General features: G+C 39.4%; 53 protein-coding genes and 1 pseudogene (2 of these 54 running past the window's edge). 26 read left to right on the top strand and 28 right to left on the bottom strand.

Annotated features, from left to right (window positions below):
• Together mutL and miaA are read left to right on the top strand one after the other, a co-directional pair.
• Nucleotides 1–598 carry the final stretch of a DNA mismatch repair endonuclease MutL gene (gene mutL / locus RICGR_RS01740; protein WP_006035021.1) on the top strand. 1,250 nt of this gene lie to the left of the window's left edge, so 598 of the gene's 1,848 nt are visible here — the last part of the coding sequence; the start codon falls outside the window, past its left edge; its stop codon occupies nucleotides 596–598.
• 22 nt (nucleotides 599–620) lie between these two features.
• Nucleotides 621–1,535 (top strand): tRNA (adenosine(37)-N6)-dimethylallyltransferase MiaA, encoded by a 915-nt coding sequence (gene miaA, locus RICGR_RS01735; protein WP_050763972.1) that lies wholly within the window; start codon nucleotides 621–623, stop codon nucleotides 1,533–1,535.
• On the opposite strand, the gene RICGR_RS01730 is transcribed toward miaA, so the two are convergent.
• The 3 genes from RICGR_RS01730 to RICGR_RS01720 are packed head-to-tail and all read right to left on the bottom strand — an operon-like array spanning nucleotide 1,532 to nucleotide 4,317.
• Nucleotides 1,532–2,809 (bottom strand): MFS transporter, encoded by a 1,278-nt coding sequence (locus RICGR_RS01730; protein WP_006035690.1) that lies wholly within the window; start codon nucleotides 2,807–2,809, stop codon nucleotides 1,532–1,534. The genes miaA and RICGR_RS01730 overlap by 4 nt on opposite strands.
• Before the next feature lie 12 nt (nucleotides 2,810–2,821).
• Nucleotides 2,822–3,388 carry a non-canonical purine NTP pyrophosphatase gene (locus RICGR_RS01725; RefSeq protein ID WP_006035533.1) on the bottom strand — a complete coding sequence of 189 codons (567 nt, stop codon included), beginning with the start codon at nucleotides 3,386–3,388 and terminating at the stop codon, nucleotides 2,822–2,824.
• Nucleotides 3,389–3,390: 2 nt separating this feature from the next.
• Entirely contained in the window at nucleotides 3,391–4,317 is a 927-nt protein-coding gene (locus RICGR_RS01720; RefSeq protein WP_040615094.1) for a DUF1338 domain-containing protein, read from the bottom strand.
• Nucleotides 4,318–4,437: 120 nt separating this feature from the next.
• On the opposite strand from RICGR_RS01720, the gene RICGR_RS01715 reads away from it, so the two are divergent.
• The 5 genes from RICGR_RS01715 (at nucleotide 4,438) to RICGR_RS01695 (ending at nucleotide 8,763) form a co-directional block, all read left to right on the top strand.
• A complete protein-coding gene (locus RICGR_RS01715) occupies nucleotides 4,438–4,770 on the top strand; it encodes a YqfO family protein (RefSeq protein WP_006035735.1) in 333 nt (110 codons plus the stop codon).
• A complete protein-coding gene (locus tag RICGR_RS01710; RefSeq protein ID WP_006034961.1) occupies nucleotides 4,763–6,442 on the top strand; it encodes an AsmA family protein in 1,680 nt (559 codons plus the stop codon). Before RICGR_RS01715 ends, RICGR_RS01710 begins: the two co-directional genes overlap by 8 nt.
• Before the next feature lie 40 nt (nucleotides 6,443–6,482).
• Entirely contained in the window at nucleotides 6,483–7,547 is a 1,065-nt protein-coding gene (mutY, locus tag RICGR_RS01705) for an A/G-specific adenine glycosylase (RefSeq protein ID WP_006035205.1), read from the top strand.
• A gap of 69 nt (nucleotides 7,548–7,616) precedes the next feature.
• Entirely contained in the window at nucleotides 7,617–7,880 is a 264-nt protein-coding gene (locus RICGR_RS01700) for an oxidative damage protection protein (protein ID WP_006035820.1), read from the top strand.
• A 43-nt stretch (nucleotides 7,881–7,923) separates the two neighbouring features.
• Nucleotides 7,924–8,763, top strand: a complete 840-nt coding sequence (locus RICGR_RS01695; protein WP_006035423.1) for a purine-nucleoside phosphorylase — start codon at nucleotides 7,924–7,926, stop codon at nucleotides 8,761–8,763.
• 4 nt (nucleotides 8,764–8,767) lie between these two features.
• On the opposite strand, the gene RICGR_RS01690 is transcribed toward RICGR_RS01695, so the two are convergent.
• Genes RICGR_RS01690 through RICGR_RS01680 form a run of 3 tightly spaced genes read right to left on the bottom strand, consistent with a single transcriptional unit; the run spans nucleotide 8,768 to nucleotide 10,976 of the window.
• Nucleotides 8,768–9,517, bottom strand: coding sequence for an SDR family NAD(P)-dependent oxidoreductase (locus RICGR_RS01690; RefSeq protein WP_006035989.1), 750 nt, complete (start codon nucleotides 9,515–9,517; stop codon nucleotides 8,768–8,770).
• On the bottom strand, nucleotides 9,517–10,317 hold the full coding sequence (locus RICGR_RS01685) for a segregation and condensation protein A (protein WP_006035054.1): 801 nt from the start codon (nucleotides 10,315–10,317) through the stop codon (nucleotides 9,517–9,519). The genes RICGR_RS01690 and RICGR_RS01685 overlap by 1 nt, the downstream gene beginning before the upstream one ends.
• A 20-nt stretch (nucleotides 10,318–10,337) precedes the next feature.
• A complete protein-coding gene (locus RICGR_RS01680; protein WP_006035657.1) occupies nucleotides 10,338–10,976 on the bottom strand; it encodes a site-2 protease family protein in 639 nt (212 codons plus the stop codon).
• Nucleotides 10,977–11,245: 269 nt separating this feature from the next.
• Here RICGR_RS01680 and RICGR_RS01675 point away from each other — a divergent pair, with 269 nt between their 5' ends.
• From RICGR_RS01675 to clpA, 5 genes are all read left to right on the top strand, one after another.
• Nucleotides 11,246–11,467 (top strand): hypothetical protein, encoded by a 222-nt coding sequence (locus RICGR_RS01675; protein WP_006034929.1) that lies wholly within the window; start codon nucleotides 11,246–11,248, stop codon nucleotides 11,465–11,467.
• Between the two features lie 56 nt (nucleotides 11,468–11,523).
• Complete coding sequence (locus RICGR_RS01670) at nucleotides 11,524–11,829, top strand: hypothetical protein (protein ID WP_006035233.1); 306 nt, start codon at nucleotides 11,524–11,526, stop codon at nucleotides 11,827–11,829.
• Nucleotides 11,830–12,011: 182 nt separating this feature from the next.
• The gene (locus RICGR_RS01665) at nucleotides 12,012–13,454 is read left to right on the top strand and encodes a hypothetical protein (protein WP_006035998.1); all 1,443 of its coding nucleotides are present in this window, start codon (nucleotides 12,012–12,014) and stop codon (nucleotides 13,452–13,454) included.
• Nucleotides 13,455–13,552: 98 nt separating this feature from the next.
• Nucleotides 13,553–14,842, top strand: a complete 1,290-nt coding sequence (gene icd, locus RICGR_RS01660) for an NADP-dependent isocitrate dehydrogenase (RefSeq protein WP_006035200.1) — start codon at nucleotides 13,553–13,555, stop codon at nucleotides 14,840–14,842.
• Between the two features lie 270 nt (nucleotides 14,843–15,112).
• On the top strand, nucleotides 15,113–17,425 hold the full coding sequence (gene clpA, locus RICGR_RS01655) for an ATP-dependent Clp protease ATP-binding subunit ClpA (protein ID WP_006035026.1): 2,313 nt from the start codon (nucleotides 15,113–15,115) through the stop codon (nucleotides 17,423–17,425).
• On the opposite strand, the gene infA is transcribed toward clpA, so the two are convergent.
• Entirely contained in the window at nucleotides 17,412–17,660 is a 249-nt protein-coding gene (gene infA, locus RICGR_RS01650; RefSeq protein ID WP_006035963.1) for a translation initiation factor IF-1, read from the bottom strand. The genes clpA and infA overlap by 14 nt on opposite strands.
• 135 nt (nucleotides 17,661–17,795) lie before the next feature.
• On the opposite strand from infA, the gene RICGR_RS01645 reads away from it, so the two are divergent.
• Both RICGR_RS01645 and RICGR_RS01640 read left to right on the top strand, forming a co-directional pair.
• Complete coding sequence (locus tag RICGR_RS01645) at nucleotides 17,796–18,299, top strand: CinA family protein (protein ID WP_006035851.1); 504 nt, start codon at nucleotides 17,796–17,798, stop codon at nucleotides 18,297–18,299.
• 37 nt (nucleotides 18,300–18,336) lie between these two features.
• The gene (locus RICGR_RS01640; protein WP_006035948.1) at nucleotides 18,337–19,503 is read left to right on the top strand and encodes a hypothetical protein; all 1,167 of its coding nucleotides are present in this window, start codon (nucleotides 18,337–18,339) and stop codon (nucleotides 19,501–19,503) included.
• On the opposite strand, the gene RICGR_RS01635 is transcribed toward RICGR_RS01640, so the two are convergent.
• Nucleotides 19,484–20,248 (bottom strand): exodeoxyribonuclease III, encoded by a 765-nt coding sequence (locus RICGR_RS01635; protein ID WP_006034983.1) that lies wholly within the window; start codon nucleotides 20,246–20,248, stop codon nucleotides 19,484–19,486. The two genes, RICGR_RS01640 and RICGR_RS01635, sit on opposite strands and share 20 nt — an antisense overlap.
• A 7-nt stretch (nucleotides 20,249–20,255) precedes the next feature.
• A complete protein-coding gene (locus RICGR_RS01630; RefSeq protein ID WP_006034989.1) occupies nucleotides 20,256–21,650 on the bottom strand; it encodes a phosphomannomutase/phosphoglucomutase in 1,395 nt (464 codons plus the stop codon).
• A gap of 285 nt (nucleotides 21,651–21,935) precedes the next feature.
• On the opposite strand from RICGR_RS01630, the gene RICGR_RS01625 reads away from it, so the two are divergent.
• Nucleotides 21,936–24,752 (top strand): ribonucleoside-diphosphate reductase subunit alpha, encoded by a 2,817-nt coding sequence (locus RICGR_RS01625; RefSeq protein ID WP_081441721.1) that lies wholly within the window; start codon nucleotides 21,936–21,938, stop codon nucleotides 24,750–24,752.
• A gap of 97 nt (nucleotides 24,753–24,849) precedes the next feature.
• Complete coding sequence (locus RICGR_RS01620; protein ID WP_006034783.1) at nucleotides 24,850–25,938, top strand: ribonucleotide-diphosphate reductase subunit beta; 1,089 nt, start codon at nucleotides 24,850–24,852, stop codon at nucleotides 25,936–25,938.
• A 52-nt stretch (nucleotides 25,939–25,990) separates the two neighbouring features.
• Here the strand turns inward: RICGR_RS01620 and RICGR_RS01615 are convergent, their stop codons facing one another.
• From RICGR_RS01615 to RICGR_RS01605, 3 genes are read right to left on the bottom strand one after another with little or no spacing between them, the layout of a single operon-like run.
• A complete protein-coding gene (locus tag RICGR_RS01615; RefSeq protein WP_006035618.1) occupies nucleotides 25,991–26,818 on the bottom strand; it encodes a metal ABC transporter permease in 828 nt (275 codons plus the stop codon).
• Nucleotides 26,775–27,587: a metal ABC transporter ATP-binding protein gene (locus RICGR_RS01610; protein WP_006034750.1), complete on the bottom strand. Its 813-nt coding sequence runs from the start codon at nucleotides 27,585–27,587 to the stop codon at nucleotides 26,775–26,777. The genes RICGR_RS01615 and RICGR_RS01610 overlap by 44 nt, the downstream gene beginning before the upstream one ends.
• The gene (locus RICGR_RS01605; RefSeq protein ID WP_006035370.1) at nucleotides 27,574–28,443 is read right to left on the bottom strand and encodes a metal ABC transporter solute-binding protein, Zn/Mn family; all 870 of its coding nucleotides are present in this window, start codon (nucleotides 28,441–28,443) and stop codon (nucleotides 27,574–27,576) included. The genes RICGR_RS01610 and RICGR_RS01605 overlap by 14 nt, the downstream gene beginning before the upstream one ends.
• Nucleotides 28,444–28,579: 136 nt before the next feature.
• On the opposite strand from RICGR_RS01605, the gene RICGR_RS01600 reads away from it, so the two are divergent.
• The 6 genes from RICGR_RS01600 to gcvPB all read left to right on the top strand — a co-directional run bounded on the left by RICGR_RS01600 (nucleotide 28,580) and on the right by gcvPB (nucleotide 34,759).
• Nucleotides 28,580–29,446 carry a ParA family protein gene (locus tag RICGR_RS01600; protein WP_006036012.1) on the top strand — a complete coding sequence of 289 codons (867 nt, stop codon included), beginning with the start codon at nucleotides 28,580–28,582 and terminating at the stop codon, nucleotides 29,444–29,446.
• A complete protein-coding gene (locus RICGR_RS01595) occupies nucleotides 29,443–30,309 on the top strand; it encodes a ParB/RepB/Spo0J family partition protein (RefSeq protein WP_006035004.1) in 867 nt (288 codons plus the stop codon). The genes RICGR_RS01600 and RICGR_RS01595 overlap by 4 nt, the downstream gene beginning before the upstream one ends.
• 95 nt (nucleotides 30,310–30,404) lie before the next feature.
• On the top strand, nucleotides 30,405–31,493 hold the full coding sequence (gcvT, locus tag RICGR_RS01590) for a glycine cleavage system aminomethyltransferase GcvT (RefSeq protein WP_006035791.1): 1,089 nt from the start codon (nucleotides 30,405–30,407) through the stop codon (nucleotides 31,491–31,493).
• Between the two features lie 36 nt (nucleotides 31,494–31,529).
• Nucleotides 31,530–31,919: a glycine cleavage system protein GcvH gene (gene gcvH / locus RICGR_RS01585; protein ID WP_006034823.1), complete on the top strand. Its 390-nt coding sequence runs from the start codon at nucleotides 31,530–31,532 to the stop codon at nucleotides 31,917–31,919.
• Nucleotide 31,920: 1 nt separating this feature from the next.
• Entirely contained in the window at nucleotides 31,921–33,282 is a 1,362-nt protein-coding gene (gene gcvPA, locus RICGR_RS01580) for an aminomethyl-transferring glycine dehydrogenase subunit GcvPA (RefSeq protein WP_006035375.1), read from the top strand.
• Between the two features lie 10 nt (nucleotides 33,283–33,292).
• Nucleotides 33,293–34,759: an aminomethyl-transferring glycine dehydrogenase subunit GcvPB gene (gcvPB, locus tag RICGR_RS01575; protein ID WP_006034755.1), complete on the top strand. Its 1,467-nt coding sequence runs from the start codon at nucleotides 33,293–33,295 to the stop codon at nucleotides 34,757–34,759.
• 23 nt (nucleotides 34,760–34,782) lie between these two features.
• Here the strand turns inward: gcvPB and folP are convergent, their stop codons facing one another.
• On the bottom strand, nucleotides 34,783–36,129 hold the full coding sequence (folP, locus tag RICGR_RS01570; protein ID WP_006035130.1) for a dihydropteroate synthase: 1,347 nt from the start codon (nucleotides 36,127–36,129) through the stop codon (nucleotides 34,783–34,785).
• Between the two features lie 106 nt (nucleotides 36,130–36,235).
• Here folP and rpoD point away from each other — a divergent pair, with 106 nt between their 5' ends.
• The 3 genes from rpoD (at nucleotide 36,236) to RICGR_RS01555 (ending at nucleotide 39,791) form a co-directional block, all read left to right on the top strand.
• Entirely contained in the window at nucleotides 36,236–38,164 is a 1,929-nt protein-coding gene (gene rpoD, locus RICGR_RS01565; protein WP_006035903.1) for an RNA polymerase sigma factor RpoD, read from the top strand.
• Between the two features lie 125 nt (nucleotides 38,165–38,289).
• A complete protein-coding gene (locus tag RICGR_RS01560; protein ID WP_006034973.1) occupies nucleotides 38,290–38,829 on the top strand; it encodes a DUF488 domain-containing protein in 540 nt (179 codons plus the stop codon).
• A gap of 122 nt (nucleotides 38,830–38,951) precedes the next feature.
• Entirely contained in the window at nucleotides 38,952–39,791 is an 840-nt protein-coding gene (locus RICGR_RS01555; RefSeq protein ID WP_081441661.1) for an Rpn family recombination-promoting nuclease/putative transposase, read from the top strand.
• Nucleotides 39,792–39,864: 73 nt separating this feature from the next.
• Here RICGR_RS01555 and RICGR_RS01550 read toward each other — a convergent pair.
• Both RICGR_RS01550 and RICGR_RS01545 read right to left on the bottom strand, forming a co-directional pair.
• Nucleotides 39,865–41,086: pseudogene (locus RICGR_RS01550) on the bottom strand (IS256 family transposase).
• A gap of 131 nt (nucleotides 41,087–41,217) precedes the next feature.
• Nucleotides 41,218–42,378 carry a hypothetical protein gene (locus RICGR_RS01545; RefSeq protein ID WP_006035992.1) on the bottom strand — a complete coding sequence of 387 codons (1,161 nt, stop codon included), beginning with the start codon at nucleotides 42,376–42,378 and terminating at the stop codon, nucleotides 41,218–41,220.
• 242 nt (nucleotides 42,379–42,620) lie between these two features.
• Here RICGR_RS01545 and gstA point away from each other — a divergent pair, with 242 nt between their 5' ends.
• Nucleotides 42,621–43,229 (top strand): glutathione transferase GstA, encoded by a 609-nt coding sequence (gstA, locus tag RICGR_RS01540; RefSeq protein WP_006035179.1) that lies wholly within the window; start codon nucleotides 42,621–42,623, stop codon nucleotides 43,227–43,229.
• 16 nt (nucleotides 43,230–43,245) lie between these two features.
• Here the strand turns inward: gstA and RICGR_RS01535 are convergent, their stop codons facing one another.
• The 13 genes from RICGR_RS01535 to RICGR_RS01475 form a co-directional block, all read right to left on the bottom strand.
• On the bottom strand, nucleotides 43,246–44,325 hold the full coding sequence (locus RICGR_RS01535; RefSeq protein ID WP_006035967.1) for a glycoside hydrolase family 3 N-terminal domain-containing protein: 1,080 nt from the start codon (nucleotides 44,323–44,325) through the stop codon (nucleotides 43,246–43,248).
• Between the two features lie 54 nt (nucleotides 44,326–44,379).
• The gene (locus RICGR_RS01530; RefSeq protein ID WP_006035165.1) at nucleotides 44,380–45,798 is read right to left on the bottom strand and encodes an SGNH/GDSL hydrolase family protein; all 1,419 of its coding nucleotides are present in this window, start codon (nucleotides 45,796–45,798) and stop codon (nucleotides 44,380–44,382) included.
• A gap of 38 nt (nucleotides 45,799–45,836) precedes the next feature.
• Nucleotides 45,837–47,366, bottom strand: coding sequence for a sphingomyelin phosphodiesterase (locus RICGR_RS01525; protein ID WP_006035745.1), 1,530 nt, complete (start codon nucleotides 47,364–47,366; stop codon nucleotides 45,837–45,839).
• Nucleotides 47,367–47,448: 82 nt separating this feature from the next.
• On the bottom strand, nucleotides 47,449–48,363 hold the full coding sequence (locus RICGR_RS07390; protein ID WP_240992184.1) for a TraB/TrbI/VirB10 family type IV secretion system protein: 915 nt from the start codon (nucleotides 48,361–48,363) through the stop codon (nucleotides 47,449–47,451).
• A gap of 148 nt (nucleotides 48,364–48,511) precedes the next feature.
• Nucleotides 48,512–49,417, bottom strand: coding sequence for a P-type conjugative transfer protein TrbG (trbG, locus tag RICGR_RS01515; RefSeq protein ID WP_006034899.1), 906 nt, complete (start codon nucleotides 49,415–49,417; stop codon nucleotides 48,512–48,514).
• The gene (locus RICGR_RS01510) at nucleotides 49,407–50,087 is read right to left on the bottom strand and encodes a VirB8 family type IV secretion system protein (RefSeq protein ID WP_006035645.1); all 681 of its coding nucleotides are present in this window, start codon (nucleotides 50,085–50,087) and stop codon (nucleotides 49,407–49,409) included. Before RICGR_RS01510 ends, trbG begins: the two co-directional genes overlap by 11 nt.
• 6 nt (nucleotides 50,088–50,093) lie before the next feature.
• The gene (locus RICGR_RS01505) at nucleotides 50,094–51,131 is read right to left on the bottom strand and encodes a TrbL/VirB6 family protein (protein ID WP_240992183.1); all 1,038 of its coding nucleotides are present in this window, start codon (nucleotides 51,129–51,131) and stop codon (nucleotides 50,094–50,096) included.
• Entirely contained in the window at nucleotides 51,128–53,557 is a 2,430-nt protein-coding gene (locus tag RICGR_RS01500; protein ID WP_006035470.1) for a TraG/VirB4 family ATPase, read from the bottom strand. Before RICGR_RS01500 ends, RICGR_RS01505 begins: the two co-directional genes overlap by 4 nt.
• Nucleotides 53,547–53,894, bottom strand: coding sequence for a VirB3 family type IV secretion system protein (locus RICGR_RS01495; protein ID WP_006035702.1), 348 nt, complete (start codon nucleotides 53,892–53,894; stop codon nucleotides 53,547–53,549). The genes RICGR_RS01500 and RICGR_RS01495 overlap by 11 nt, the downstream gene beginning before the upstream one ends.
• A gap of 6 nt (nucleotides 53,895–53,900) precedes the next feature.
• Nucleotides 53,901–54,200, bottom strand: coding sequence for a TrbC/VirB2 family type IV secretion system protein (locus tag RICGR_RS01490; protein WP_040615089.1), 300 nt, complete (start codon nucleotides 54,198–54,200; stop codon nucleotides 53,901–53,903).
• Complete coding sequence (gene trbB / locus RICGR_RS01485) at nucleotides 54,169–55,131, bottom strand: P-type conjugative transfer ATPase TrbB (protein WP_006035891.1); 963 nt, start codon at nucleotides 55,129–55,131, stop codon at nucleotides 54,169–54,171. The genes RICGR_RS01490 and trbB overlap by 32 nt, the downstream gene beginning before the upstream one ends.
• A gap of 329 nt (nucleotides 55,132–55,460) precedes the next feature.
• The gene (locus RICGR_RS01480) at nucleotides 55,461–56,330 is read right to left on the bottom strand and encodes an ankyrin repeat domain-containing protein (RefSeq protein ID WP_006035840.1); all 870 of its coding nucleotides are present in this window, start codon (nucleotides 56,328–56,330) and stop codon (nucleotides 55,461–55,463) included.
• A 163-nt stretch (nucleotides 56,331–56,493) separates the two neighbouring features.
• Nucleotides 56,494–57,671, bottom strand: the end of a protein-coding gene (locus RICGR_RS01475) for an NACHT domain-containing protein (protein ID WP_040615088.1). It continues 1,546 nt past the right edge of the window; 1,178 of the gene's 2,724 nt are visible here — the last part of the coding sequence; the start codon falls outside the window, past its right edge; it ends in the stop codon at nucleotides 56,494–56,496.

The raw sequence follows: 57,671 nt of genomic DNA, 5'->3' as shown, positions 1-57,671 counted from the left end.
AAAACCGATAGCGGATCCACCGTTAGGTTTTGCGTTAGCTCAACTACGGGGTATTTATATCTTAGCTGAAAATACGCAAGGATTGATTATCGTCGATATTCATGCTGCACATGAGCGCATCCTTTATGAACGCTTAAAACAAAATTTACAGTCAGCGGGTTTAAAAACACAAGTTTTATTACTTCCTATCACATTAACGCTGACTCGAGAAGAACTTCAGTTCGTCGAACAATGTAAACAGTTATTGACACAATTTGGGTTTGAAATAGAAACACTGGGACCTGAAACCGTTGTCATTCGGCAAATTCCTGAGCTTTTATCAGACACGAATATCGAACAATTAATCCATGACGTTTTGAACGATTTAACGCAACACGACGAAAGTCAACAATTATCGGTAAAAATAAATGAATTACTGTCCAGTATTGCCTGTCACAGCGCGATCCGTGCTCATCGCACGATGACGCTGCCAGAAATGAATCAATTGCTTCGAGATATGGAACAAACCTTACGCAGTAATCAATGCAATCATGGTCGACCCACCTGGAAACAATGGTCAATCTCTGAAATTGACCGCTTATTTTATCGTGGACACTAAATTTAAACCGGTCATTTGTCTTATGGGCCCCACCGCGTGTGGAAAAACGCAATGCGCTATCGATTTACTGTCTTATTTCGATCTCGAAATTATTAGTGTCGATTCAGCAATGATTTATCGTGGCATGGATATTGGAACCGCCAAACCTTCCCCACTCACATTAAAACAGGCTCCCCATCGACTCATTAATACGCATGATCCCAGTGAAGTTTATTCTGCGGCTGAATTTAGAAGCGATGCCATAAACGCGATAGACGCTATTTTAAATCAAGGGCGCATCCCTTTATTGGTTGGCGGAACGATGCTCTATTTTCATGTTTTGCAACAAGGTATCGACGCGTTACCCGCTGCAAATTTTACGATACGTCAGCAGCTCAAAACGGAACAAGCCACTCTTGGCTTAAAAAAGCTACATGAGCGTTTATCGGTGATTGATCCCATCGCCGCACAGCGTATTCATCCCCATGATTCCCAACGTATCTTTCGTGCACTCGAGGTTGCTCAGCTCTCAGGAAATTCATTAACCGCGTTACAAACAACGTCTTCCAACACGTTACCCTATTATTTTATTAATATTGCTTTGTTTCCCAATGATAGATATCGCTTGCATCAAACCATTGCGGACCGTTTTCAAACCATGTTAGCACAAGGATTTTTAGAAGAAGTTGAAACATTATTTAAACGAGACGATCTTCATACTGATTTACCCGCGATTCGCACGGTGGGTTATCGACACCTCTGGAATTATTTACAGGGTACATTTTCGTATGCTCACATGAAGGATCGCGCCATTATTGCCACACGACAACTCGCTAAACGTCAATTAACCTGGCTACGTTCCTGGAAAACGTTGAATACGTTCGCCTGTTATGAGTCTGATACGACCAAAAAAATGGTTCATTTAATTAAAACGAACTTAAAAAACGCTAATTTTTAGGGTGCAATCGGATTAAAACGATGAACGTTATTGCTTTTAATCATTAGTAAACTCCCCAGGGCCACACTCGCACCGAAGACAAGATAGAGTCCCGGTATCGCCACATTGGACGTCTTTGCTATTAAATAAATAACCACCATCGGTGCTGTTCCTCCGAAAAAAGAATAGGCGAGATTATAACTCAACGCACCTAAACTAAAACGGATAGCCGCGGGAATTAAATCAAGTGTCAGCGCCATTAAAGGTCCTTGAAAGCTGGCCGCAAACACCGTAAAAATAAGTTGCGCTATCATCATAGTCAACAAAGATCCCTGTGAAACCATGACATAAAGCGGATAACTCAAGCAGAGTAGTCCACTTGCGCCTATCAACATTAAATATTTTCGTTCGTATTTATCGGAAAGCCAGCCAAAAAAAATATCAAACACAATCAGTAACATTAATAGTAAATTATTCAATGCATGCACATAAAGCTTAGAACGACCCAGAATATCTGTGAGATAAACGGGCATAAAAATAAAAACTAAATACGTTATCAAGGCAGATAATAAATAGAGTCCCATTAATTGAGCCAGTAATCGTTTATAGGAAACAAAAATTGTTTTTATAGGAAATTTTTCGATTAAGTTGTGTTTATCTAAATCTTGAAATTCGCGTGATTCTGCCGTTTTCGCTCGAATATAATAGGCGACTAAACCGCTTATCGTCGCTAAAAAAAAGGGGAATCGCCAACCAAAACGATAAAGAAAATCGTCTTGAAAACTCACAAAAATAATAAAAACAATAAAGGATCCGAGTAATAAGCCCATCACGGAACTTGCCCAGATTAACGCGGAAAAAAATCCAGTTTTATCAGAGGGTATTGACTCTACAATAAAACACGCTGAACCAAACGCTTCCCCACCGACCGCAATCCCTTGCATTAAGCGAAAAAAAAGTAATAGTCCTGGCGCACTCACGCCAATGGTTGAATAATGAGGCAGGAATCCTATGCCACACGTTGCAACGGCCATCAATAATACGCTTAAACTCAACGCTTTTTTTCTACCTCGTGTATCGCCCAAGTAACCGAATAGTACTGCACCCACAGGACGCGCTAAATAACCCACCGCAAATACGCCGTAACTGAGCAACAACCCTATCGACGGTAAGGAAAGAAAAAAAATTTTTGCGAAAAGTCCCGCTAAATAGGCATAAAGACTAAAGTCATACCACTCTAAAAGCGTTCCGATACACGCTGAAAAAATAACGTTTTTTTGACTTCGTGTCAGCATTTTTCCTAAAGATTAACGGGTCTGATACCAATCCACAAATTTTTTTAATGCGCGTTGACGAAAAGAAAAATGAAAAAAATGATCGGTATAACGTAATTGTGCCAAGGTTTTATCGGAACCGTCTGGTTTAAAAATAGCTGTCAAGGGAAGCGTAGGATGTGAGGAAAAATCTTCTGGCAGCACGATGCTCCCTTGACAAATTCCTTCAAATAACTCCGTCTGTAAACCATCCGTATACGCTAATTGCAAAATAAACGAGGCGCGATTATCGTCTTCAACCAACTTCAATAAACCTTTAAAACCTAACCCTTGGAAAACAAACTTCGATAATGTCCCTGGAAATTGGTGATAGGCTGCAAAAAATAAACCACCATCATCAAGTAATAAAGGTTGTTGCACCCGCTTATACGCTTTTTTTACCTTATCACGCACAACGATCGTTTGATCTAAGCTTTGAATTTCATCAATATCAATCGCCCATTGCTTGATATGAAACGAGGGCGCCATTTTAGTAAAAAAGTGGCTCACTTCTTCGAATTTACCGGCGTTATTCGTCACATAATACAGTTTATGGTTCAATTTTATGATTCCGAAAGTAAATAAAGTGATTCAACCACATGACGCGCGTTATCTGCAACAAATCCCGTAAAATAATCATCCCAGAATCGATTGTCTCCTACTTTTTTGGGGAAACGCCAAACAAATTCAATAAACCTGTCCGCCAAATCAATTTGTCCATCGGCAAGTTCTACGGAGCGCATACTCGCTTGTGTCGAACTTTGTTCAATCCCTTTCGTTCTATTTCCTTTGATCACACCTCCTTTTTGGTTCAATGAAATCATTAATTGAGAATTTAAAATGTCATTAAAGTGACTTAAATGACGAAATTTTTTAGATAAATGGATAGACCATGCAAAATGATTGACGTGGCGACCCATCACTAATACCCATGCTAATAATTCATTTTGACTTTTTACGATTTCATATTCTTTTACAGTAGGAAGTGGCCAATCTCTTGTTTGAAGGTAATTCAGAATAAAATGGCTTAATTGATCGGCTGCGTTTTCATCCTGCTGCACGGTCCGTTGGTGTAAAAACTTCAGTTGATTCACCTCCAAAGCGGGTGCGAATCCTGCATAATAATCAATAATTTCTAAAATTTTAGGCGATAAGGCTTCACGTCGAAAATCAGCCACAACAATTTGGGGGGGCGCGTTGATAGCTAACGTATCCTGTTTGATTGCTTCAGAAAGCCATCTAAAATTATTTTGTTTTTCGGCTAAATAACCTTGCCCACGTTTTTCATAACCCAGATAAGAAAACAAACACGTCAACACCTCGATACCTGTATGCGGACCCGGTAAATCAATCAATGCAAAATGATCCTGAATGAACGTTTCTTGAAACTGTTCTTTCATGTAATACTGAATACTTTCTATTTCCTTTACATGAACGCTATAATTTTTCCACAGTTGATTAAAAATAGTGCGTTTAACGTGGTTTAACATAAATTTGCCGACAACGAATGATTCAATAAAAAATTTTTCTATCTTATTGGCCAATTTGATTTGGAATACTATATACTAAAGGCCAGAATAACCCTATCCATCCGTTGCTTACGTTAAGCTATGTACAAAATTTCAGTTTATATTCCAAGTGATCATCTTGAAGCGGTTAAATTAGCTATGTTTGATCAAGGGGGTGGTCGATTAGGCCATTATGAACACTGCGCTTGGCAAGTTTTAGGTCAGGGTCAATTTCGCCCCACGGCAAAAGCGAATCCTTTTTTAGGCCATGAAGGCCGCTTAGAAACGGTCGATGAATATCTCGTCGAAATGATTTGTGAAGAAAAATTTATTAAGGCGGTTATAACCGCTTTAAAAAAATCACATCCTTATGAAGAACCGGCTTATTCGATCGTTCGAATAGAAAATTCCTATGAGGAAATAAATCATGCCTAAATTATTTCGTATTGTATTGATGTTAATAAGTGCCGTTATTTTATTAGGCCTGGTATCGTTAATCGGTCTTGTGGTCTTTGTGAATCCAAATGATCTGAAACCACAAATTAGTCAAGCCGTGACTCAATTTACGGGTCGCCAACTTCATCTCGATGGAAACATTCAATGGTCTATTTTTCCCTGGTTAGGTTTGCAATTAAATGACGCAAGCCTTGCGAATAGTCCTGGTTTTGGGAGGAACCCGCTCGCTCAAATTAAAAAATTGGATATTCAAGTCCGTTTGCTTCCTTTATTCCATAAACAATTAGAAATTGGTAAATTACAACTCAATGGATTGGCGCTTTATCTGGTAAAAAACGCTCAAGGTCACGTTAATTGGGAAGGACCTTGGTCCTCCTCTTCAAAAACAACCCCGACTCATCCGGATAGCCATCCTCTCGAACATTTAAAACCTCTTGGATTTATTGTTGCCGGTTTAGGTATTCGAAATGGTCACATTATCTACGCGGATCAACAAAAAAACAAACGCTATGAAATCACTCATCTTCAACTTAAAAGCACTCATCTTGCAGTGAATAAACGCTCCCCTGTTGATATCCAATTTAATTTAAATACCAATGCCTCTATGAAAGCTGCCGTTAAATTACGTTCAACGCTTTTATGGCGTGCAGACGATAATCAGCTTGAATTAAACCCGTTTCATTTAAATACTTTTTTACAAGACGCGCGCACTCCAAAAAAAGAACTGCCTTTTTCATTAAAAGGCAATATCTTTATCGATTTAAATAAACAAACGCTGAATGCGGATAAGCTTATGGCTTTTATTAACCACACCCCACTAACAGGCCATATTTTAGGTCAGAATTTTTTGAATAATCCGTATTTTACAGGGAGTTTTACTAGCCCACACATGAACGTCGGACGGTTCGTTTTCAAAAAGATGCAGCTTGGTTTTCAATTTAAGGATAACTTACTCACACTGAAACCCATTCAGGGTCAATTTTATCAAGGTCATTATCAAGGCGATGCGACGATCAATTTTAATTCAAAAAATCCATTCATCACGGCTCAAAGTCAATTTAATCAAATTAATACGGCGTCACTCTTTCGCGATTTAACGAATATGAGTCAAATCCAGTTAGCCGGTTTAGCGTCATTGAATTTTACGCTCACGACACAAGGAAACACAGCGGAATCCTTCATAAAAAATCTAAACGGACAAGGTCAATTTAATATTGATCACGGGGCTTTAAAAGGAATTAATGTATCGTATTGGATAAGCTTCGGCAAAGCGCTTCTTAGACATCAGGTTGCGCCTAAAAAAATGAATGCAGAAACCCCATTCGACCAATTCAATGGACGCTTTACAATCGTTCAGGGAATACTGAACAACCCCGATTTAGTCATCCGTAGTGGTCGTTTACGTGTTCATGGTAAAGGGGTATTGAATTTGCCTCAACAACACATCGATTATGAATTAATGGCTCAACCACTATTAGCGGACGGTAGTCCTGAAGGAGTCGCTATCCCTATTCGAATTTCTGGTCCCTTGCAACAGGTGGTCATTAGTCCCATTCTGGATCAATTGAGTGTTGGCATCATTAAAGAAAAGCTGAAAGGAAAGCTTGAAAATACTTTAAAAAAGCTGGATCTCAATAAACTATTTCCATAATATCGTCATTCATGATCCAGCATAACTTCTCTCAATTTCCGTGACATTAACACCTGCCCAATTTCAAAAAAAAATTCTCACCTGGTTCCATCAATCCGGTCGTAAACATTTGCCCTGGCAACAAGTCCAATCTCCTTATTTTACGTGGCTTTCGGAAATTATGCTGCAACAGACGCAAGTAACGACAGTCATTCCTTACTTTCAACGTTTTACCCATCATTTTCCGACATTATCTTCATTAGCGAACGCCTCACTGGATGAAGTGATTCGTCTCTGGTCGGGTCTTGGTTATTATGCGCGTGCACGTCATTTACATCGTTGTGCGCAAATCATTGAAGAAAAATATAAAGGCAAATTTCCGCAAGCGTTAATCTTATTACAAAATTTACCCGGCATCGGCCGATCCACTGCAGGTGCTATACGGGCGTTAGCCTTTAACCAGCCTGCTGCCATACTTGACGGTAACGTGAAACGGGTGTTCAGTCGGTTTCACACGCTTTCTGGTTGGCCCGGTTTAACGCACGTCAATAAACAACTGTGGACCCTTGCGGAACGTTATACGCCTCACAATAAGCACGTCCGCCATTATACGCAAGCGATGATGGATCTCGGCGCATTAATTTGCACACCAAAACACGCTCAATGTACTGAATGCCCTTTACAGCGTCACTGCAAAGCTTACAAAGAAGATTGTGTGATTCATTATCCTTCCTCTAAACCCGTTAAAATGAACCCTTCTCGGGCTATCACGATGGTCATTTTAATCAACGCGCGTCAAGAAATTTTATTAGAAAAAAGACCACCCCGTGGAATTTGGGGAGGCTTATGGAGCCTTCCCGAATGTACGATTACTGAAAAAATAAAAAATTTTTGTAAAAAAAACTATCATTGCGAAACGGAAAAATCGATAAAAAATTATCCGTTTTTAAAACATACCTTTAGTCATTTTCAACTTGAAATCCGCCCTGTTGCCATCCGCGTAAAAAAGTGGTCGCCTCCTCAGATGGAATCTAACCCTATAGTCTGGTATAACAAACAACAACTCGCTTCTATAGGTCTTGCAGCACCGGTTAAAAAATTATTAAATCAACTGATAGAGGCTTAAGGTCAAGAACATAAAAAATTGAGCCCTGTCCAATAACAGACAAACATTTAATAGGAAGCATCTATTTTTATGAATCGAACAATTTATTGTCTTAAATTACACACACAAGCGGAAGGGCTTGATTATCCTCCTTACCCCGGAGAATTAGGTCAACGCATCTATCAATCCATTAGCAAACCGGCGTGGCAACAATGGATAAACCATCAAACCATGCTCATTAATGAATATCGTTTAAGTACCTATGAACCCCAAGCGCGTGAATTTTTAAAAAAAGAAATGGAAAAGTTTTTATTTGGCACTCATGAAACACCGATGACGGCGTCTACCGAATAAGAATACTTTTCAAACTCCATGATAATTGACCCAAAGGCGCTTTATGATGATGACCTCTGTGCAACAACTTGCTCAATCTATTTTAAACGATCGGCCCACGTTTCAAGCAAAACTTGGCATTATTTTAGGCTCTGGTTTAGCGGATATCGCCGATAAATTAACGGATAGTATTTCAATCCCCTATGCTGAACTTCCTGGTTTTCCAGTCAGTAGTGTCGAGGGTCATCATGGAAAAATGATAGTGGGTTATCTGAATAAAATACCTGTCGTCTGCTACCAAGGACGGATTCATCTTTATGAAGGGATGCACGCGAACGATTTTAAGCTTTTTATTCGAACCTTAAAATATTTGGGTTGCCGTGCCGTCATCATGACCAACGCCGTCGGATCATTAACTAAAAACGTGGATGCAGGCCAATTAGTTTTAATTTCTGATCACATTAATTTACACCCCATGAACCCTCTCACAGGGCCGAATGATGAAGAATTTGGTCCGCGCTTCTTCGCGATGGATGATGCGTACGATCCCGGTATTCGACATATTATTCGACAAGCTGCAAAACAGTTGTCTATCCCTTTAACTGAAGGAATTTATCTCAGTGTTCTCGGACCTAACTTTGAAACGCCGGCAGAAATTCGTGCCTTTCGGCAGTGGGGCGCAGATGTTGTCGGCATGTCAACCGTTCCTGAAGTCATCGTTGCACGACATTGTGGTTTAAAAGTAGCAGTCATTTCTGTCGTCACAAATCTTGCTGCAGGGCTGAGCAAAGAACCGATTACACACGAAGGAACGGTGCATTTTGCAGCGAAAGCCAGTCACCATCTTGGCCGATTAATCGAAGCGTCCGTTGTTCCCATTGCCCAACAATTCTCTGCCCAATAAGGAATTATTGTATGGTATAACCGCCGTCAATAGACACTAATGCTCCGGTCATAAATGAAGCCGCATCACTACATAAAAAACCAACCAGCTGCGCAACCTCTTCTGGTTTTCCCACTCGTTTTAAGGGTAATTTTTCAGCGATGCGTTCTTTGAGCGCTTGACAGGATAAACCAGTTTTTTGCTTAAATTGTTCTAATACAGCGTGATACATCGGCGTATCAATCGACCCTGGGCAAACACAATTGACTCGAATACCGTAACGTGCATAATCCAACGCTGTACTTTTCGCTAATTGTGCGATAGCCGCTTTGCTCGCACCATAAATAGCGCACTGTTCTTTCGCAATAAAGGCTTGATCAGAGGCCATTAAAACGATTGATCCGCGCTGATGGCGTTTCATATGGGGTAATAAATGTTGAAGACAATAAACAGTGCCCCATACATTCGTTGCAAACACGTTGTGCATCGCACTCAAAGAACTCTCTTCAAGGTTAGCAAATAAGTGTATACCTGCATTACAAAAAAGATAATCCACTTTATGCGTTTTTTGGATAATACTTTCCACGGCGAATTGAACTTCTTTCGTATTCGCCACATCACATTTTAAATAATAAACGGATTGGGAAGGCCTATCTTTCAATTTTTTTTTATCCAGAATATAAATCTTTGCCCCTTGCGCACTAAATAAGGCAACCGTTGCTGCACCAATACCTGATGATCCTCCGGTTATTATTATTGTTTTACCTTGAAACATCAGATTCCTCGCACTTTTATTTCTCCAAAAGGTAAGACTTGTGAAAGTTCAATAAACGCTTGGCGCCATAACTCTAATAAGGCCATGAAGGTGATGACAACACCGCGACGGCCTTCCTCCCGTTTAAATAACTCGATAAATTTTATTTCCGATCGAGTCGCCAGTTGACGCTTAATCTGCACGATACGTTCTTCAATCGATAAAGGCTCTTCAGCAATGGCATGGTGTGTCTTTAACGCCGCTCGCGCTAAAACCGATTGAAATGCTACCACTAATTCCTCTAAAACTAAATGTGAAATGTGTGTGTTCGATGAAAATTTTGCTTCAACCATTGCTAAAAAAACATCACGACCGAGACGGGGTAATTGATCGAGGTTTTGTGCAGCCTGTTTAGTCCGTTCATATTCTTGCAAGCGGGAAATTAACTCCGCACGTGGATCGGTCTCGTCCGTTGCTTGAATTTCAACCGGCTTCGGTAACAATAGTTTTGATTTAAGTTCGGTTAATACGGCCGCCATGACAAGATATTCTGCGGCAAGTTCAATTTCTAAATTCTGCATCAACTCAATATAGCGAATATATTGACGGGTTATTTCAGCAACGGGAATATCTAAAATATCAAAATTTTGCTTTTTGATGAGATAGAGCAACAAATCTAAAGGACCCGTAAATACTTCTAACAATATTTCTAACGCGTGAGGAGGGATATAGAGATCACGCGGTAATTGATCCCAAATTTGTCCCCGGACAGTCGCCGTCGGTGTTTCATGGCACTCTGTAGCCTGTCTATTTTCGTTCATAGCGTAACCCCTGCGTAACGTTATAAACCAAAAAATCTAAAAAAAACAGAGAGTAAACCCTGTAATAACGGGCCTAAAATTCTACCTAAAAGACCACTGGCTAACAAAAGCACTAAAATAAGAAAGCCATAAATTTCTAGCTTGTTAAATTGATACGCCATCGCAGGCGACAAAAAACTAGCCACGACTCGACTTCCATCTAAAGGAGGGATCGGGAGGAGATTTAATAACATTAATACCAAATTAATAGATATGCCGATCTGAGCCATATAAATAATAGGAATATTATTCAGTGTCATCGCAATTTTTGCAATCACCACCCATATAAACGCCATCATGAGGTTCGCCAGCGGACCTGCTACCGCAACAAACGCCATATCTCGTCGTGGTTTTTTTAGATTCTGCCAGGTAATCGGTACCGGTTTTGCCCACCCGAATACAAAACCACCCAGCGAGAAAAGAATAGCCGGCACAATGATCGTCCCAATAGGGTCAATGTGTTTCAAGGGATTCAACGTTAAACGGCCTAATAATTTAGCCGTAGGATCCCCACACTTTGAAGCCACCCAGCCATGTGCTGTTTCATGGACGGTAATTGCAAATAACAAGGGTATTATCCAAAGTATGATCTTTTGGCCTAAAGAAAAATCAGCACCCATTTTTAACTCAACTGCTTATTAAAATTAAAGTATATACCCATCCCAATTGATAATGCGAACCTCATCTCGCAAAACAAATCAAAATCTGCCCTCCTCGGCTCATTGAGTCTTCCATAAGATAATTTCTCAGCCTATCCGTCGGAACGGATAGGCTTCGCCGCCTTATTTAAGTATAAATTAAGAAAAGCATTGTAATCTATATACTATATGAATGTCAGTATATGCTGATATCTCCTCCCATTCTATTTTCAAAATCTTCGGGATTAACCATGAAATCAGTCGACTTTATCGAACAAACACCCGCAACGAAAATAAACCTCAAAAAGCAACGCGGAAAAAATAAATCTCACTTAAAAAAACTAACCATTCATCTTCAACGATTACCTGATCTTAAAACCCAGTGGACCATCGTCAATAAGACCTCGTTATTTCCTACTAAAAACACACCCAAAGGACTGCCCTTGTTTATAACAATTATGCAATCACGTTAATCGAAAATTTATGCACGCCTCATCTATCCATTCCTCATGCGAAAGCGCGCGACCTTTTGATTCATGCGAAAGAACAATTTATAAAATCGGCCTACTGTTATACGCAGGCCGGTCTCCTCAAACAAAAAGGTAAAATCATCGAATGTATTAATCACATAACAGCCAGTTTAGAAAAATTAAGTCGTTTCGTGAATCCCAATGCGCAAGAAACAGCGCACGTGCAAACGCCTAAAAAATACACTTTTCGTAAAAAAAGTGAAATGAACAATCAAACACCTTATTATTTAACGCGCACTTTCTTTAAACGTTTATCTGTCGAAGAGACCCTTTCTACCACAAACACACTTGACTATTCCTATTAAATGACATAGAAATAGCAGACGATAAGCGTTGATGTTGTTTTATCGAAGTTATTTTTTGTAGATTGTATAAAACATTTTTCGAATCATCGAACACCTGGTTATTCGCTATCAGCTCATTCATTCTCATTAATTTCTATTATTTTTTGCTAAAACCCAGCATCTTTTTAGTGTTCCGACTGACTATGCCAAAGATCAGAAATACTCAACGTTTCAATAAGAAAAATCGTGATTCAGAAATCAGTTGTTATGCTCGATTAGAACATGATTTAATTCGCCAACGCGAAACGGCTCATAAACAGTATTATTTCACTTGCCTTAAATCTAAAAACAATCTTAATACCCATGACTTTTATTCGTGTAAAGAAAAATTTAGAAAAATAATGTCCCTTATTGAAAAAAAAGGGAATCCTACTCCATTAACCAATGAAATTTATTTTGAAGCCTGGACGTCACTGCTTTATTCCGATATTTATGCGTTAAGGTTTGATTACAACACTGAAGAACAATTCAATGCCTTAAATAAAAAAATTTTAGCCCTTGAAATTGATCTGAACCAATTACTCATTAAAAAAATAAATTTAGATTCCAATCAAACAAATAATGTTAAACAATTAAAACGTATCGATAACTTGCATCATTTTTTTCTATTTAATAAATTTAAATTAAAAGCAGCATGTTGTTATAAACTTTCGAAATTTTTTACAACGGTCCTCAATTTTGAAAAATCGATTTATTATCTTGAAAAGGCAACTCAGTTTTTTAACGAAGGTGCGAAAAGATCCATTCATCCTCATCAAAAAAAAGAATTTATAAAAATGGCGTGTAAAGCTAAAAAACGCACTCAACTTATTCAGCAACGATTATCAAAAAATCCCTATGGCGCATTGACCCCTCCTTTAAAACAATTAGTCATTTATCTGGAGAAAGTACCTCAATCATTAACCCAGTGGACCATTGTGAATAAGCGCTCGTTATTTCCTGCTAAAAACACGCCCAAAGCCATGAAACATTCTTCGCTCTACCCGAGCAAACGAAAAAGGGGATTAGGCCACCCCTTTCCGGGTCCTCACACAAAAAAAAGAGACGTTCATCCCGCTTCTCCGATATCCACCCCCTCCTGGGAAACCGAAGGTAAACACCTGATGAATCAATTCAGATTATTAAAAATAAACGATAATCTTGAGGGAATTTTAAAACCATTTCATCCCCGCGCATTAAACGAACGGACTGCCCTTGTTCATAACAATTATGCAATCACGTTAATCGAAGGTTTATGCACGCCTCATCCCTCCCGTTCTCATGCTACAAAGCGCGACGTTTTGATTCGCGCAAAAAAGCAATTTATACAATCGGCCTACTGTTATACGCAGGCCGGTCTCCTCAAACAAAAAGGTAAAATCATCGCATGTATTAATCACATAACGGCCAGTTTAGAAAAATTAAGTGGGTTCGTGAATCCCAATGCGCAAGAAACAGCGCACAGGTCCACACCTAAAAAATACACTTTTCGTAAAAAAAGTAAAATGAACAATCAAACACCTTATTATTTAACGCGCACTTTCTTTAAACGTTTATCTGTCGAAGAGACCCTTTCTACCACAAACACACTTGACTATTCCTATTAAATTAAAGGATAGAAATAGATTCGTTCAATCGCTTTAAATCATGTTAGAATTGCACAGAAATTTTTAGTCTTCCATTCAAAAAAAACGGAGTCCTTCGCATGACTTATCACGCTATTCAGATCCCACCTTTTGGCAAGGCAATCTCGGTAAACGCCGATTATTCTCTCAATGTACCCGAAGAACCCATTATTCCTTTCATTGAAGGGGATGGGATTGGAATCGATATCACGCCAGCGATGCAGTACGTTGTCAATGCCGCTATCAAAAAAGCGTATGGTGATAAACGTCGGATTGCGTGGATGGAAATCTATGCCGGTGATAAAGCCACTCGGATTTATGGCGATAACCAGTGCTTACCCGATGAAACGCTTGCTGCAATACGTCATTATGTCGTCTCTATCAAAGGTCCTTTAACGACACCGGTTGGTGGTGGTATTCGCTCTTTAAATGTTGCTTTGCGCCAACAATTGGATCTTTATGTGTGTTTACGGCCTATCCGTTATTTCAAAGGTGTACCGAGCCCATTACGTGAACCTGACAAAACCCATATGGTTATTTTCAGAGAAAATTCTGAAGATATTTACGCGGGCATTGAATGGCAAGCAGACAGTCAAGAAGCCAAAAAAATGATCGCTTTTTTACAACACGACATGGGCGTTAAAAAAATTCGTTTTCCTGCACAGTGTGGTATTGGCATTAAACCGGTGTCAAAAGAAGGTTCACAACGTTTAGTCAAGCGCGCCATTCAATATGCTATCGACCACGATCTTCCTTCAGTCACTTTAGTGCATAAAGGGAATATTATGAAATTTACTGAAGGTGCGTTTAAAGAGTGGGGCTATGCAGTCGCGAAAGAACAATTTGGCGCGAAACTGCTCAATGGAGGGCCTTGGATGCAATTAAAAAATCCAAAAACAGAAAAAGAGATTATCATTAAAGATTTCATCGCGGATGCTTTTTTACAACAGATTTTACTACGTCCTGAAGAATATAGCGTCATAGCGACCTTAAATCTAAACGGTGATTACATTTCAGATGCTTTAGCGGCCCAAGTGGGTGGCATCGGCATTGCGCCAGGTGCTAATTTGAGCGATAACGTTGCGATGTTTGAAGCCACACACGGCACAGCGCCTAAATATGCAGGCCAAAATAAGGTCAATCCAGGCTCGTTAATTCTATCTGCCGAAATGATGCTCCGTTATCTCGGTTGGAATGAAGCCGCGTGTCATATTATAACGGGCATGGAAGGCGCTATCCAATCCAAAACGGTCACCTATGATTTCGCCCGTTTAATGAACAATGCGAAAGAAGTGAGTTGTTCTGATTTCGCTCAATCTATTGTCGATCATATGTGTCACAAACAGTCCTTAACCGCGACAACTTTTTAAAAACCAATGTTCATAACACCCACGTTTAAGAGAGAGAAAACGCTCATTCTCTCTTAAATTGTTTGTCTTAAACCTTCACTTTTCAGTAAAAAATCATTATCCCCTTTAAAAAGGCTTAAAATTAAGCAAATTCGCAAATCCTTAAATTTAGACTAGGCTAAAAATAAAGGGAATTAATTTTTTCAACATGGACTACCCAGCAGATAAAACAACAGTGAAACTCATCTTCGGAGAAATCACGGATTTTAGAGATTAGACAGGAGGGCTACCATGTTTAGCAAAGAGCTTGAAGTCAGTTTAAATTCTATATTTAAACAAGCTCGTGAAAAACGTTATGAATATTTAACCGTTGAGCATCTATTATTAGCACTTTTAGATGAACCTTCAGCTGTTGCTGCACTAAAAGCCTGCGGAGCAAATTTAAATCGGCTTAAAAATGAGATTAGTAATTTTATTGCAGCGACCACGCCTTTGTTTCCTCAAACGGATCCGAATCTTGATATACAACCCACTTTAGGCTTTCAGCGCGTATTACAACGTGCGATTTTCCAAGTGCAATCGAGCGGAAAAACCCAAGTGCATGGCGTTAACATTTTAGCGGCTATCTTTGGCGAACAAGATAGTCAAGCGATTTATTTTTTACGTCGAGAAAATGTTACGCGTTCAGACGTGTCTAATTATATCTCACAAGGTTTACCTAAATTACAGGATCATTTAGAACCTAAATTAAATCAGTTTATGACGGAAGAAGAAATTACGGTAGAAGGCCCTGGAAATAGTCCATTAGAACTTTATGCAATTAATTTAAACAACAAAGCCCGTCTTGGAAAAATTGATCCGTTAATTGGTCGGGAAGAAGAACTCGCACGTGTTATTCAAATTCTTTGTCGTCGTAGAAAAAATAATCCTTTATTAGTCGGTGAAGCAGGCGTGGGAAAAACGGCTATTGTAGAAGGGTTGGCGAAAGCCATTATTGAAAAAAAAGTTCCTCAGGTATTGGCCAACAGCACGCTTTACTCTTTAGATCTTGGAAGTTTATTGGCCGGAACCAAATATCGAGGAGACTTTGAAAAACGATTTAAATCGTTACTCGCACAGCTTAAACAAGAACCTCAATCTGTTCTGTTCATTGATGAAATTCATGTGGTTATTGGTGCCGGTGCTGCGTCAGGTGGTGTTATGGACGCGTCTAATTTAATTAAGCCATTATTGACTACCGGTGAATTAAAATGTATCGGTGCAACAACTTACCAAGAGTATCGCAGCATTTTTGAAAAAGATCGGGCTTTAGCAAGACGTTTCCAAAAAATAGATGTTCCTGAACCTAATTTAGAAGAAACGATTGCCATTTTACGTGGACTGCGTGATAGATTGGAAGCACATCACCATGTCAAGTATCGTATGACGGCTTTACGAGCCAGTGTGGAACTTGCTTCGCGTTATTTACCCGATCGTTTCTTGCCGGATAAAGCCATTGATATCGTCGATGAAGCCGGTGCTTTTCAAGCCTTACGACCGAATAGTAAACGAAAACAAATTATTGGTATTCATGAAATCGAAGCCATTGTTGCGAAGATGGTACGCATTCCGACACGAAGTGTTTCCGCCTCCGATAAAAGCCGTTTGCGCCATTTAGAAACGAAATTAAAAGCACGCGTATTTGGTCAAGACAAAGCCATTAAAAACCTATGTGCTGCAATGAAATTAACCCGCTCTGGTCTACGAGAAACCAATAAAACCATCGGCTCCTTTCTTTTCGCAGGCCCCACGGGCGTGGGTAAAACAGAAGTAACACGTCAACTGGCCGAATTGATGGGAATCGAATTATTGCGCTTCGATATGTCTGAATATATGGAGAGACATAGCGTATCTCGTCTCATTGGTGCTCCTCCGGGCTATATTGGTTACGACCAAGGCGGTTTACTGACTGAAGCCGTAACAAAACATCCACATGCGGTTTTATTGTTGGATGAAATAGAAAAAGCGCATCCTGATATTTTTAACCTCTTATTGCAAGTGATGGATCACGGCAGTTTAACCGATACGAATGGTCGAAAAACCGACTTTAGTCATATTATTTTAGTCATGACCAGTAATGCGGGTGCAGAACAACTGAGTCGTCAAAAAATCGGTTTTATTCCTAATCTCAATCAAGCTGAAAATTCCGAAGCCATCAAACGGGTATTTTCACCTGAATTTCGTAATCGCTTAGATGCCACCATTTATTTTAACTATTTAAATGCCTCCATCGTTTCACAAGTGGTCGATAAATATTTGCATGAATTAGAAATACAACTCGAAAAGAAACATGTCACCTTGCAGGTAGACAAACCGGCCCGTATCTGGCTTGCGAAACATGGTTATGACAGAATGATGGGAGCACGCCCTATGATGCGTCTCATTCAAGAAAAAATTAAAAAACCCATTGCTGATGAATTGCTTTTTGGACGTTTAATACACGGCGGCCACTTAACATTACTTTGCAAGCATGACGAATTACAACTTCACATTTCTGAAAAAAGAAATGTGATCATGCCCCCCCAAAATAAAAACTTAACTCAAGCACCAATTAGTTCGGCTTAGATTTTTCTGGATCAGCGCCCTTACCACGGAAAATGATCCGACCTTTACTGAGATCATAGGGCGTAATTTCCACTTTCACCTTATCACCTGTGAGCACCCGAATATAACTTTTTCGCATTCGCCCAGAAATATGAGCATTAATAATATGTCCATTTTCCAACTCCACTTTAAATAGAGTATTCGGTAAAGTTTCTATAACTGTACCTTCCATCACTACTTGATCTTCTTTAGCCATAATCTACCTAAAAAACAATACATCCACGCATGAACATCGCTATGTTGCCGTAAAAATTATTATTTTACAATAACATTTTTTTTATCGAATCGGTATACTATGTTATAAATTGAAACGATGATAGGAAATTCGCTGATGGACCATTTATCCCATGTACATGATCATGCAAAAAAAATAGGTGATAAACTCCAACAACGCCATTTAAAATTAGTCACGTGTGAATCATGCACAGGCGGACAATTAGCGCAAACCATCACCAGTATCCCGGGGGCTTCTGCTTGGTTTGAATGCGGATGGGTGACCTATTCCCTTTTATCCAAACAACAACTCTTAGGAATTGATCCCGCGTTATTAAAACAATACGGCCCAGTGAGTGAAGAAACAGTACTTGCGATGGCAAAAGCCGCTTTAGCAAAAAGTGCAGCCCAATTGAGTATCGCGATTACAGGAATAGCAGGTCCTGAAGGCGGAACAAAAAAAAATCCGGTGGGTACGCTATGGATGGCGTGGGTAGGCAACACATTGAGCAAAACACACTGTCAACATTATTCCGGTGAACGACTTATTATTCGTTATAATGCAGTCGAGTTTGCCCTAAAAACATTACTCAATTTACTCAACGAGGGAGTTGGCTTTTAAACGAATCGCAGATTAAAGGATTGACTCGATCTTTTTTATGGATAATGACTATAAAAAAATTATTTCGTGCACGGTGGGATCAGATGCTTATTGGATGATATCTCCAACCGGGGATGGAAATTGCGGCCTATACGCATTTGCTTGCGCTTTAATTGACGCCATTACAACCCATAAACTGAGCTTAGACGCTGATCGCTTCAAACATTTCAAAACAACGTTACTGAACCATTTACCCTGCGGCAATCTTAAAGAATGCTTAGCGGATCCTTTGAGTAATTTTGAACAATTTAAGGCTTTTTTACTCCACAGGCCCGAATCCTATACACTTAAAAAATTAACACAGGAACTTTCGAATGCATTACGTCAAATTGGTTATGATGGCTACATTGAACTTTTAAAAAAAGAAATGAAAATCGATCACCTTGACGTCACTGATCAAACATTAAATCAAGATAAAATGCATATCGGCTTTGAAATTTTAGTTCCCTTAGCCGCTTATTTTAAGATCAATTTAGGTTTACTCGCCTATAACGCAAGTACACAACGATATTACTGGGCTTATTCTCCCGACACTACACAACCCGTCTTTTTACTCATCAATCTTAAAGCCCATTGGAACTACTTACTTCCGAAAAAACAAACACAGGGTTTAACCCAGTTTTTACCCGACCCGTCTATTTCGCCTTCGAAACGTATCCACGAAATAATTAAAAAATTGATTATCAAATCGACTTATCATGTCACGAAACTAAAATGGAGGATTCGGAATTTAAAACGACCGTTGTTTCGTGTTCATAAAGCCCCTCATCCTGAAACGAGTCAAAATTTAACTGCTTTTTACGAAAATTTATCCCTTGATCATCACCTACACATTGATGAATCAACAATCACCGTCGATGAATCTATGATCACCATCATGGAGACGCTCCATCATCTCGATTCCAACACATTTACGATACTTTTAAATAAACAAGCCTTAAAACCGATTGAAAAGGATCTGGTGACTACGCCCTATGTCACTCACCATCCAACTGATCCACTGGCAATCCATTTGCAAAATCATGCGGTGCTTCATTTTTTAAAAGAAAGTTATTCGCTCATTTTTAAGGAAAAATCGACACGTTTATCGCTATTTTTTAACTCCCACACAACCCATTCTTCGATAGAAAAAATACCAACTACTTCTAAAAATTGTAATCAATAATCAAAGGGGCATGATCTGAAAATCGTTGATCTTTATAAATCATAGCCGATTTAATTTTATTTTTGATCTCTTTTGAAACGATCTGATAATCAATTCGCCACCCCACATTATTTTCCCACGCGCGACCCCGATGAGACCACCAGGTATAGTGATCGGGTTGTGGGTTCAACGCTCGAAAAGCATCTACGTAACCGATAGGTCCCAATACCTGAGTCAACCACGCGCGCTCTTGAGGTAAAAATCCAGAATTTTTTTGATTGCACCGCCAATTTTTTAAATCAATGGGTTTGTGTGCAATATTCCAGTCTCCACAAATAATAAAGTCACCTGCTTGTTGACGTTGTTTTTTTAAAATAGGCAAATAAGAATCCAAAAATTGAAATTTAAGACGTTGACGAGATTCTCCGCTGCTGCCCGATGGCATATACAAAGAAGCAATGCTTAATTGAGAAAAATGAAGTTGAATATATCGACCTTCTTTATCCGCACAGGCCCAACCTAAACCTGTTGTGACATTGTTTGGTTTTAGTCGGCTATATATCGCCACGCCACTGTACCCTTTTTTTTCGGCATCAAAAAAATAGGCCTCATAGCCTTGAATAAAAACTGAATCATTGAGTTGATGTTTTTGCGCTTTCGTTTCCTGTAAGCAAACCACATCGGCATCTTGATGCTTCAACCACTCAAAAAACCCTTTTCGCGCGGCAGAGCGAATACCATTCACATTTAAAGAAATAATACGCATTTTTAGTTTAAAACGGTAATTTGAGTTCGGGATTTCTCGCCAATAACGCCGATCGGAATAAATCCTGAATACGTGTTAACGCCATGACGTTATCCGCTTCAAATCGAAGAATTAAATAAGGACTGGTATTCGACGCGCGAACCAAGCCCCAACCATCTCTAAACTCAGCGCGAATACCGTCTATTTTAATCAATGTTGCATCAGGAAAATTGACGTGTATTTGGAAATCCTGCATAAATGAAAATTTTTTATGTTCTGCAATGGCGACTTTTAATTCGGGCGTGTGAATACGATTCGGTAACTCCGCAAAGAGAGCACTGACACTTTTTTCAGTCTTTGCAAGAATTTCTAATAATCGAGCAGCCGTATATAACCCGTCATCAAAACCATACCAACGTTCTTTAAAAAAAATATGTCCGCTCATTTCGCCCGCTAATAATGCGCCTGTTTCTTCTAACTTCGCTTTCATAATGGAATGACCTGTTTTCCACATTAATGATCGGCCACCCTTTCTCGCAATGAGTTTTGCCAAATGACTGGTAGATTTAATATCATAAATAATAAGTGCGCCGGGATTACGCGATAAGACATCGGCCGCATACACCATCATTTGTCTATCGGGCCATATAATTTCACCGTGATTTGTCACCACACCCAATCGATCGCCATCACCATCTAAGGCAAGTCCGATATCGGCTTGATGTTCTTTTACACACGCAATCAGATCATTTAAATTTTCAGGAACGCTTGGATCGGGATGATGGTTGGGAAAATGACCATCCACCTCACAAAATAACTCAATCACCTCACACCCTAATCGACGCAATAATTCAGGGGCAACCACTGCACCCACGCCGTTTCCACAATCTAAGACCACACGTAAAGGCCTTGCTAAAGAAATGATTTGTGTAATTTGATTCAGATACGCTTCCGTAACGGATAGTTGTTGATACGATCCTTTTTCCTCCGACACAAAGCCACCTGCTTGAACACGTCGATAGAGCGCATCAATTGCATCGCCAGATAGGCTTTTCCCTGCTAAAACAATCTTTAAGCCATTATAATTGGATGGATTATGGCTTGCCGTTAACATCACTCCCGAGTGATATTGCAAATGCTTTGTTGCGAAATAAAGTACGGGACTTGGAACTTGGCCGATATCAATCACCTGGCAACCGCTATCTTGTAATCCGTGATGCAGCGCTTCTGCTAAAAGAGGGCCTGATAAACGTCCATCACGCGCTGTAATGATCGTCTTCTCGCCTTCTCGTTTCGCAACACTCGCTATCGCTTGACCCAGAATATAAATCGATTCTGGCGTTATCGATTCTCCAACAACACCGCGAATATCATAGGCTCGAAAAATAGTTTTGGGGATCGCTGTACAAGAAATAGGTTCCATATCACCTCTACTTTACTGAAATTTACTGAAAAATTAAAAAAATACCGGCCTTAAAAGAAAAAATTGAATGTTGACGTATAAAATTTGTTCCAACTCGACTAAAAATAGACGACCTCGATTCACCTGTTTTACCCAACTTACTCACAGCTTACTAAAGACATCTTCACTTCATATGGTGGTTGCATAATACATAAACCACATGATATTGTGTTATATCATTTCCGTAGGCATAATTCCTCACAACTTATTTAGGGAGCATCCATGAGCGGGCTTTCATCCGAACAAATGACTTCTTCTCTTCTGCTTAACAGCGCTGAGATTCTACTACCTGAAGAGGGATCAGAACAAGAGAACACATCAACCTGTACATTACAGGTCATCAAACGTAATGGTAAACTGGTTGATTACGATCCCAGTAAAATCAGAGTCGCTATTACAAAAGCCTTTCTCGCTGTAGAAGGTGGACAAGCGGCGTTATCAACGCGCATCCATGAACGCGTATCGCAACTCACGCAACAAATCACAACTATCCTACAACAACGTCATCCGCAGGGCGGGACATTATCGATTGAGACAATACAAGATCAAGTCGAGCTCGCGTTAATGCGGGTGGAAGCCCATCAAGTCGCGCGGGCTTATGTGCTTTATCGCGAAGAACGTCGAAAAATGCGTGCAGAAACGAAGCCACACTCTGAAATTCAATTACAAATAACCTTAACGGACGGTAGCCAACGTCCACTGGATCTCATTCAATTAAGTTTATTGATCACAGAAACCTGTAACGATTTAAAAGACGTTAAACATGAGCGCATCTTACAAGAAACCTTACGTAATCTCTATGATGGAATGCCTGCCGCTGACATTGACAAAGCGCTGATTATCAGCGCGCGATCACTCGTTGAACACGATCCACAGTATACCTATGCGACTGCACGCTTTTTATTACGCACCTTATATGCCGAAGCGCTCCATTTTCTTGAGCTACCCCTGCACACCCACCGTCATTCGGGTATCTATTCCCATTATTTTCAACACTATATTAAACGCGGTATCCAGTTAGAATTGCTGGATCCGCAATTACACACGTTTGATTTAGAACAATTAAGTCAGGCACTTCTTCCTGAACGTGATCAACAGTTTACTTATCTTGGGTTACAAACCCTCTATGACCGCTACTTTTTACACGCCGATCATATCCGCTTTGAATTGCCTCAAGCATTCTTTATGCGTGTTGCGATGGGACTTGCGCAACACGAGAGCAACAAAAATGATCGTGCAATTGAGTTTTATCATTTATTATCCTCCTTTGACTATATGGCCTCCACGCCAACATTATTTAATTCCGGGACACTGCGTCCACAGCTCTCCAGTTGCTTCTTAACCACGGTGACCGATGATCTCGACCACATTTACAGCGCCATAAAAGATAATGCCTTACTTTCAAAATTTGCAGGGGGTCTCGGTAATGACTGGACGCCCGTTCGTGCCATGGGTGCGCGCATTAAAGGCACGAATGGTAAATCGCTCGGCGTCGTCCCTTTTTTAAATGTCGCCAACGCTTCCGCTGTCGCCGTCAATCAAGGCGGTAAACGTAAAGGTGCCGTCTGTGCCTATTTAGAAACCTGGCATTTAGATATCGAAGAATTTCTCGAATTACGAAAAAATACCGGTGATGACAGACGTCGTACGCACGATATGAACACGGCAAATTGGGTCCCCGATTTATTTATGAAGCGGCTGATGAAAGGGGAAAACTGGACATTATTCTCACCGGATGAAACGCCTGATTTACATGATGCGTTTGGCTCAGCCTTTGAAGAAAAATATCAAGCCTATGAAGCGAAAGCGTTGCGCGGCGAAATTAAAAATTTCAAAACCATCCCTGCTGCGACGTTATGGCGAAAAATGCTAAGTTTGTTATTTGAAACGGGCCATCCTTGGATTACGTTTAAAGATCCCTGTAACTTACGTTCACCGCAACAGCATGTAGGCACCATTCATAGCTCCAATTTATGTACAGAAATTACGCTCAACACGTCTATTGACGAAATTGCCGTTTGTAATTTAGGCAGTATTAATCTTCCTCAGCACCTCACTGAATCGGGTGAAATTGAAAAAACAAAACTGCGTCAAACCATTCGCACGGCAATTCGCATGTTAGATAATGTCATTGATATCAATTATTATACGGTCCCTCAAGCACGTCGTTCTAATTTAAAGCATCGTCCTATCGGTCTCGGTCTGATGGGATTCCAAGATGCCTTATATCAGTTACGACTCCCTTATGCTTCAGACGCTGCCATTACTTTTGCCGATCAGACCATGGAATTGATAAGCTATTACGCGATAGAAGCGTCCAGTGATTTAGCTCATGAACGAGGCGCTTATGAAAGTTTTCCCGGCTCATTGTGGAGTCAGGGTGTTTTACCGCTCGATTCCATTGCACGATTACAAAAAGCCCGCGGGGAATTTCTCGATCAAGATCGAACGGCTCGTCTTGATTGGGATACATTACGAAAAAAAGTGATGCATGGCATGCGTCATTCAAATTGCATGGCCATTGCACCGACAGCGACTATTTCCAATATTTGTGGTGTATCGCAATCGATAGAGCCCACGTACCAAAATCTTTTTGTAAAATCGAATATGTCGGGTGAATTTACGATGATCAACCCCTATTTAATCAATGATCTAAAATTACTGGGATTATGGGACGCTGTGATGCTCAATGATCTTAAATATTATGACGGGAGCTTGCAAAAAATTGAACGGATTCCTGATCATTTAAAACAGCTGTACGCTACCGCTTTTGAAATTCCTGCACATTGGCTCGTAGAAGCCGGATCACGCCGTCAAAAATGGATTGACCAAAGTCAATCGTTAAATCTTTATATGGCGCACGCATCGGGCAAAAAGCTGGATGAACTTTATAAACAGGTTTGGTTAAAGGGGTTAAAAACAAGCTACTACTTACGGACAATGGGTGCAACACATACTGAAAAGGCGACGTTGGCGAAAAGTCATCTCAATTCAGTACACATGAACACCGTCGCAACTCCCGCGTGCTCGATAGTGGATCCGGATTGCGAATCTTGTCAATAAACAATCCTAAAATACAGAGCTGAATAATTAAGCGTAATATAATGTAGGAATACGGGAATACATCCTGTTATTCATTAACGATAGAGGATCTTAAAAGATGACTGCAACCACTGAACAAGCAATCGGTAGCGGCTTTACCGGTCTAGAAACACTTGAAGTAGGCGCCGCGCGTGTACACGTTGATGATAAAAAAATCATTAATTGTCGTGCGGATTTAAATCAATTAGTCCCTTTTAAATATAAATGGGCGTGGGAAAAATATTTAGCGGCCTGCGCGAATCATTGGATGCCACAAGAGATCAATATGTCCGCAGATATCGCTTTATGGCGCGACGCAAAAGGACTCCGCGAGGATGAACGACTCATTGTCGAGCGCAGTTTAGGTTTTTTCTCAACAGCCGATTCGCTGGTTGCCAACAATTTGGTTTTAGCCGTCTATCGCCATATTACAAACCCTGAATGTCGACAATACTTACTCCGGCAAGCCTTTGAAGAAGCTTTACATACCCATGCTTATCAATATGTCATCGAAAGCTTAGGGATGGACGAAGCACGGATTTTCAATATGTACCGTGAGCTCCCCACCGTTGCTAAAAAAACAGAATGGGCGCTTCCTTTTACGCAAAGTTTAGCCGATCCCAATTTCCGTACAGGCACTCCGGAAACTGATCAACGTTTATTGCGTGATTTAATTGCTTTTTATGTGGTCTTTGAAGGCATATTTTTCTATGTTGGTTTTTCACAAATTCTCAGTATGGGTCGGCAAAATAAAATGACGGGAACCGCCGAGCAGTTTCAATATATTTTACGTGATGAATCCATGCATTTGAATTTTGGTATCGATGTTATTAATCAGATCAAATTGGAAAACCCTCATCTATGGACACCTGAATTCAAACGTTATGTCATTAATCTCATTAAAGAAGGCGTTGATTTAGAATATCAGTATGCCTTAGATACACTACCACGCGGTATTCTTGGATTAAATGCAAACCTGATGTGGGATTATTTACGTTTCATTGGTAACCGACGTTTCACGCAAATCGGTTTGGCTGAGCAATATCCCGGTGTTAGCAACCCTCTACCTTGGATGAGTGAAATCATCGATCTCAAAAAGGAGAAAAATTTCTTTGAAACACGGGTCACCGAATATCAAACGGGCGGAAGCTTAAATTGGGATGATTAAACATTCCTCATTGAGAAAGGAGCCTTGTTATCTCAACACACTGCTCCTTTTTTTATGAACGATTTTTTTTTCCTAAAAAACTCAAAAAATAATTAAACGCCGTTAACGCGCTAATCCAAAACGGGATAGGCCAATCGGTCACGAACGCTAAAAGAATACCGAACCACACCATCAAAACACCCAACACCACCGTTAAAAACAAACCACTAGCAACACACTGTGTCCAATTTAAGGCAGAGGCTGCGGGTCCTATCAATAACGTAAAGACTAAAAGTACACCCACTACTTGACTGGTGACCGTAACAGCCACTGCCACAATAATCATAAACACAATCGAAATAAACGATAAAGAAACTCCTTTTGCTTCGGCTAATTCGGGTTCCAAACTAGAGAATAATAAAGGTCGTGCGATAATACTTAACGCACATAAACTAAGAATAGAATCAATCAACATCATGTTTATTAAATGGGATGACACCCCTAAAAGATTACCGAAAAGTATCGTCATCGCTTGCACGGCATACTGCGTATAAAGATGTAAAAATAAAACGCCTAATCCTAAGGACAACGCCAAAATGACACCAATGGTGATATCGCTTTTATTCACTCTGTGACCTAAGCACCCCATTCCTATTGCTGCGAATACGGTCAAAAACAATTGTCCCATCACGGGTGTTAAACCCACTAAGCCGGCGCCTGTCGCGCCTGCAAATCCGATATGACCGAGCGCATGGCCCGCAAATGCTAATTTGCGGATGAGCATAAAATAGCCTACGAAACCTGCTAGAACGGCAGCAATCGTGCCTGCAATCAACGCGTTTCGTAAAAAATAATAATCAAACAGAGAAATGATCAAGGTCGGGTCGACAATGGTTGACATGATGATGGAATCCTAATTCTTTATTGATGACAAAAAGTTGCTGTTCGTGCTGAATAACGTCTATATCCATGCCATACAGTTCACTCAATTTTTTACTATTAATAATTTCATTGACTAAACCAATCACGGCGTGACCTTTCGCCAAATAAAGTACTCTATCAACACTGGTTAACAACGGGTTAATATCATGTGAAGTAAACAAGATGGTCATGCCATAGTCCAAACGAATCGTATTAATTAAATGAACCAATGCAGCCTGGTAATGGGGATCTAAATTCATCAGTGGTTCATCCAGCAATAAAATTTTGGGTTTATTCAATAATGCTTGCGCTAATAATAAACGTTGACGTTCTCCTCCCGACAAACGATTATACGGTCGATGCGCGATAGTTTCAGCGTTTACCAAATGGATAACACGCTGCAATTCCTGTTTTTTTTTTGAATTTAAAAAAGGTAAACCCCATTGATATCCTTTTAAATTAGCACCTAACCATGCATAAGCACTCAAATTATTGTTATTGTTTTGTCGCATCTGAGGCATATAGCCAATAAAAGGGGCGCCTTGATGAATCGCTTGTCCAAATAATGAAATCGATCCGTGGATAGGTCGAATTAAACCTAAAATAGAACGGAGTAATGTACTTTTTCCAGCCGCATTCGCGCCTAAAATAGCAACAAATTCTCCCCCCTTAATAGACGCTGTAAAATTTTGAAAAATACAACGTGGCCCATAGGCAAGACTAAGCTGTTTAAATTCAATGGCGTTCATTGAGCACATACTCCACCCGTTTCAATTGATCGTTCATCCACTGATAATAAGTGGTTGACACTGGTTGAGTTTCGGTAACACCTATAATAGGAATCCCATTTAATTCTGCTTGATGTAATAAATAAAAGACTAAAGGACTACTGACTTGACGATTGAAAAAAACCAGTTTGACACGATGTTGCTGTAATTGACGTTGGAAATCTTGAACCTGTTGGGGGCTCGGTTCCACACCATTCATCATACTGTGTTGAAAAGCGATTCCTTCCATACGAAATCCTAACGCCTGTGCCATATAACCGAATATAGGCTCTGTTGCAATCACCGAAATATTGGGATGCTGACGTTTTATACGCTTTATCAGTTGGTATAACTTTTTCTGCTGCGCCATAAATGCCTGATAATGAGCTTGATATTGCTGACGATGCTGAAAATCAATTGTCATTAAAAATTGGCTCAAAGCTTGCGCATAAACCGACATGGTATGGGGATCGTACCAAATGTGAGGATTATCCCCTTCTTTTTTATGCATTAAATCAGCAACGCACATCACGGTTCTTTGGGAATTTTTTTGTACATTTAATAGGTTTTTTATCCAGGAATCATAACCTAAACCATTATAAACAATGAGATCCCCTCGTTCCAAAACCTTAGCAATATGCGGTGTTAAACTAAATAAATGCGGATCCTGAAAAGGTTGATTCAGAATGGTGGTTACTTTTACAAAATCACCACCCATTTCTTTTGCAACGTCACCATAAAAATTTTCAGCAGCGATAACTTGAATCGGTTTTGCTATACTAGACGATGTAAAGCCGATGGCCAATAGCAAAATGCAGTATTGAAAAAATTTGAACATTAAAAACTCTTTATGTGTCAACCTACTCGCATGATAGTCACGTTTTATTCAAATCGGTATTCCATCCAATGGTGTAGCAAGTTTTCAGTAAGCCGTTATACTATATCAAACTTGTCACGATAAATTATGGGACATTATGGGCAAAATTATTGCTATCGTAAATCAAAAAGGGGGAGTGGGTAAAACCACCACCTCCATTAATCTTGCCGCATCGATGGCTTTATTAGAACAAAAAACGCTATTAATTGATCTCGATCCTCAAGCCAATGCAACCACTGGCAGTCTATTACAAAAAGAATATAAATCGCATAGTGCCCAGGTATTATTAGGCGAAATTTCAATCGAGCACAGTTTAATCGTAACGCCCGGAAAATATACATTAATACCGGGTTCAGGAAATTTAACGCATGCTGAAATTCAACTCTTAAAAACCGAACAACGTGAATATACACTCAAAAAAAAGCTAATGCCCTTGGCAGATCATTATGATTATATTCTGTTCGATTGTCCGCCATCCTTAAATATATTAACAATTAATGCATTAGTTGCCGCTCAGTCGGTTATTATTCCCGTGCAATGTGAATATTTTGCTTTAGAAGGTTTAAGTAATCTCATGAACACATTACACAGTTTACGTGCGACTGCCAATGCCAACTTATATATTCATGGGATACTTCGTACGCTATTTGACGGTCGGAATAGTCTCGCCAAACAAGTTTCAGAAGAGCTCTCGATGCATTTTAAAGATAAACTGTATACGACGCGAATACCACGCAACATTCGACTTGCAGAAGCACCGAGTCATGGACAACCCGCTTTATTGTATGATCCTCAATCCAATGGAAGTCAGGCCTATTTAAATTTAGCCAAAGAAATATTAACCCGTGACGGCCGTGCTATTCCATCGATACATGCATCCACCGATACCCCCGCGAACGTTTTTTTAAAAAAACGTTCGCGTTCCCCTGAAAAAACATCATCCATTGAGCAGGTACTCGGATGAAAAAATCTCGTTTAGGTCGAAATCTTGATATGTTATTAAGCGGTCAACCGTTTGAAGATTTAGTACAAACAACACAAACGCTTAAAAAAGAAGAACTTTGTCATTTACCTATTGAATACATGCAAGCCGGTCGTTATCAGCCGAGAAGAGAATTTACCCAAGATGCACTCGAAGATTTAGCGCACTCAATACGCATGCAAGGGATTATTAATCCTATTGTGGTACGCCTTATTGAGAAAAACCGCTACGAAATTATCGCCGGTGAACGTCGTTGGCGCGCTGCTCAATTAGCGCATCTTAATGAAGTGCCTGTACTTGTCAAAGACATTTCAGATGAAACCGCTCTCGCATTGTCCTTGATCGAAAATATTCAACGCCAGGATTTAAATCCACTGGAAGAAGCCGAAGGGATACAACGATTGATTCATGAATTTAAACTCACGCATCAAGAAATTGGCACGACCTTAGGTCGTTCACGCAGTACGATTACCAATTTACTTCGTTTATTACATTTAGCACCTCCCGTAAAACGTTTATTACAACAAGGACAACTTGAAATGGGCCACGCAAGAGCTTTACTGAGTTTATCCAGTCCTCTACAAATTCAAGCGGCTGAGAAAATTGTAAAAAATAAATTATCGGTTCGCGAAGCGGAACGTTTTGTACAAAAGCTGGAACTTACTTCGACCAAAACGATTCAACCTTTCCATGGTGATGCGGATGTACAACAATTAGAACGTAAGCTATCGGAATTATTAGGAACGAAAGTTTACTTTAAACAAACGGAAAAAGGGAAAGGTCAACTTATCATTCATTATAATAGTTTAGACGAACTGGATGGTATCTTGACCCATTTGAATTAACTTTTTCAATGATTGAGTAACCTTCAAACGCTAGTAATTTATCACCTAATCGTTATAATGAGGACATTGAAAAACTTACGAAATGGCTAGCATTCATGGAAAATAAAACAATTCTTCACGGACAGCATAAAAAAAATGGGGCGATACTCGTCAATTTTGCCGGCTGGGAAATGCCGTTGCATTATGGTTCACAAATACAAGAACATCATGTTGTCAGACAAGACAGTGGTTTATTTGATGTTTCGCACATGCTTGCTGTCGATATTATAGGTCAAGCCGCATTACCCTATCTTAGTTTTTTATTCGCTAACAATCCGCAACGTCTTATTCCGGGAAAAGCCTTATATACCTGCATGTTAAATGATGCCGGTGGAGTCTTAGACGATTTAATTGTGTATCAACTTTCTGAACACATTTATCGTATCGTCATTAACGCCGCGAATCGGCACTCTGATCTGGATTGGATGAAAAAACAAGCGCAGAATTTCCCGACGATTTCGATCGTTGAACGGACCGATCTCGCCATTATTGCCATTCAAGGTCCTCATGCGATAACAAAAACGCTACAAGCCTTCAATGCGCATCAACAGTCCTTAATAAGCGCATTAAAGCCGTTTCATTGTCTCCACGATAATCATTGGTTTATCGCAAGAACCGGTTATACCGGTGAGGATGGGCTCGAGGTTATTTTACCCCTGCATGAAGCGGAAAATTTCTGGCAACGTCTCATTGAATTAGGGAGTAAACCATGCGGATTAGGCGCACGGGATACCTTGCGACTCGAAGCAGGATTAAATTTACAAGGTTCAGATATGGATATCACCACGACTCCTTTAGAATCCAACCTGGCGTGGACCGTGGCGTGGGATCCGATTGATCGCAGTTTTATCGGCCGTCAAGCACTCAACCAACAAAAAGAAAATCTCACGCGCAAACTTGTTGGGTTGGTACTCGAAGAAAAAGGACGTATTCTACGTAACCATCAAAAAATTATTACACCAAAAGGAGAAGGTGAAATCACCAGCGGGAGTTACTCACCGACGTTAGGTACTTCCATTGCGTTGGGTAGAATCCCTTACGCACACCATGAAGATTATTGTGATGTTATCATGGGCACGAAGCAATACACCGCACGTATCGTTAAACCTCCTTTTATACGAAAAGGAAAAAAAACGTTTCACTAAGAATTAAATTTATAGTTATATAAAAGAGCCATTAGCATGAAAAATTTACCTGAATTAAAATATACATCGACTCACGAGTGGATTCGGTTTGAAGAGAACAACAGTGTCTATGTCGGTATTACTCCACATGCCCAAGAGCTATTAGGTGATGTCGTTTATGTTGAATTGCCTCCGATTAATAAACGCTTGAATCAACATGAAGAAGCCTGTGTTTTAGAATCCGTTAAAGCCGCTGCTGATGTCTATGCGCCCCTTTCAGGTGTGGTAACAGATATTAATACGTCATTGAACGATAAACCTGAGCTTATTAATACGGATGCTTACGGACAAGGGTGGTTGTTTCGACTACAATTTTCAGACGCCACTGAACTAAAAAAATTAATGGATCAAATACAGTACGAGCAACATATTTTGGTTGAGGCCTAAAATGCCTTTTGTCCCTCATACTGATGTTGAAATCCAAGAAATGTTAGCCACACTGGGTGTACATACGATTGATGATTTATTTGACGAAATCCCCCCTCATTTAAAAACGATCGAATTCAGCCAGATTCCTTCCGGCTTCACTGAAATGGAATTAACGCAAATCATCGAAAAAAGAAGTCAAGAAAATAAAAAAGGACTGTGTTTTATTGGCGCTGGCGCTTATGAACACTACATTCCTGCTGCTGTTTGGGAGATTACAAGTCGGGGCGAATTTTTGACGGCCTATACCCCTTATCAAGCCGAGGCAAGTCAAGGGAGCTTGCAACTCATTTATGAATATCAAACCATGATGGCCCGCCTAACCGGCATGGACTACTCAAACGCTTCGCTCTATGATGGCGCCACAGCGTTGGCCGAAGCTGTTTTAATGGCCATCCGATCAAACAAAAAAACACACTCGATTAAAATTTTAATTCCACGCACGGTACATCCCCATTATCGACACACGTTACAAACCATTGTAACGCAACAAGCCATTGAACTCATTGAACTGGATTACTGTCCCGAACAGGGTAAAATACTGCTTTCAACCCTGGAAAATGATCCAAAAAACGATATGTGTGCTTTAGTGATACCGCAACCCAATTTTTTTGGTGTTCTCGAATCCGTTGATGAGCTGACCGATTGGGCACATAGTCAAAACGCGTTTGTCATTGCTGTCAGCAATCCATTAAGTTTGGCGCTACTCAAAGAGCCAGGAAGTTGGGGCACTCAAGGCGCTGATATTGTGTGTGGTGAAGGACAAGCGCTGGGTGTACCGCTTGCAGGGGGTGGACCTTATTTTGGGTTTATGTGTTGCAAAAAACCATGGTTACGACAAATGCCAGGCCGGATTGTTGGTCGTACACGCGATAAAAACAATAGGCCTGGTTTTACATTAACCTTACAAGCACGGGAACAACACATCCGTCGAGCCAAAGCCACGTCAAATATTTGCACAAATCAAGGTTTACTCGTTACGGCGGCAACCATTTATATGAGTTTACTCGGATCCAAAGGGTTACAACACGTGGCTTCTTTATCTCATCAACGGTCACGGCAGCTGGCAGCGCTACTCACGCAACTACCCGAAATAGAATTCATTTTCAATAGCCCTTTTTTTCACGAGTTTGTCATTCGCGTTCCTCAACCTGCTCGTGATTTACTGCGTGAATTAACAACAGTCGGGATACACGGTGGCTATGACTTATCACACCACTACCCTGAATTAGGGAATGCCTTGCTGGTTTGTGCCACAGAAACGAAAAGCCAATCGGATTTAAAGGTCTATCAACACGCGTTATTAAAATTACTTTCTAATTAACCTCAAATTTATGCTTATTTTCGAACTGAGTCAGACAGGACGTGTAGCAAAATCGCAAATACGCGCTTTTGATTCAAAGGATACAACATTCAACACTCAATTAACGTCTATCCCTGAAAACTATTTACGAAAAACTAAACTTTGCTTACCTGAAGTTTCTGAATTGCAAGTTGTGCGACATTTTACCCGTCTTTCCCAAAAAAATTTCTCCATCGATACGCATTTTTATCCACTCGGATCATGCACAATGAAGTACAATCCACGTGGCGTACATCGTTTGGCATCCTTACCTGCTTTTCTTCATCAACATCCTTTATTACCTGAAACATCTTGTCAAGCCACACTGCGTTGTCTGTATGAATTTCAAGAAATTTTAAAAGACATCACCGGAATGTCCGGCGTTTCGTTGACGCCCATGGCGGGTGCGCAAGGTGAATTTGCCGGTGTTGCCATGATTAAAGCCTATCATGCTTCACGAGGTGATACGGCAAGAACAGAATTTTTAATCCCTGATGCAGCCCATGGTACGAACCCGGCTTCTGCGGCCATGTGTGGTTATAGTGTGCGCGAAATTCCTACGAATCCAGCAGGTGATATCGATTTAGACGCATTATATAGCGCCGTTGGATCGCATACCGCTGGCATTATGTTAACAAACCCCTCCACATTGGGTGTATTTGAACAACACATTGAACAGATTGCGTCGATTATCCACCAAGCAGGCGGATTACTCTACTACGATGGGGCTAACCTCAATGCCATTCTAGGCAAAGTACGTCCTAAAGATATGGGTTTTGATGTGATGCATCTTAATTTGCATAAAACATTTGCAACGCCTCATGGTGGTGGAGGTCCCGGTGCGGGGCCTGTTGCGGTTGGCGAACGTCTTCTCCCCTTTTTACCGATACCTATCGTCGCTTTTGAAAAAAATCGTTATCGCTGGCTTCATTTACAGGATCGCCCGCAAAGTATTGGCCGTTTATCTACGTTTATGGGAAATACAGGAATCCTTTTACGCGCTTATTTTTATGCGTGTTTACTCGGCCGCGAAGGCTTAAAACGCGTTTCTGAATTTGCCACACTCAATGCGAATTATTTACTGAAACAATTACAACGAATAGGTTACATTCCCGCGTTTCCACAACGACGCGCAAGCCATGAATTTATCTTGACACTCAAAAATTTATCGAAACAGGCGAATGTCACTGCCATGGATGTGAGCAAACGTTTACTTGACTTTGGTTTTCATGCACCCACAACCTACTTTCCCTTGCTCATTCCAGAATGTTTATTAATAGAACCGACCGAAACTGAATCGAAACAAGAACTTGATCAGTTTATATCCGCGATGGAAAAAATTCTGATTGAAGCAAAAAAAAATCCAACACACCTCAATAATGCACCGCACCACCTCCGTTTAAAACGTTTAGATGATGTTAAGGCCGTACGAGAATTAGATTTGACATGGGAAAATTAATTTTGCACTCCCATTTTTCTTAATTACACGGTTGCGAATTCTTCTGATTGAGTAAATTGTGTGGACATTCGGATAGCTTGCGCATTTAAACCCACATTATGTACACGCAAGAAATCCACGCCTTGTGCAGCCAGTTGATAAGAGAGCATCGCTGTTTCAAAATCTCTCGCAGGAAACGGCTTTTCGGTTATGGCGTTTAAAAACGATTTCCGTGAATGGCCAATTAACAAAGGACAATGTAATCGACGAAAATGGCAAATATTTTTTAACAAGAAAATGGATTGTTGCGCCGTTTTTCCAAAACCTATACCCACATCGAAAATAAGCTGATGCGCATTCACCCCGTCAGCCAGAAGTTGGTCAAAGCGTTGTTCCGCCCAATTTGTGATTTGTTCGCATATATCGCCATGAGACATCATCACATTTGTTTTCTGTGGAGGAATACCCAGGTTATGCATCACCACACACTTCACCACACTACCGGCTAGCAATGCACGCATATTCGGATCAACAAAGCCACTGACATCATTAATCCAGTCAATACCCAGTTGCATCGCTTGCTCTGCGACACGGTAGTGTCGTGTATCAATACTCAATTTGGGTTTAAAAGGCCATTGTTTCATCTGTTCTTTTAAGGCAACTAAAACAGGATGTAATAATGCCCACTCGGTTTCAGGTGAAACAGCCGGATTAGCATGTGGCCGAGTGGATTCAGCACCAATATCCAGCACTTCTGCACCTTCGCGCACCAGTTTTTCAGCTTGAGCCAATGCATTAGGTAAGGTTATAAAACGACCTCCATCAGAAAACGAATCGGGTGTGATATTTAATATCCCCACTAACGCACTTCCCTCTAAGCGATGAGGCAATTGTTTCGTTCCACAAGGTGCCTGTTCACCGCTATAACGCGATCCCCAATTGGACAATACATCATTGAATTCTGCTGTAGGGTGTTGCCAATTGGGCCATAAATCAAGCAACGGCCATAGCGCAAAAGGTCTTGATAACAGCTCAGCATGAGGAATTTTTAGGTCGGCCTGATTAATCACGCAATTATCCCACGCTAAAATATCAATGTCGATAATGCGTGGCGCCCACCGTTGGCCTTCTTCTCGTCCCATTTGACGTTCAATCTGTTTAATCACTGTCAATACCTCACCCGGTGACAAATCGGTTTCACACGCCACTGCAAGGTTTAAAAAAGATCGATTCCAAGCCACCGGGGCATAAGCGGGTAAGAGCGCTTGTGAACTATAAAGAGGAGAAATTCGATAAGGTGCAATCTTCCGTGATTTTTGTAATAATTGCAGCGCTTGGCGTAGGTTATTGAAACTATCGCCTAAGTTTGTACCTAAACTGAGTATTCGCATAATTTTTTGCCTTAAAGGAGTTACCTTTGACGCTAAAGGTTTATAGGTTTATCTTCAATTAGGTATATAATAAAATTACTACTTTCCCAAGAGGTCAAGCGCAGCTATGGATTTCGAACAACAACAATCCCGTTTACGAGAGCTTATTACACACGGTAAAAAACAAGGATTTGTCACGTATGCTGAAATCAATGACCATCTGTTAGAAGATATTATCTCTGAAGCTGAGCAAGAGCAACTGCAGCTTGATGAAATCATCTTGATGCTTAATGATATCGGCATACCGGTTTATGAAGTTCCCCCGGATATGGAAACATTACTCTCCTCGAGTATTGTCAATAATGCAGAAGAAGAGAATAGTTCAGAAAATGTAACTATTTTAGGTAATATCACCACTGAGTTAGGTCGCACAACGGATCCGGTTCGGATGTATATGCGTGAAATGGGAACCGTTGAATTACTGACTCGCGAAGGTGAAATTAAACTCGCCAAGCGTATTGAAGACGGATTGCAAGCCATACTCGCCGCACTTGCTCAATATCCTGTCAATATTTCCCATATATTGAACGAGTATACGCGGTATGAACAACAAGAAATCCGTTTAAATGACATTATTAGTGGATTTTTAGATCTCGAAGAATTATCCATACCTCTTGAATTGCCTTCTGGAAAGAATATCACGTCCACAGAAACCCCTGATGAACGTTTTAACAGAAGTGATAAACGCACAGATGACAAAGATAATGATGAAGGTGATGATGCTAAATCTAAAATCAGTGCAACGGACGATGATGAAGGTTTTGGCGAGCTGGATGGTGGGCCTGACCCAGAATTAGCACATACACGCTTTGCTGAATTAAAAGCCCATTATGAAGCGTATATTGCCGCACAAAAAAAATGGGGACGTCATGATAAAAAAACCATAAAACAAGCCGTCCTATTAGCCGATGCGTTTACTAAATTTAAATTAATCCCACGTCAGCTCGACAAATTAACACGCAACATGCGCGGGCTTTTAGAAAAAATTCGACTCCAAGAACGTATTATTATGCGTTTATGCGTTAATGAAGCAAAAATGCCACGTCTGCTTTTCATTAATACGTTTCCCAAAAATGAAACCAATGAAAATTTCCTAAAAAAACATATTCACGCTAAAAAAAGTTACTCATCCCGTTTAAAGGAGCTACTCGCTCCCATCACAGCCGCACAAAATAAATTACATGAATTGGAAAAAACGATAGGCATGACCATCACTGAAATTAAAGAAATTAATCGCCAAATGTCCGCAGGAGAAACGAAAGCAAGACGAGCAAAAAAAGAAATGGTTGAAGCCAATCTACGATTGGTTATTTCTATTGCTAAAAAATATACCAATCGAGGTTTACAATTCCTTGATTTAATTCAAGAAGGTAATATTGGTTTAATGAAAGCGGTCGATAAATTTGAATATCGCCGCGGCTATAAATTTTCAACCTACGCCACGTGGTGGATACGGCAAGCGATTACTCGATCCATTGCTGATCAGGCACGTACTATTCGTATTCCTGTGCATATGATCGAAACGATTAATAAATTAAACCGGATTTCACGTCAAATATTACAAGCAACAGGAAAAGAACCTTCGCCCGAAGATCTCAGTAAAAAAATGGGTTTACCTGAAGATAAAATTCGAAAAATTCTTAAAATTGCTAAAGAACCTATTTCGATGGAAACACCTATCGGTGATGAAGATGGTGATTCCCACCTGGGTGATTTTATTGAAGACGCCGCCGCTTTATCGCCTATTGACGCCGCGACAATAGAAGGTTTACGCGAAACAGCACAACGGGTATTAGCCTCACTGACGCCGCGAGAAGCGAAAGTATTGCGTATGCGCTTTGGTATTGATATGAATACGGACCACACATTGGAAGAAGTCGGCAAACAATTTGATGTAACGCGTGAACGCATTCGTCAAATTGAAGCAAAAGCTTTACGTAAGTTACGTCATCCGACACGTTCAGAACCCCTACGCAGTTTTTTAGATCAAGAATAACACATTATCATTCAATTGATTTTACACGCGTGTGATCTATTTAGAGAGGTATGTGCTTTCATAAACCTACTTTATTTCGTATCGCACTTTACAGACTCGATACAGCAGGATAAGGCTTATTGTCTATGCCTAAGCTTTACACAATCGGACATTCGACACGGATTCTTCAGGAATTTCTCGATATATTGCAGGCCTATCACATTACGCACCTCGTTGATGTGCGTACCCTTCCAAGGTCTCGTCATGTGCCGTGGTTTAATGAAAAAGAACTCAAAAAATCGCTTCGAAAATATAAAATCGCTTACACCCATCTTCCCAAATTAGGTGGCTTACGTCGAACGACGAGAAACTCCATCAATAGAGGATGGCGTAATACAGGTTTTCGTGGGTTTGCAGACTATATGCAAACAACTGAATTTTTCGAAGGTTTGAAAACGTTAAATGAGTTAATAAAGAAAAATAAAAAGGTCGCCATCATGTGCGCCGAAGCAGTACCCTGGCGATGTCATCGATCGTTGATTGCGGATGCAGAAGTTGTCCGTCATTTTACTGTTTTAGAAATAATGAGCAAGACTTCAGTACGCATACATAAGCTGACTGATTTCGCAGTAGTGAATAGAAAAAAAAGACCCCTTCAAATTTATTATCCTTTGTTCGAAAAATAATAGACTTAATTAATAGAGCCAATAAAGAAACAGTATATTATTCAAAATTCCGATTAATTATTATCTTTTACGATATTCCGTGATAAACTTCTTTTCTCAATCATAATCAGGATAACAAAACCGTGTCGATTCAGATTCATAATGCGCACGATGCCATTTTTAAGACGTTTTTTACGGATATTAAAGTTGCAACCCACTTCATCACGATTTATTTGCCCAAACACATGAAACAAGCCTGTGATTTTTCGACGTTAAAGATTGAGCCCGGGTCTTTTGTCGATGCAGATCTGAAACAACATCATTCTGATATTTTGTACTCGTTGAAAGTCAATGGGATGCACGGTTATGTTTATCTTAATCTCGAACATCAAAGCACCGCAGAAGAACTGATGCCTTTTCGCATGCACCGCTATAAAGTGGCCATTATGCAGCAGCATCTAAACCTTGGATACAAAAAATTACCGGTTGTTATTTCGATGCTTTTCTACCATGGGAAAGGTCAGTACCCTTATTGCTTAAAGCTTATCGATTGCGTTGAGGACACGCCCTTTGCAAAAGCACATTTCTTCGATGACCCACTGCTTGTCGATCTCAATGTACTGCCGGATAAGGAAATCTATCGACACAAACAGCTTGCTTTCTTAGAAATTGTTCAAAAACATATTTTTACCAGAGATCTAGAGGATATCGCCGATCATATTATAAAGCTAATTAAACGGGTGAAGCCTGATCATGATTTGTTCAATCAATTGATATATTATATGTTAGTCAAAGGTGAGACTGCCAATGTGAACCAGGTGATTGAGAAGCTTAAAACCATCGAAGACTATGAGGAAGATATTATGAATGCAGCACAGCAATTAAAACAGCAAGGTCGGCAAGAAGGAGAGTATTGTAAAGCAATTAATATTGCTAAAAAAATGTTAGCTAAACGAATTAATCTTCACTTATCAAGGAAATAACGGGTCTATCGGATGAGGATTTACTGATTCTAGAAGAGTAGAGAGTGTTCACAAAACTGTGTCATTAATAGTTTTATCGTAACTGTAAATTTAATCTGCCATCAAAAAATATCTGTAGTTGAGAGGCAATTAAGGCCCAATTATGCAGGGGCTGGTACCACTTTTCTAGTATTTTTTGACAGGCACAGTAAATTAATTTAAGTAAGGCATTTTCACTAGTAAAAGCGCCTTTATTTTTGGTATATTTACGCACTTGCCGATGAAACCCCTCCACTATATTCGTTGTGTAAACAATACGTCGTAGCTCTTCTGGGTACTTAAAATACTGAGACAAACGCTCCCATTGAGTTTGCCAAGACTTAATCACAGCAGGGTATTTTTTACCCCATTTTTCATCAAGCTCCAATAGGCGATGCTCGGCTAAATCCTTGGAGCTCGCACGATAAACCAATTTTAAATCAGCCATAAAGGATTTTTGATCTTTGCTGGTCACGTACTTTAATGAGTTACGGATTTGATGAATCACACAAAGCTGAATTTCTGTCTGGGGGAAAACCTCAGCAATGGCTTCAGGAAAACCCTTTAATCCGTCAATGCTAGCAATGAGAATATCCTCAACTCCGCGAGCGCACAAATCATTTAAAACGTGTAGCCAGAAACGAGAACCTTCATTTTCAGAAAGATACAGCCCTAAAATTTCTTTACGACCCTGATTGTTAACACCCAAAACCGAATAAAAAGCACGACTACTGACTTTTCCTTCAATACGCACCTTAAAATGCATGGCATCGAGAAATACGATGGGATACACAGATTCTAACGGTCTATTTCGCCATTCCGTTATAACCGGCATTAATTTATCGCTTATCAAGCTAATTTTAGCGGCTGAAACCTCAAGACCATACATATCCCGCCAGATGTTCTTGGATCGCCTCATAGCTCATCCCAAGTGCATACAATGACAGTATTTTGTTATCTAAGGACTCGTTTAAAACCGTTTGACGTTTCTTAACCATTTGTGGTTCAAACGTTCCTAAACGGTCTCGGGGTGTTTCTAGCTCAAAACTTTCTGTCCCCGTTTTTAATAACTTACTGGTTTTTCCATTGCGTCGATTTGAGATATCCGTTGCTTTAGATTCTGATAAATGAGCGTCTATTTCCCCCTCTAACGATGCTTCGATAATTTGTTTTATTAACGGCGTTAATATTCCATCTTTTCCTGTTAACGATTCTCCTGATTTTAGCCGTGCTATCGCTTCAGCTTCAAATTCTTTACTGAGTATGGCTTGTTTCATGTCAACTCCTAAAATTGTTGATTTAGTTTAGCGTTGACACAGTTAATTGAATACTCCCGAAGAGCCATTTTTTGTCTTCGACATCGTCTACGTTTGTAGTGCCTTCTGTATTCTATTTTAAAATGACAAAATCACGATTTAAGCGTAAATTGAATTTCATTTTGGTCAGGCTCTTTGTCTATTTTGGGAACATTTTTTGAGAAAAAAGTCCCGATAGAATTGCTTGCTGTTACGATGTCTTTCTTAATGTTTCTCACGATTGCGCCAATAGGCGTATGAGAAATCAATGTCAAAAAAGTCAAGCTACTGATTAAGAGATGATTCAAATCAACACTATTTCCCTGTGATGATTCACGTAATTTGAGTAAACGCGTTCCATTGATACCTTCAAAACCATATCTTTTAACTGTTTCTAATCTTGTTGTATTTACTCGCTCTAAGTCATCTTTTAATGTATTCCTAAAATCTTGTTTATATTCACTACTTCTTTTCGTTCTATTATTGTCAGTGACCTCATCCCAAACTAACCCAGAAGATTTTAATACATTAACACACGTTGCACCTAATGAATTCGTCTTCACGAAGGAATCGATATAATCTGATGCAATTCGAATCTTACCTTGATAATCCGCCATTAACCTCCCGGTCATTTTTCCGATTGTTTTAAAAGGTAACATGACGTTGAGATCCTTAGAAAAAAAGGCGTAACTCAGTAAAGCTAAATTAACTTCCGAAGGAGAAACTAAACGTTTTCTAACGAGTCCTAAATATGACAACTCCTTGGGAACTGAAAAGCTAGTTATTTTTTCGTTAATTTCCATAGCGCTCTCAAGAAATTCTTTTTTTATAATCGCGTCATTATCATCATTTAACGCTTGACATAACGTTGAACTGTGTAAATCGGGCCGAGAGGAATATAAAATAAACAAGCCCAAAAATTCATTCAGTGAGAATTTTTTTTCTTGTAAATAAGGATAAAGCAGCTGACCTGTTTTTTTATTTTTTTTACGCCATCTTTTATTTACTTTTTTTGCTTTCTCTAATAGCGACAATGTCTTCATTAACGATTTCAAATAATTGACGTCTATCTCAGGCTTTAACCAATTTTTTTTAAAACCTTTTACCTTCTCAGCTTGAATCCCCATTTTTTCTGTATGGTGACTTAATTGTTCAATAAAATCATGCATGGTTAAGCGGGGAAACGTGTCACAGTAATCCAAAAGTTTTTGAATTTTTCTGGCTTGATCAAACGGCAACGTAATCCATACTATTTCATTATTTTCATTTTTCATAAAACATCCTGTTACTAAACCTTGGAAGCTAGCATACCTCTCTTTTATTGACAAGAATAAAAATAATAGACCCTTAGAAAAATTTAATCTAAAAATAGGCCTATTCAATTTAGTTTAATACGCATGAATATTCGTTATTTTAGAAAAAATAAGCTACTGTATGGGGAGACACACGATATCAACAAATAGCACGCTGCTCATCTTGGTTTGTACGCCTCATCCATTATTTAAAGGAGCTGACGATGAAACTATTCTATAGCCCCGGTGCGTGTTCTTTATCGCCTCATATTATATTACGCGAAATAGGGAAACCGTTTACACTGGAAAAAGTCGATTTAATGAAAAAAAAGACTGAATCAGGAGAAGATTATTGGTCCATCAATCCTAAGGGACAAGTTCCTGCATTACGATTAGATGATGGTCATTTATTGACAGAAGGTCCGGCCATCGTCCTTTATCTAGCCGATACGTTCCACACCGATCTGGTTGCGCCTATCGGCGATTTTTCACGCTACCAAACCATCTCGTGGCTTGCCTATATTTCTTCTGAGCTTCATAAAAGTTTTAGTCCTTTATTTACGCCCGAAACACCCAAAGAATACCAACTCATCCTCCGAAAAAAGCTTGAAACCCAATTCAATTATCTGAATGATGTGCTCAAAAAAGATGACTATTTACAAGGACAGCATTTCATTGTAGCTGATGCTTATTTGTTTACTATTTTACGTTGGGCCTTTGCTATGAAATTTAATCTGGATAACACAAAACACTTAACTGCTTATTTCGACAACATTGCCAAACGAAAGGCTGTACACGCTGCTTTAACTGAAGAAGGTCTAAAACCAAAATAACCAAATAACCCTTGCATTATATTTCAGTCATCACGCGTTGAGCCTGTCTATAATCTTCCACTAAAGGCGGCTGTTTTAAACGACGATTAGATAAACGTTTTATTTTGTGTTCCGCTTCCTGATAGCGACGAAAAAATTCGGGCTCCGTGTGTTTTTTTTCAGTAAGAAAAGTAAGCAAATGCTCAAGTTTATCGAAATAATCAAGCTCGCGTTGGCCCCCACCCCCACAATAGAGAATAGCATCACAGCCACTTTCAAGACATCGAGACACACGTTCATTGATTGTTGGCGCTACACGTTTCAATGCGTCCATTTCCAACGCATCACTAAATAACGGCAAAGAATCTTTTGCCAGCTGGGCAGTAAAGAATTGAATCGTTTTTTTTGAAAGCGTCGCCGGTAACCTATCCACTGCCGAATAAATGACATGCGGAATCATCAAACCGTCATAACTCAAATCGCGATAAGGCGGCAAAGATTGCTTACAAATAGTATCGAGTGGACGGGTATCAATAGCACTTTCTACATGCGTATCCTGAATGACTTGACCATGATCCGGAAAATGCTTCGCAATGATATACAAACACCCATTGATTCCTTTTAAATAATGGTTGAGTAAATCTGTACTCTGCGGTGGATTTCCATACGATCGACCCTTTTTTCCAATAACGGCAGCCTCCGCATGATAGGTATCCATTACGGGACCATACAAAACCGTAATGCCTGCTTTTCGTAACTCATAAGCGGTGATAAGGCCACACGCATAGGCTCTATTTCTTGACGCTTCTTCGTCACCTTGTTCATAACGTTGGCGTAATTCATCCGGTTGTGGTAGCACAGTAAAGCCATTACCTCGCAATCGTTGCACACATCCGCCTTCGTGATCAACGGCAAGGACGATATCGGGACGCACGCTATGCATTTCATCTGAAAATTGTTTGACTTCATTCAAATTTATCGCAGTTTTATGCCTATCCCGAAAAATGGAAATTTCACGAATCATCGAATTTTTAATGAAGTCATTAAATGTTTCACGAAAAGATTTCTCTTTTAACCAATCGTGCAACACCACACCGAGTGTTAATATTCCACGCATAATGGTTTCCTATTTTTCATTGAAAATCCCCTGCCTCGAAAAACAGCTTGGATCCTATTCAGTGATTTCTTTGCAGCTAAAATGGATAAGTGTCGTTCCCGTACATTGAATGGTTGCTCCTAAGCCTTGAACAGGCCGCGGTAAATGGGAAAATATCATCGATTTACCGAGTACTGCATTCAATTTTACCGGTTGATCATAAGCGACAGAAACAAGCTTTTCACTATTTTTCAATAAATAATTATTGTGAGATCCACATCGACTATTTTTTTGAGAGACGTTTAATAGATACCACCCTTTATTGATAACGTGGAGATTATAACAAAAACCATTATCTTTATGGGGACGAGTTATCCTAAAATGCTTGTCTATAAAAGCTAAGAAGTGCTGAAAAATAACAAAATGTCCTTTTTTAGTCGGATGTAAAGTATCCCAAAATAAATAATGCGCCCCACATTTTTTATCCACAAATTCTTTAAAATGCTGAAGGCGGTAATCATGAGGATTCGGTAACGCATCCCTAAACACAGGAATAATGGCAACCATCGCGAATGGATTGTAACGATTAAGCGCAATAGATTCCCAATCCGAAAACTTCGGTTCTTGATGACGATAGAGACAAGAATGAACCGTATCCGTAATTTTATACTTCGCCTGTTCAGATGGATGGTTTATCAATTTTTGTAAAACGCGATTTAAATCATAAAAAAGAATCGCATGCCCTGCTGCTTGATTTTCGCGAACAAAGGCTTTTAATTCTTCATTATACGCGTGAGCATCTGCTTTTTTCAGCGCCGCCACTGCAGGTTGTTGGAAAATATATCGAGGAACTTCGGAAAAATCAGGAAGCCCTACCAGTATAATATGTTGAGCTCCTCTTTTTTCCATTTTTTGCACTTGGGCTTTCACACTATTGAAGGCTTTTTGGACGATATTATTTTGGTTTGCTTTTTGCACGTGACCTTCAATACAGGCTTTGGTCAGTTTTCCACAAAAATACATGTCTCCTGCCCATAATAAATCATTCGCGCCAATCCAGATAATAATTAAATCATCCGGTCGGAATCTTTTATGCATTTTCGTAAAGTCGTAAAGCTGGTTCCCCAGTGACCCCACTAAGTAATATCCCCAGTGAAAAATAGAAACAAGATCCATATAAGGAAATGCAGTAGCTCCGCCCACCGCATAATTTTCAATAAACTGTTTATCCTGAACGGTCGTATGGTACTGCTTTGCTAAATCGTCAATCCACAGATAACCATCAGAAAAACGACCCATAAAATAATTTTGAGCATTCGGTAAAAAAGATAACGTCGCCGCTTCAAGGTTTCCCGTGTCCGACAGGCTATCTCCAAATACATAGAGTTTGTGGATGGATGGAAGCCCCTGTGCTGGCGGGATAGGTTCCAACGCCAGCGTGTAGGGGACATAAAAAATGACTAAAAAAAGTATTATTCGCATTATTTTTTTCATTTTATGTTTTTCTTTACTTCAGAACGAACTCGAACTTTTTAGGTTGTCTTCTCCTCTGGAAAGGTCAATACGGATTCAAACATAAAATGATCGGATAAATCCAAATCACCAAACGGATTATGGAGAACCTGTAAACCTCCATCGTACATAATAGGGATAGCAGGCTCGCGAATCACTCGAATATGCGATTGTTGGGCTATTGGTGCGAGATAGCTCGTAGAATCAGGTAAAATATAATCTTCCATCTCTCCTTCTGGATCAGTATTCATTAGATTTTTAGTGGGATCGCTGCCAAAAGGAACTATCGAAATATTATTCCAACGGGGATAATGTTTATCGACCGTTAGAATTGTCTTTTGATATTCTTTACATTCTTTTCTAAGGAAACAGGCTTGATAATCAATATTCAGATCGCCTGCAATAATGACGGCTTGATTTTTATTAATTTTTTGTTTTTTTATAAATTGACGTAAGTGATTAAATTGTTTGTCACGCGCAACTTCGTCCCTTGCTGCTGTATGAGCGCCTTCAGTCGCTTGCAAATGGGTTCCAAAAATATTGTAAATGACATTTCCTTTTTTTATTTTAATATAAAGTGCGCCTTTAGCAGCACCACAATCCACCTGATTACATTCCTGATAAATCAGAGAATCCTTTTTTAAAATAGGCCAATGGCTATAAATAACGGTTCCACCACTTAAAGGGGCATGATCCATCGTCGGACCATATTGATACGGATAATCTCTTCTCATGAGTGTGCTCACTTCATTTCGATATTTTTTATCCATTAATTCTTCCAATACAACGACATCATAATGCGTAAGATTTAAAGGAATGAGCTGTGCGCGCATTTTAGCTTCGTTCATACGCATAGCCACCTTGGCATAAAAAGGCCAAAGTTGAACATTGTAAGTGCCGATAGTCAGTTGTGTGTCTTTATTGCTTCTAAAAAAGCGTTTTTGCGGCAATGACAGGACATAATCAAGTTCATTTGTGGATTGATCTGAAAAAAAATAATGGATAGCGGCCGCATAAAACGAATAATTCGAATGATTGCTCTTTAAATGATTGAGCTGGACTAACGCAACAGGATAGGGTAAGGGTTTTGATGTAAACAAGGGGTAATGCTTTTTATCGAGCGTTAATGATGTCGATTGAATGGATGACCCTACCGAAGCACCCGCAATGCGGGTTGTCACGAAAAAACGTGAAGCTCTATTTAACGGCGACGAAAAAATCGATCGGAAACAAAATAATTTCCCTTCATGCATCCCTTGACCATAATTAATATCAAAAATTTTTACTTTTTGATAAGGCGCAGCAACGCCCGAAAAAGCATGGTAATCACGTGGATCTAAACGAGCACATACATTTTTATGAATAAGGAGGGAACGATAATTCATCCGTTTTGCGGTATTATTATTAAAATAAATGCTATAACTTGCGTTTGCATTCGATTCAATCAAGAGCAGTGAAAGCGAAAAAACAGAAACACTTAAATAAAACGTTGTTCGGCTTTTATTTTTCTTTTTTGTGGAATGAAGCTTATTAAATATTATTTTTTTCATGGTTAAACCTCTTGAGTTATATCATGTTTTGAATCTAGATAATAAATTCCTCATTAAAAATAAATGAATTAAACAAAACGGCTTAAGCGTGATAAGGTTTTTCAAAAACCATATCGCGTGTTACAAAAATATTAAATTCATATCCAGGTGGTATGGTCAGTGTCGGCTGAATAGACAGATTTTTCTCAGCAATCCGTGAACTGGCATTGGCTAAATTAGTATCCAAATTTTCTGCTAAAACTTCTTTGGCCGTCAGTTGCGCCAGTGGATTATTATTCGGTGGCGCTAAAACCATCCCGCCTACGCCAATCACACTCATGAGCAGTGTTGAACCAAAAAGTTTCCAATAATGATTATTTATTTCACCTTTAAATCCTGCATAACCCACGCGGTCAACACCGGGCATACCGTGCAGATCAATACTTTGACCATTCGGAAAAATAATCCGTTGCCAAATAATTAAAATTCGCTGCTGACCATACGCAATTTGTGCGTCATAGATACCCGTTAATCGTGAACCTTGAGGAATTAATACATAATTTCCACTCGGTGAATCATAAACATTAGAACGAACCTGTGCGATAATTTGGCCTGGAAGATCGGAATTAATACCACTGAGTAAAATACCTGGGATAATGCTTCCACTTTGAAGTTCAAAAGGACTTTTTAAACCTTGTACGGATGAAATCAATGTATTATTTTTTACGTCGGATTCAGCATTCAATTTAATAAACGCGTACTTTTCATAGGGACCGTTTTTGTCGTGTGATGGCATCATCGCATTCACTGCAGATTTCATCACAGAACGCTCCGATGTGAGTTGATGTTCTCGAATGGGAGTAGCCATTGCCGTTAAATCATCGGCAGAAAATTGATTCACAGGCTTAACAGACTGGGGGATTACCGGTTTAATCATTTTTATGGGCAATGAAGCAACCTGTTGTTGTTGATACCAATGAATATCCGTCGGTTGTGTTGTTACGATTTTATCGGCCATGATGAACGTTCGGTGTTCTTTCTTATTATAGCGATATAAATTAGTCAGTATTAACGTGATAATAATGAATAAAAATATAATCGTAATAAAAACCCAGGTTTTTTTTAATGTGACGATTTTAAAAGGAAACGACAACCTATTCTCGTTTTTATTGATCATGGCTAATCATCAACCGAACTTGATTTCGACCCGTACCCAATACTAAAACAGCCTGCTTGAATAATTTATCCACAATAAAATAAGGCGCCTGATAACGATAATTCACTAATTCATTGGTTTTATGATCACCCAATACAAATAATATCGGCATATCTGTGCTGGCTATTGTTCTCGGAAATTGAATATATGTATGATTCCCATCATCAAATATGCGTGTCGGTGCCCAAGAAGGTAAAGAAAATCCTGTTTCATTTTTTAAATGATAATTAAAATTTAAGTGATTTAAAGCGATGCTCTCCCCCGGCTGACTTACTGGATTGGACACTTCAGTCTGAATTTCTTTTGGATACCAAAACCGGACGCTGCGCATGCTCTTACTGTCCGGATTGGCTCCCGAAACCAAACGCACGTTATAAATACGCTTATTGGTTGTAATCACCATGTTTGTACTAATTCCCGGCGCAGAAGGTTTAATCAAAATATTTTGTTGTAAATGTGATCCTTGACCTGAAGTCGCGACAGAGTAAGACCAACGACTGGGATCACCGGTAGAAATATTTTCAAATTTTTCGCCGGGTTCCAACGACAAAACGGTTTCTTGCAACGGAATGGTACTGATAACGGGTTGTTGATCCGCAACATATGCAAAATTAACAAATCCTTTACGCACAATGTTCGGTGCTTTTCCTGATTTTAAATAATGTTCAAACGCGTGTTCTAACGCAGGATCAGCGCCATACGTAAAATGATAATTCATTTTGTCAGGGCTGGTTGTTATCTGCAATGGAAATTCTGTTTTCTTAGCCGGAATAAAAATCGGCGCGGGCTGAGGAGTACTTGCGCAGCCGGATAGGAGTACCAGTAGCATCACTCCCGTTATTATTTTAATTATCATCGGAGGCTCCTCTTTCCATCTGTGACCAGGTAATATGAGTAATGTATACACCAAATGGATTCTCATTTATAAAATGTGGATTTATTTTTCCAAATTCATAGGTCAATAACCCTATCCAACGCGTAACACTGATGACATGATGATCGCGTCGGCTTGAGCGTGTTTCGTCCCAGGTCACTTGCCACGTATGCGAACTCAAGGGTATAGAATTCACGATGTGCACCGCAACAGCATACTGAGCACTTAAGCGAAAAGGGTCGTTTTTTTGATAGTAATCATTGAGAAAACGAATGGATTGATTGGCTGAAAACGCGTAAACCTTATCAAGTAAACTTTTTTCAGCCAGGGTATCATGAATCAGTGACCGTGAATTGATGATATATTGATTCATTGCAAAATTGATGATCCGTGGATTCGATGCGGCATTATCACGTAAACGGCGTATTGCATAAGGCATACCGCGATTCGTTTCGACAATAAACGGTTTTAACTGGGATTGCGTGGCCAATTTAGCCAACACAAGTGCAAAAATAACGTTTACCAATAGCGAAGAAAAAAAAGCATATTGCCATAAACGACTTGATTTTCGCATCGTGTGATAACGATCATTCCATTCTTTACGCCCTTCCGATCCATGGACATAGGGATTTTCGAGGGAAGAATTGACCATAATTTTTTACACGTTTAAGCCTTTTTTAAAATTATTTTCTGGTTTTAATCTTATTTTCGATCGGGTTAACTTACGAACAATGTCACTGAATTCTTTAGATAATGATCGATTGGACGCTGGCTGAACCCACATTGAATGCGTATTCGTATTCCATTGACTCTGATTCGGTAATAACCCTGGGTAGGTTAACTGATCGACTTTTTCAGTATTCGAATGATGTGCTGTGTGTACCGTTTGATGGTTATTCATTAACGAAGATGAGGGTATACCTGGTTTTATCTCAATAAAGCCCATCATAATACGACTCAAAGAGCGCGGAATATATTTTGATAACAACCAAAACAGTAATACGGATGCACTGATCCAAACATAAACATTCAGCTGTGTATATTGATTCGGTGCTAGCGCTGCAAGTTGTTTCATCTGATGCAAGCCTAAACCAATCACAAGATATAATCCCAACAATTTCATACACTGACATAAGATTGTATTTAAGGTTTGACAGGCGATGCGATCGTTTTGGGGTGCAAAGCCTAGAAAAAAACTAGCCATTGAAATCATGAATGTTGTGGTTATTAAAAGGACTAACACATCGAGAGTAATACTCAGAAATACAAATAACACCAATAATGAAACCAATAACGCAATAATAAATCCCACACCACCGGTTAATAAATTTCCTCCCGCAAGTGGAACCATCATTTTATTACTCAATTGAATTCCTGAAATAAGAATAGCTTGTGGTTGTAAATTTATTTGAGTTAATGTCCTTCCCATAAATAGCGTCGTTTGCAATAACTGCGTTAACCATTCAGGATGCGTCATGACCGTATAAAAAATACTAATCACAAAAAATTTTTTAATAAATGTAGGCATCGCCTGTGAAAACGTATCCTGATCAAAGGCATGCCATAAGGCCATCCACGCCAAATTAATTATCAACAACGTTAAAAATAATGCGTGCCCCCAAACCAACAAGGGATTAATATCGCTGCTAAAACTGGTCAAATAGTGAGTTATTAATGCGTTAAAAGACTTCATCACCGATAAGCGATAAGCTCCTCCTGCTGTAACCAATGCGATAACCAATCCGATGCATAAGTCGCCCTACACCGTAATAAGGCATTGGTTTTTTCACGTGACAAGCCAACAAACGCTAACGTTAAACGTTCTAAGTTTAAATCAATTAATCGATGACCTTCTGGACTCGTTAAATAATAATGTTGTTTAGGGATTGAATGCATAATAATTTCTAATTGTCGTTCTGTTAACCCAATCTTTTGATAGAGTGTCTTAATTTCAGCATCCATACTGGGGTGAGGTAAAAAAATCTTGGTGGGACACGATTCCAAAATAGTCGCTGTCGTTTCTGTTAATCCTTTATTCGAAGGATCATAAAGATCAGCCAACGATTGGGTTGCAAATACCACGCGTGCATTTTTTTTCCTGCAGGTTTTTAACCAATCTTTAAGCTGACGAACAAATAAAGGGTGTGAAACATAAAGCCATGCCTCTTCTAAAATGATTAAACGAGGACCTTGTCGGTGGTTATCTTCCAAACTGGTCGTAATACGATCAAAAATAGTTCGAAGGAGGGGGATAGCTATCTCCGGTTTTTGTTTTAATACCCACGACATTTCAAACGTCTGTAAATAAGCATCCGTCTGTATCGCATTGCTGCTTGCATCCAATAATTTAAACTGACCTTCCAGCGTGTAGTAGTTCAAAGCTGAACGCACCACTTCATTTTGAATTTCAGAACGAAAAACAGTCAACGTACGACTGTGCTTATGATTATTTTCGGCTAATGAAGCCACCACGCTGCCAATAGCGTGACGTATTTCAGGCGTCAAATTTACATTTTGTAAAAAAACAAGATCTTCAATAAATTGTATGGCACGTAATTGTTTCGCTTCACTGGACAAATCCTCTAACGGGCAAAAAGCTAACGTTTCACTTTGACCGATATCGTAATGATAACCTTCTAAGGCTGCAGTCAATCCACGTTGAGAATAGTCTTTATCAAAAACAAAAATTTGCGCACCGTGATAACGTAAAAATTGTGCGATTAAAAAGCCCAGATAGGTTGATTTACCTGAACCGGTCGGACCCAATATCACCTGATGTCCGACGTCTTCCACATCCATATGAAAACGAAACGGGGTTTTTCCGCTCGTTTCTGCATAAAAAACGGGAGGAGAACACGCTGGTAATAAAGATTCGGTTGAACTATACGTGGCACCTGTCCATACGGTTTGCAACGGCAATACATGTGCCAAGTTCATCGAATTAATAAATACACGGCGTAGATGACAGCTTCCATGGCCCGGAAGTGTACCCAACCATGCATCAAATGCATGAATGTCTTCCTGTACACACGAAAAACCTGATTGTTCCAAATAAGCGGTAAGATCGCGTGCTGCCTGTATTAATAAAGGGATATCCGGATGCATTAATACAAGAGCGCTTGACCAATACCCAAATCGGGTACGCGCACTCCGATTAAGCGCGCTGGCCGCCATGGCTTGTTGACTCATTTGCATCGCATCGTGATCCACTTTATTCGATACTTTTCCCCACAAGGCTTCTTTTAAAACGCCCGAAAATCCTCGAATTTTATTGTTCCAATTACGAACATAACGTTTGATTTCCCGTTCCGCTGTTGCTTCACTGAATGGAATAAAACGATTGGACCAACGATAAACTAAAGGATAAGTCCCGAGTTCTTCTAATAACCCAGGTATGGTTTCTTCATTGAGATAACCTATTATTGATAATAGAAAAATAGTATTTTCGCCGACCCGAGGATGATAGCCTGCAACGACCGATCGACTGGCTAATACGACATCTAAAAAACAACCCTCAGGCGGCATCGAAGCGGGTGCAATTTCGCCTGTAATACATAATTTCAAATAACTCAATAAATCGATACTACTGAGTTTTTCTAAACTAAATTGCGCACGGAGCAACCCAACACATCGATCTACATTCTTCAGAAAACAATGTAATAAATAAGTTAGATCGTGATCCTTTTCATTTCCTAAACCTTCAATAAACCAGTGACGCGTTTTTTTAACGACTGATAATGGAAATTTCCATACAAAACTTAAAAATTGTAAATTTTCATAATGATTTCCAAGCTTTTCATACGTCCGTCGTCGTTCTTCGTCAATAAGCTCAGCCACTTTACTTGGAAAAACAGCCGCCGCGGAATAATTTAAACTGGGGATACGCACTTCATCGACATGCAACATCCAACCGTCTTCTAAAATCCCTGCCATCCGATTGACGACGACTGTCAATGCATCTAACTGCCCCCGAGACGCTGAATAAAGATCAGGACCACGAAAGCGATACGCCATCAAAAATGCACCATCTTTATTAATAATAACGCCATCATCAACAAAATGAGCATAATTTAATAAATCAGAAAACCCCATTGAATGAGGGTGACGTTTCTTATTCCACATTAAAAAACCCTCGTTTGCCGTGGTAAAAAGGGACACTGGGTTTAATGAGCGTACTTTTTGCATGAACACTGGGGTGTGCGGGATAATAATCTTGATAATAAATATGTCGCCGATAAATCGCGAGTATTTGTTTGTCCAACCGGGTGATATAAACACTGATTAAATACAGCAACATAAAAATAACAACTGCAATCAAATCCATCAACCCATTCAAATGCGCAGACACTGCAATCGGTAAACATAACCCCATCAATAAATAAAATAATTGAGGCTCCACACCGAAAACATGAAAATGTCGATTAAGCGATTTAAAATAAAGCGAGGAAGAAGCCTGCATAATCTTTCAAGCGCCAAATAAAGTAGTTACAAAACTCGTTGCAGAAAACGCGATAGATAACCATAAAACAATATTAATTAATTTTTTAAATCCATCCCCCCATTCCCCAAAAGCTAGCATTAAACACGTTACCACAATCATGATGACCGAAACCGACATAAGAAAAGGCCCTGTAATGGCATCTTTTAAACGATTTAAGGTTGACGTAAAAGGAAGGTTAACATCATCTGCATGAGCGAGAGGAATCCAAGCCAAGCACCCACTAATGAATATTTTAAGCCAATTTTTTAAATATAAATTGTTCATTTTGAAAGGACTCTAACGTTACTATTTCGTGAATAAAACCTTTTTGATGTCCCTTTCGGTGAATAAATATAACGGCATCAATGGTCTGGGCCACTAATTGTAAGGGAGGCGTTGTCAGCTTATTTTCCATCGCCAAATCTAAGATCCGTTGAATCGCTTCTTGTGCTGAATTCGCATGCACGGTGCAGAAACCACCAGGACAACCGGTATTCCATGCTTTCAACATATCTAATGCTTCTGCACCACGAACTTCTCCGATTAAAATGCGATCCGGTCGCATACGCATAGCCATACGCACTAATGCGGTCATCGTTACGGTTGAGCTCGTTAACAGTGCAACTTTATTTGAAGACGCGCATTGTAGCTCGGGTAAATCTTCTAAAATAAGCAAACGCTGTTTACCCTCTTGTCGTACTGCTTCTGCAGTTAACGCATTGATTAACGTTGTTTTTCCAGAACCGGGTCCTCCTGCAATAAGAATATTTTTTCTTTTTTGTATTAAATCGCGTAATATCGCATTGTGTTTTTTATTCGCGCGACCGGTATTTAAATAATCATCTAACGTAAAAACAACGTCTGATCGTTTACGAATCGTAAAACAAGGACCTAAGACAATAGGAGGGATCTGCGCAATAAAACGCTGCCCTTGCATACCGTTAAAAAAAGGTAATTTGGCTTCAAGATGAGGATGATGTTGATTAATCACTGCATTATGTAAACCGGCAACCGCATGGATGATTGAATAAACTTGATTTTCAGATAAATGTGTGATAGGGAGCAAGCCCTTCTCGCGGCTATCAACCCAAAGTTTACCATCCGGATTAAGCATAATTTCATGAATTTTTTTATCCTTTAAACAGCCAATAATAGGCTCGCCGAAATCATGATATAACTTTTCACAAAGACGTCGCTGAGATTCAACATTACTCATAAAAATAGGTGGGGCAAGTTAATGGAAACCTAGGGGCTACGACTAAAAAACCATTATTCCAGTCAAGGAAATCGTTTGGATTTATAAGCTTTTTTGGCCACAAAAGGGTCTGAATAAGGAAAAGAACTGCAGGTAAACAGAGCACATAAAGATACATAGCGCATTTCTCAACTTATTATTTTTAATTAACCTACTGTCCAGTTAGCATAAACTAAATTGAACATTTATTCAATAATAAAATTAATATACTATTATTATATAAAAAAAACAAATAAGCTATATTCACACCCCCTTTTTTTCGCTTGTGTTGTTTGGGTCAGCCGGTCAATCTAGCGTGAATAATGGACGGCTTCCCTAAAAGACGCTAAATCATCCTGATTCAAATACGCTAGAATTTCCCGATCTAATTCTTCAAGACCTGTAAGCGGTCCTGTTTTCGTTAAACGTTTTCTTTCAAGACCCATTATAATGTGATCGATCATTTCATTTCGTGCCCTCGCCTCTTCAAACTTTTTCTTAATTTCAATGCCGTAGTATGGATAGTGATTAATAAAATCGACTTGATTCATCATTTTTTGTATCGCTTCATTACGCGACATTGTCGCTAATTGATGGATATTCTTTAAAGTGCAGAAACTAAACAAACTCACTCGACCAAAAACCATTTTTTTTAACGATTCCATTTCCTGAAGTCTATTTTTACAGTCATCCCAATAGGCGGATAATGCTTCGTGTTGTTGTATACTCGCTGGTTTTATTTCCCCTCGGTTTTGTACGAATACTTCATCAATAATTCGTTTGGCAAATTCGTTTCTATCACTTTTTTCTACTAAATAAGCCCATATTCCTTCATTATCGCCCGGAGAAAATAATTGAGCTCCTCTTTTTTTTAGCAACTCGATTATCGTTGTTCTGCGATGGGCGACTGCGAGCAGCAAGGGTGATATTTTAAAATGGTCAACCATATTAAGATCCGCATTATTTTCTATCAGTAGATTAACTATTGCCGTAGAGCCATTTATACAGGCAATACTCAAAGGGGTAACTCCATAACGATCCTGTGCATTAAGGTTAACTCCCTTTTTTATCAGAAATTTCACGAATAGGATGTCCCCTTTTTTACACGCATGATGTAATGATGTCGATTTATTTTCGCAATTATTCGCTACGTTAATCGGCGCATTGTTCTCTATTGGCATGATCATTCCTTACCTTATTCCTCGTCATTTCAAAGTTTGTTTTAAGAGTTTTCCTGAAACAGCCATCGTTTCACATTGAACCGTGTTTATACAGGAATGAAATTAAAATTCACAGAGAATAAACTTAAAAATAAAAAACCTAATTCCACGAATAAAAATAAAGTTAAAGAAAATTGTGTGAAATTTCAGTTATAACATCCTTAGAATCGATATCTTCAGTTGTAGCACTATGTCCACTGGATAGATAACTCGATGTACCCTTATCTCTACGACTCATAGAATAAAAGCCCAATCTTCCTTTAGACAACCCCCGTTGAACATGAGATGTTTCTCTTCTTATGTTGGTCAAAGAAGAGCTTCTCGCCGGTAAATAAAACTCTTGCTCAGAAAGAAGGGATGAAGAAGAATGGCTTGATCGATCTTCAACACTTTCCGTGTAATCAGTTATTTTTTCTTGAACCGATTCTAAGAATACTTTAATTTCATTTCTTCGACTTGGGTTAAAATTAGAAAAATAATTGAAAAATTCCTGATGAATAAAGGCGTAACTAATATTACCTGGCATTCCATAGGCACGTACAACGATACACCCTTGATAACCGTATTTATATTGCTTAAATTCGTCATCGTTTTCAAAAAGTATGGGGTTGTAATTTTTAGAAAAAAATTTTTTTAATAATAATGCTTGTTCGAATGATATTTTTAAACAGCTCTTTTTCTTGATAATTTGCTCTGGGAAAAATAGATTATTAAATAAATTTTCATCGATTTCAAACATATCAATTTCTTTCATTAAAACGGCTAAATTAGTCACATAATTTAAAAAACAATCGTAAAGTCTTTGTTGGTTGATATGGGTTATCCCTTTTCTGAATTTAAAATTTTCAGCCATTTTCGTATACATTACATGGGTATAGATATGAAACAAATCGTCGTATATATATTCAGGCCCGGTTACAATACCGCTTTGAAAATAAAATTTTTCAAGTGGGTTAAGAATCTCCATCGCAATCTTTAATAAAAAAGGTTTATCTGTTAATTTCTCCAGATTAGAAATTGCTTTAATGCGTTGATAAATTTTTTCATTCTCCTCAATGAATGAAGAAAATAAATTTATTTTTTTATATTCGCTAATGTAATTTAATTTTGATTCCTCATTGAAAAGAGCTATATTTATAACAAGCGGTTCTTCGTCATTAATTAAGCTCAGCACGTTAAGCGAACGCGCTGTAAAAATAAAATGACTCGAGGAAAAATTTTTAAATAGCGTGGCGAACAATACGTCAAGTTCTAAATTTAATTCGACATCATCTATTAAAAAACAAAATGTTTGTTTTCTTT

The organism is Rickettsiella grylli (assembly GCF_000168295.1).
Lineage (GTDB): Bacteria > Pseudomonadota > Gammaproteobacteria > Diplorickettsiales > Diplorickettsiaceae > Aquirickettsiella > Aquirickettsiella grylli.
The sequence above is the reverse complement of the archived record's forward strand: the minus strand, read 5'-3'. Positions and strand labels throughout refer to the sequence as shown.

Excerpts from the sequence above, each read along its gene's own strand:
- miaA (WP_050763972.1), top strand. The coding sequence starts at position 621 with ATGGGCCCCACCGCGTGTGGAAAAACGCAATGCGCTATCGATTTACTG.
- RICGR_RS01730 (WP_006035690.1), bottom strand. The coding sequence starts at position 2,809 with ATGCTGACACGAAGTCAAAAAAACGTTATTTTTTCAGCGTGTATCGGA.
- RICGR_RS01720 (WP_040615094.1), bottom strand. The coding sequence starts at position 4,317 with ATGTTAAACCACGTTAAACGCACTATTTTTAATCAACTGTGGAAAAAT.
- RICGR_RS01715 (WP_006035735.1), top strand. The coding sequence starts at position 4,438 with ATGTACAAAATTTCAGTTTATATTCCAAGTGATCATCTTGAAGCGGTT.
- RICGR_RS01710 (WP_006034961.1), top strand. The coding sequence starts at position 4,763 with ATGCCTAAATTATTTCGTATTGTATTGATGTTAATAAGTGCCGTTATT.
- RICGR_RS01700 (WP_006035820.1), top strand. The coding sequence starts at position 7,617 with ATGAATCGAACAATTTATTGTCTTAAATTACACACACAAGCGGAAGGG.
- RICGR_RS01695 (WP_006035423.1), top strand. The coding sequence starts at position 7,924 with ATGATGATGACCTCTGTGCAACAACTTGCTCAATCTATTTTAAACGAT.
- RICGR_RS01690 (WP_006035989.1), bottom strand. The coding sequence starts at position 9,517 with ATGTTTCAAGGTAAAACAATAATAATAACCGGAGGATCATCAGGTATT.
- RICGR_RS01685 (WP_006035054.1), bottom strand. The coding sequence starts at position 10,317 with ATGAACGAAAATAGACAGGCTACAGAGTGCCATGAAACACCGACGGCG.
- RICGR_RS01680 (WP_006035657.1), bottom strand. The coding sequence starts at position 10,976 with ATGGGTGCTGATTTTTCTTTAGGCCAAAAGATCATACTTTGGATAATA.
- RICGR_RS01675 (WP_006034929.1), top strand. The coding sequence starts at position 11,246 with ATGAAATCAGTCGACTTTATCGAACAAACACCCGCAACGAAAATAAAC.
- RICGR_RS01665 (WP_006035998.1), top strand. The coding sequence starts at position 12,012 with ATGCCAAAGATCAGAAATACTCAACGTTTCAATAAGAAAAATCGTGAT.
- icd (WP_006035200.1), top strand. The coding sequence starts at position 13,553 with ATGACTTATCACGCTATTCAGATCCCACCTTTTGGCAAGGCAATCTCG.
- clpA (WP_006035026.1), top strand. The coding sequence starts at position 15,113 with ATGTTTAGCAAAGAGCTTGAAGTCAGTTTAAATTCTATATTTAAACAA.
- infA (WP_006035963.1), bottom strand. The coding sequence starts at position 17,660 with ATGGCTAAAGAAGATCAAGTAGTGATGGAAGGTACAGTTATAGAAACT.
- RICGR_RS01645 (WP_006035851.1), top strand. The coding sequence starts at position 17,796 with ATGGACCATTTATCCCATGTACATGATCATGCAAAAAAAATAGGTGAT.
- RICGR_RS01640 (WP_006035948.1), top strand. The coding sequence starts at position 18,337 with ATGGATAATGACTATAAAAAAATTATTTCGTGCACGGTGGGATCAGAT.
- RICGR_RS01635 (WP_006034983.1), bottom strand. The coding sequence starts at position 20,248 with ATGCGTATTATTTCTTTAAATGTGAATGGTATTCGCTCTGCCGCGCGA.
- RICGR_RS01630 (WP_006034989.1), bottom strand. The coding sequence starts at position 21,650 with ATGGAACCTATTTCTTGTACAGCGATCCCCAAAACTATTTTTCGAGCC.
- RICGR_RS01625 (WP_081441721.1), top strand. The coding sequence starts at position 21,936 with ATGACTTCTTCTCTTCTGCTTAACAGCGCTGAGATTCTACTACCTGAA.
- RICGR_RS01620 (WP_006034783.1), top strand. The coding sequence starts at position 24,850 with ATGACTGCAACCACTGAACAAGCAATCGGTAGCGGCTTTACCGGTCTA.
- RICGR_RS01615 (WP_006035618.1), bottom strand. The coding sequence starts at position 26,818 with ATGTCAACCATTGTCGACCCGACCTTGATCATTTCTCTGTTTGATTAT.
- RICGR_RS01610 (WP_006034750.1), bottom strand. The coding sequence starts at position 27,587 with ATGAACGCCATTGAATTTAAACAGCTTAGTCTTGCCTATGGGCCACGT.
- RICGR_RS01605 (WP_006035370.1), bottom strand. The coding sequence starts at position 28,443 with ATGTTCAAATTTTTTCAATACTGCATTTTGCTATTGGCCATCGGCTTT.
- RICGR_RS01600 (WP_006036012.1), top strand. The coding sequence starts at position 28,580 with ATGGGCAAAATTATTGCTATCGTAAATCAAAAAGGGGGAGTGGGTAAA.
- RICGR_RS01595 (WP_006035004.1), top strand. The coding sequence starts at position 29,443 with ATGAAAAAATCTCGTTTAGGTCGAAATCTTGATATGTTATTAAGCGGT.
- gcvT (WP_006035791.1), top strand. The coding sequence starts at position 30,405 with ATGGAAAATAAAACAATTCTTCACGGACAGCATAAAAAAAATGGGGCG.
- gcvH (WP_006034823.1), top strand. The coding sequence starts at position 31,530 with ATGAAAAATTTACCTGAATTAAAATATACATCGACTCACGAGTGGATT.
- gcvPA (WP_006035375.1), top strand. The coding sequence starts at position 31,921 with ATGCCTTTTGTCCCTCATACTGATGTTGAAATCCAAGAAATGTTAGCC.
- gcvPB (WP_006034755.1), top strand. The coding sequence starts at position 33,293 with ATGCTTATTTTCGAACTGAGTCAGACAGGACGTGTAGCAAAATCGCAA.
- folP (WP_006035130.1), bottom strand. The coding sequence starts at position 36,129 with ATGCGAATACTCAGTTTAGGTACAAACTTAGGCGATAGTTTCAATAAC.
- rpoD (WP_006035903.1), top strand. The coding sequence starts at position 36,236 with ATGGATTTCGAACAACAACAATCCCGTTTACGAGAGCTTATTACACAC.
- RICGR_RS01560 (WP_006034973.1), top strand. The coding sequence starts at position 38,290 with ATGCCTAAGCTTTACACAATCGGACATTCGACACGGATTCTTCAGGAA.
- RICGR_RS01545 (WP_006035992.1), bottom strand. The coding sequence starts at position 42,378 with ATGAAAAATGAAAATAATGAAATAGTATGGATTACGTTGCCGTTTGAT.
- gstA (WP_006035179.1), top strand. The coding sequence starts at position 42,621 with ATGAAACTATTCTATAGCCCCGGTGCGTGTTCTTTATCGCCTCATATT.
- RICGR_RS01535 (WP_006035967.1), bottom strand. The coding sequence starts at position 44,325 with ATGCGTGGAATATTAACACTCGGTGTGGTGTTGCACGATTGGTTAAAA.
- RICGR_RS01530 (WP_006035165.1), bottom strand. The coding sequence starts at position 45,798 with ATGAAAAAAATAATGCGAATAATACTTTTTTTAGTCATTTTTTATGTC.
- RICGR_RS01525 (WP_006035745.1), bottom strand. The coding sequence starts at position 47,366 with ATGAAAAAAATAATATTTAATAAGCTTCATTCCACAAAAAAGAAAAAT.
- RICGR_RS07390 (WP_240992184.1), bottom strand. The coding sequence starts at position 48,363 with ATGGCCGATAAAATCGTAACAACACAACCGACGGATATTCATTGGTAT.
- trbG (WP_006034899.1), bottom strand. The coding sequence starts at position 49,417 with ATGATAATTAAAATAATAACGGGAGTGATGCTACTGGTACTCCTATCC.
- RICGR_RS01510 (WP_006035645.1), bottom strand. The coding sequence starts at position 50,087 with ATGGTCAATTCTTCCCTCGAAAATCCCTATGTCCATGGATCGGAAGGG.
- RICGR_RS01500 (WP_006035470.1), bottom strand. The coding sequence starts at position 53,557 with ATGTGGAATAAGAAACGTCACCCTCATTCAATGGGGTTTTCTGATTTA.
- RICGR_RS01495 (WP_006035702.1), bottom strand. The coding sequence starts at position 53,894 with ATGCAGGCTTCTTCCTCGCTTTATTTTAAATCGCTTAATCGACATTTT.
- RICGR_RS01490 (WP_040615089.1), bottom strand. The coding sequence starts at position 54,200 with ATGAACAATTTATATTTAAAAAATTGGCTTAAAATATTCATTAGTGGG.
- trbB (WP_006035891.1), bottom strand. The coding sequence starts at position 55,131 with ATGAGTAATGTTGAATCTCAGCGACGTCTTTGTGAAAAGTTATATCAT.
- RICGR_RS01480 (WP_006035840.1), bottom strand. The coding sequence starts at position 56,330 with ATGCCAATAGAGAACAATGCGCCGATTAACGTAGCGAATAATTGCGAA.